This window comes from Catellatospora sp. NPDC049133, assembly GCF_040648455.1.
Lineage (GTDB): Bacteria > Actinomycetota > Actinomycetes > Mycobacteriales > Micromonosporaceae > Catellatospora > Catellatospora aurea.
Genome location: NZ_JBEZDT010000016.1, coordinates 57672 through 113772, shown reverse-complemented (window position 1 = coordinate 113772; position 56101 = coordinate 57672). Strand labels below are relative to the sequence as shown.

At 70.0% G+C, this 56101-nt stretch carries 57 protein-coding genes (1 of these 57 running past the window's edge); 19 read left to right on the top strand and 38 right to left on the bottom strand.

What is annotated here, in order from left to right; genetic code table 11:
* Positions 1-80: 80 nt before the first annotated feature.
* Positions 81-1730 (bottom strand): ATP-binding protein, encoded by a 1650-nt coding sequence (locus AB0B35_RS19780; protein ID WP_361047326.1) that lies wholly within the window; start codon positions 1728-1730, stop codon positions 81-83.
* Positions 1727-2416, bottom strand: a complete 690-nt coding sequence (locus AB0B35_RS19775; protein WP_361047323.1) for a response regulator transcription factor — start codon at positions 2414-2416, stop codon at positions 1727-1729. Before AB0B35_RS19775 ends, AB0B35_RS19780 begins: the two co-directional genes overlap by 4 nt.
* 137 nt (positions 2417-2553) lie before the next feature.
* Here AB0B35_RS19775 and AB0B35_RS19770 point away from each other — a divergent pair, with 137 nt between their 5' ends.
* The 4 genes from AB0B35_RS19770 (at position 2554) to AB0B35_RS19755 (ending at position 6041) form a co-directional block, all read left to right on the top strand.
* Complete coding sequence (locus AB0B35_RS19770; protein WP_361047320.1) at positions 2554-3093, top strand: hypothetical protein; 540 nt, start codon at positions 2554-2556, stop codon at positions 3091-3093.
* Between the two features lie 77 nt (positions 3094-3170).
* On the top strand, positions 3171-4172 hold the full coding sequence (locus AB0B35_RS19765; protein WP_361047318.1) for a peptidoglycan-binding domain-containing protein: 1002 nt from the start codon (positions 3171-3173) through the stop codon (positions 4170-4172).
* A complete protein-coding gene (locus AB0B35_RS19760; protein ID WP_361047315.1) occupies positions 4169-4855 on the top strand; it encodes an ABC transporter ATP-binding protein in 687 nt (228 codons plus the stop codon). The genes AB0B35_RS19765 and AB0B35_RS19760 overlap by 4 nt, the downstream gene beginning before the upstream one ends.
* On the top strand, positions 4848-6041 hold the full coding sequence (locus AB0B35_RS19755; RefSeq protein ID WP_361047313.1) for an ABC transporter permease: 1194 nt from the start codon (positions 4848-4850) through the stop codon (positions 6039-6041). The genes AB0B35_RS19760 and AB0B35_RS19755 overlap by 8 nt, the downstream gene beginning before the upstream one ends.
* A gap of 57 nt (positions 6042-6098) precedes the next feature.
* On the opposite strand, the gene AB0B35_RS19750 is transcribed toward AB0B35_RS19755, so the two are convergent.
* The 18 genes from AB0B35_RS19750 to dnaE form a co-directional block, all read right to left on the bottom strand.
* Positions 6099-6614: a hypothetical protein gene (locus AB0B35_RS19750; RefSeq protein WP_361047310.1), complete on the bottom strand. Its 516-nt coding sequence runs from the start codon at positions 6612-6614 to the stop codon at positions 6099-6101.
* 251 nt (positions 6615-6865) lie between these two features.
* Complete coding sequence (locus tag AB0B35_RS19745) at positions 6866-7753, bottom strand: hypothetical protein (protein WP_361047306.1); 888 nt, start codon at positions 7751-7753, stop codon at positions 6866-6868.
* 556 nt (positions 7754-8309) lie between these two features.
* Entirely contained in the window at positions 8310-9773 is a 1464-nt protein-coding gene (locus AB0B35_RS19740; protein ID WP_361047303.1) for an ATP-binding cassette domain-containing protein, read from the bottom strand.
* Positions 9770-10732 (bottom strand): branched-chain amino acid ABC transporter permease, encoded by a 963-nt coding sequence (locus AB0B35_RS19735; RefSeq protein ID WP_361047301.1) that lies wholly within the window; start codon positions 10730-10732, stop codon positions 9770-9772. The genes AB0B35_RS19740 and AB0B35_RS19735 overlap by 4 nt, the downstream gene beginning before the upstream one ends.
* A complete protein-coding gene (locus AB0B35_RS19730) occupies positions 10729-11604 on the bottom strand; it encodes a branched-chain amino acid ABC transporter permease (RefSeq protein WP_361047298.1) in 876 nt (291 codons plus the stop codon). The genes AB0B35_RS19735 and AB0B35_RS19730 overlap by 4 nt, the downstream gene beginning before the upstream one ends.
* 13 nt (positions 11605-11617) lie before the next feature.
* Positions 11618-12427 carry a class I SAM-dependent methyltransferase gene (locus tag AB0B35_RS19725; RefSeq protein WP_361047295.1) on the bottom strand — a complete coding sequence of 270 codons (810 nt, stop codon included), beginning with the start codon at positions 12425-12427 and terminating at the stop codon, positions 11618-11620.
* Between the two features lie 28 nt (positions 12428-12455).
* Positions 12456-13727, bottom strand: coding sequence for an ABC transporter substrate-binding protein (locus AB0B35_RS19720; RefSeq protein WP_361047507.1), 1272 nt, complete (start codon positions 13725-13727; stop codon positions 12456-12458).
* 101 nt (positions 13728-13828) lie between these two features.
* Positions 13829-14326 carry a hypothetical protein gene (locus AB0B35_RS19715; RefSeq protein ID WP_361047293.1) on the bottom strand — a complete coding sequence of 166 codons (498 nt, stop codon included), beginning with the start codon at positions 14324-14326 and terminating at the stop codon, positions 13829-13831.
* Positions 14327-14329: 3 nt separating this feature from the next.
* Positions 14330-14758, bottom strand: coding sequence for a roadblock/LC7 domain-containing protein (locus AB0B35_RS19710; RefSeq protein ID WP_361047291.1), 429 nt, complete (start codon positions 14756-14758; stop codon positions 14330-14332).
* Complete coding sequence (locus AB0B35_RS19705; protein ID WP_361047288.1) at positions 14755-17136, bottom strand: nitrate- and nitrite sensing domain-containing protein; 2382 nt, start codon at positions 17134-17136, stop codon at positions 14755-14757. Before AB0B35_RS19705 ends, AB0B35_RS19710 begins: the two co-directional genes overlap by 4 nt.
* A gap of 104 nt (positions 17137-17240) precedes the next feature.
* Positions 17241-17789, bottom strand: a complete 549-nt coding sequence (locus tag AB0B35_RS19700) for an ATP/GTP-binding protein (protein ID WP_361047286.1) — start codon at positions 17787-17789, stop codon at positions 17241-17243.
* Positions 17790-18329: 540 nt separating this feature from the next.
* Positions 18330-19295, bottom strand: a complete 966-nt coding sequence (locus AB0B35_RS19695) for a phosphotransferase (protein ID WP_361047284.1) — start codon at positions 19293-19295, stop codon at positions 18330-18332.
* Positions 19262-20557, bottom strand: a complete 1296-nt coding sequence (locus tag AB0B35_RS19690) for a hypothetical protein (protein ID WP_361047282.1) — start codon at positions 20555-20557, stop codon at positions 19262-19264. The genes AB0B35_RS19695 and AB0B35_RS19690 overlap by 34 nt, the downstream gene beginning before the upstream one ends.
* Positions 20558-20732: 175 nt before the next feature.
* A complete protein-coding gene (locus AB0B35_RS19685; RefSeq protein WP_361047280.1) occupies positions 20733-22256 on the bottom strand; it encodes an asparagine synthase-related protein in 1524 nt (507 codons plus the stop codon).
* A 61-nt stretch (positions 22257-22317) separates the two neighbouring features.
* Positions 22318-22452 (bottom strand): hypothetical protein, encoded by a 135-nt coding sequence (locus tag AB0B35_RS19680; RefSeq protein ID WP_361047278.1) that lies wholly within the window; start codon positions 22450-22452, stop codon positions 22318-22320.
* 219 nt (positions 22453-22671) lie between these two features.
* A complete protein-coding gene (locus AB0B35_RS19675; RefSeq protein ID WP_361047275.1) occupies positions 22672-23256 on the bottom strand; it encodes a hypothetical protein in 585 nt (194 codons plus the stop codon).
* Positions 23257-23681: 425 nt separating this feature from the next.
* Positions 23682-24059, bottom strand: a complete 378-nt coding sequence (locus AB0B35_RS19670; protein WP_361047272.1) for a DUF6300 family protein — start codon at positions 24057-24059, stop codon at positions 23682-23684.
* Positions 24056-27577, bottom strand: coding sequence for a DNA polymerase III subunit alpha (gene dnaE, locus AB0B35_RS19665; protein ID WP_361047270.1), 3522 nt, complete (start codon positions 27575-27577; stop codon positions 24056-24058). Before dnaE ends, AB0B35_RS19670 begins: the two co-directional genes overlap by 4 nt.
* A 172-nt stretch (positions 27578-27749) precedes the next feature.
* On the opposite strand from dnaE, the gene AB0B35_RS19660 reads away from it, so the two are divergent.
* Positions 27750-27989 (top strand): hypothetical protein, encoded by a 240-nt coding sequence (locus AB0B35_RS19660; RefSeq protein WP_361047267.1) that lies wholly within the window; start codon positions 27750-27752, stop codon positions 27987-27989.
* Here AB0B35_RS19660 and AB0B35_RS19655 read toward each other — a convergent pair.
* The 10 genes from AB0B35_RS19655 to AB0B35_RS19610 form a co-directional block, all read right to left on the bottom strand.
* Entirely contained in the window at positions 27979-28485 is a 507-nt protein-coding gene (locus AB0B35_RS19655) for a hypothetical protein (RefSeq protein ID WP_361047264.1), read from the bottom strand. The genes AB0B35_RS19660 and AB0B35_RS19655 overlap by 11 nt on opposite strands.
* 10 nt (positions 28486-28495) lie before the next feature.
* Positions 28496-29092, bottom strand: a complete 597-nt coding sequence (locus tag AB0B35_RS19650; protein ID WP_361047261.1) for a TIGR02466 family protein — start codon at positions 29090-29092, stop codon at positions 28496-28498.
* A complete protein-coding gene (locus tag AB0B35_RS19645; protein ID WP_361047258.1) occupies positions 29089-29835 on the bottom strand; it encodes an HEXXH motif-containing putative peptide modification protein in 747 nt (248 codons plus the stop codon). Before AB0B35_RS19645 ends, AB0B35_RS19650 begins: the two co-directional genes overlap by 4 nt.
* Complete coding sequence (locus AB0B35_RS19640; RefSeq protein ID WP_361047256.1) at positions 29832-30599, bottom strand: hypothetical protein; 768 nt, start codon at positions 30597-30599, stop codon at positions 29832-29834. The genes AB0B35_RS19645 and AB0B35_RS19640 overlap by 4 nt, the downstream gene beginning before the upstream one ends.
* Positions 30596-31171, bottom strand: coding sequence for a hypothetical protein (locus tag AB0B35_RS19635; protein ID WP_361047253.1), 576 nt, complete (start codon positions 31169-31171; stop codon positions 30596-30598). The genes AB0B35_RS19640 and AB0B35_RS19635 overlap by 4 nt, the downstream gene beginning before the upstream one ends.
* Positions 31168-31758: a TIGR02466 family protein gene (locus AB0B35_RS19630; RefSeq protein WP_361047251.1), complete on the bottom strand. Its 591-nt coding sequence runs from the start codon at positions 31756-31758 to the stop codon at positions 31168-31170. Before AB0B35_RS19630 ends, AB0B35_RS19635 begins: the two co-directional genes overlap by 4 nt.
* The gene (locus AB0B35_RS19625; RefSeq protein ID WP_361047248.1) at positions 31755-33536 is read right to left on the bottom strand and encodes a M3 family metallopeptidase; all 1782 of its coding nucleotides are present in this window, start codon (positions 33534-33536) and stop codon (positions 31755-31757) included. The genes AB0B35_RS19630 and AB0B35_RS19625 overlap by 4 nt, the downstream gene beginning before the upstream one ends.
* Complete coding sequence (locus tag AB0B35_RS19620; RefSeq protein WP_361047245.1) at positions 33533-34276, bottom strand: class I SAM-dependent methyltransferase; 744 nt, start codon at positions 34274-34276, stop codon at positions 33533-33535. Before AB0B35_RS19620 ends, AB0B35_RS19625 begins: the two co-directional genes overlap by 4 nt.
* Positions 34277-34362: 86 nt before the next feature.
* Positions 34363-34668 carry a hypothetical protein gene (locus tag AB0B35_RS19615; RefSeq protein ID WP_361047241.1) on the bottom strand — a complete coding sequence of 102 codons (306 nt, stop codon included), beginning with the start codon at positions 34666-34668 and terminating at the stop codon, positions 34363-34365.
* Between the two features lie 351 nt (positions 34669-35019).
* Positions 35020-35364, bottom strand: a complete 345-nt coding sequence (locus AB0B35_RS19610) for a hypothetical protein (protein WP_361047238.1) — start codon at positions 35362-35364, stop codon at positions 35020-35022.
* Positions 35365-35537: 173 nt separating this feature from the next.
* On the opposite strand from AB0B35_RS19610, the gene AB0B35_RS19605 reads away from it, so the two are divergent.
* The 5 genes from AB0B35_RS19605 (at position 35538) to AB0B35_RS19585 (ending at position 40981) form a co-directional block, all read left to right on the top strand.
* Positions 35538-36341, top strand: coding sequence for a GntR family transcriptional regulator (locus tag AB0B35_RS19605; RefSeq protein WP_361047235.1), 804 nt, complete (start codon positions 35538-35540; stop codon positions 36339-36341).
* Positions 36342-36587: 246 nt separating this feature from the next.
* Entirely contained in the window at positions 36588-37838 is a 1251-nt protein-coding gene (locus AB0B35_RS19600; protein ID WP_361047232.1) for a transcriptional regulator, read from the top strand.
* On the top strand, positions 37835-38548 hold the full coding sequence (locus AB0B35_RS19595) for an SDR family NAD(P)-dependent oxidoreductase (protein ID WP_361047229.1): 714 nt from the start codon (positions 37835-37837) through the stop codon (positions 38546-38548). Before AB0B35_RS19600 ends, AB0B35_RS19595 begins: the two co-directional genes overlap by 4 nt.
* Before the next feature lie 83 nt (positions 38549-38631).
* Positions 38632-39612, top strand: coding sequence for an ATP-dependent DNA ligase (locus tag AB0B35_RS19590; protein ID WP_361047226.1), 981 nt, complete (start codon positions 38632-38634; stop codon positions 39610-39612).
* 61 nt (positions 39613-39673) lie between these two features.
* On the top strand, positions 39674-40981 hold the full coding sequence (locus AB0B35_RS19585; protein WP_361047223.1) for a hypothetical protein: 1308 nt from the start codon (positions 39674-39676) through the stop codon (positions 40979-40981).
* A gap of 93 nt (positions 40982-41074) precedes the next feature.
* Here AB0B35_RS19585 and AB0B35_RS19580 read toward each other — a convergent pair whose 3' ends face one another.
* Complete coding sequence (locus AB0B35_RS19580; RefSeq protein ID WP_361047220.1) at positions 41075-41839, bottom strand: DUF6042 family protein; 765 nt, start codon at positions 41837-41839, stop codon at positions 41075-41077.
* Positions 41840-42092: 253 nt separating this feature from the next.
* Between AB0B35_RS19580 and AB0B35_RS19575 the strand changes: the two genes are divergently transcribed.
* Positions 42093-43046 (top strand): hypothetical protein, encoded by a 954-nt coding sequence (locus AB0B35_RS19575; protein WP_361047217.1) that lies wholly within the window; start codon positions 42093-42095, stop codon positions 43044-43046.
* Here AB0B35_RS19575 and AB0B35_RS19570 read toward each other — a convergent pair.
* The 4 genes from AB0B35_RS19570 to AB0B35_RS19555 form a co-directional block, all read right to left on the bottom strand.
* Positions 43006-43740 carry a hypothetical protein gene (locus AB0B35_RS19570; protein WP_361047215.1) on the bottom strand — a complete coding sequence of 245 codons (735 nt, stop codon included), beginning with the start codon at positions 43738-43740 and terminating at the stop codon, positions 43006-43008. The genes AB0B35_RS19575 and AB0B35_RS19570 overlap by 41 nt on opposite strands.
* Before the next feature lie 109 nt (positions 43741-43849).
* Complete coding sequence (locus tag AB0B35_RS19565) at positions 43850-44254, bottom strand: hypothetical protein (RefSeq protein WP_361047213.1); 405 nt, start codon at positions 44252-44254, stop codon at positions 43850-43852.
* Positions 44255-44323: 69 nt separating this feature from the next.
* On the bottom strand, positions 44324-45493 hold the full coding sequence (locus AB0B35_RS19560) for a M23 family metallopeptidase (RefSeq protein ID WP_361047210.1): 1170 nt from the start codon (positions 45491-45493) through the stop codon (positions 44324-44326).
* Positions 45490-45867: a hypothetical protein gene (locus AB0B35_RS19555; RefSeq protein WP_361047208.1), complete on the bottom strand. Its 378-nt coding sequence runs from the start codon at positions 45865-45867 to the stop codon at positions 45490-45492. Before AB0B35_RS19555 ends, AB0B35_RS19560 begins: the two co-directional genes overlap by 4 nt.
* Before the next feature lie 258 nt (positions 45868-46125).
* Here AB0B35_RS19555 and AB0B35_RS19550 point away from each other — a divergent pair, with 258 nt between their 5' ends.
* The 8 genes from AB0B35_RS19550 to AB0B35_RS19515 are packed head-to-tail and all read left to right on the top strand — an operon-like array spanning position 46126 to position 54258.
* Positions 46126-46656 (top strand): DUF6668 family protein, encoded by a 531-nt coding sequence (locus tag AB0B35_RS19550; protein WP_361047206.1) that lies wholly within the window; start codon positions 46126-46128, stop codon positions 46654-46656.
* On the top strand, positions 46653-46964 hold the full coding sequence (locus AB0B35_RS19545; RefSeq protein WP_361047203.1) for a hypothetical protein: 312 nt from the start codon (positions 46653-46655) through the stop codon (positions 46962-46964). Before AB0B35_RS19550 ends, AB0B35_RS19545 begins: the two co-directional genes overlap by 4 nt.
* A 16-nt stretch (positions 46965-46980) precedes the next feature.
* A complete protein-coding gene (locus tag AB0B35_RS19540) occupies positions 46981-47727 on the top strand; it encodes a hypothetical protein (RefSeq protein ID WP_361047200.1) in 747 nt (248 codons plus the stop codon).
* Entirely contained in the window at positions 47727-48938 is a 1212-nt protein-coding gene (locus tag AB0B35_RS19535; protein WP_361047198.1) for a hypothetical protein, read from the top strand. The genes AB0B35_RS19540 and AB0B35_RS19535 overlap by 1 nt, the downstream gene beginning before the upstream one ends.
* Entirely contained in the window at positions 48935-50395 is a 1461-nt protein-coding gene (locus AB0B35_RS19530; protein ID WP_361047195.1) for an SCO6880 family protein, read from the top strand. Before AB0B35_RS19535 ends, AB0B35_RS19530 begins: the two co-directional genes overlap by 4 nt.
* 43 nt (positions 50396-50438) lie before the next feature.
* Positions 50439-51953, top strand: coding sequence for an ATP/GTP-binding protein (locus AB0B35_RS19525; RefSeq protein ID WP_361047192.1), 1515 nt, complete (start codon positions 50439-50441; stop codon positions 51951-51953).
* On the top strand, positions 51950-53752 hold the full coding sequence (locus AB0B35_RS19520; protein ID WP_361047189.1) for a TraM recognition domain-containing protein: 1803 nt from the start codon (positions 51950-51952) through the stop codon (positions 53750-53752). The genes AB0B35_RS19525 and AB0B35_RS19520 overlap by 4 nt, the downstream gene beginning before the upstream one ends.
* Positions 53749-54258, top strand: coding sequence for a DUF4913 domain-containing protein (locus AB0B35_RS19515; protein ID WP_361047187.1), 510 nt, complete (start codon positions 53749-53751; stop codon positions 54256-54258). Before AB0B35_RS19520 ends, AB0B35_RS19515 begins: the two co-directional genes overlap by 4 nt.
* A 1-nt stretch (position 54259) precedes the next feature.
* Here the strand turns inward: AB0B35_RS19515 and AB0B35_RS19510 are convergent, their stop codons facing one another.
* The 3 genes in view from AB0B35_RS19510 to AB0B35_RS19500 are tightly spaced (at most 15 nt apart) and all read right to left on the bottom strand, a layout consistent with a single transcriptional unit that may run on beyond the window.
* The gene (locus AB0B35_RS19510) at positions 54260-55276 is read right to left on the bottom strand and encodes a zeta toxin family protein (RefSeq protein ID WP_361047184.1); all 1017 of its coding nucleotides are present in this window, start codon (positions 55274-55276) and stop codon (positions 54260-54262) included.
* Positions 55277-55278: 2 nt separating this feature from the next.
* A complete protein-coding gene (locus AB0B35_RS19505; RefSeq protein WP_361047181.1) occupies positions 55279-55518 on the bottom strand; it encodes a hypothetical protein in 240 nt (79 codons plus the stop codon).
* Positions 55519-55533: 15 nt separating this feature from the next.
* Positions 55534-56101 carry the final stretch of a hypothetical protein gene (locus AB0B35_RS19500; protein WP_361047178.1) on the bottom strand. Its footprint extends 1127 nt past the window's final position, so the window shows 568 of its 1695 coding nt (coding positions 1128-1695); the start codon falls outside the window, past its right edge; the stop codon is at positions 55534-55536.

Sequence of the window (56101 nt, the reverse complement as noted above, 5' to 3'; positions counted from 1 at the left end):
TCGTCTTGAAGAACCTTTCAAGATCCTGCGCCGTGGCCGTCCGATCGTGGATCGGCGTGAGGTTGCTGGCGGGGCGGCGGTTACACATACGGCAGGTTGATGGTGAAGGTGGTGCCTGCACCGAGCTGGCTGGCAGCGTTGATGGTGCCGCCATGGTCGGTGATGAACTGTCGCGCGATGGCCAGGCCGAGGCCCGACCCGGATGAGGGCCCGGCTAGTCGGGTGCGGGCGGGGTCGGCGCGCCAGAACCGGTCGAACAGGTGTGGCAGGTCGGCTTCGGCGATGCCGGTGCCGGTGTCGGTCACCGTGACGCGGCATTGGTCGCCTGCGGTCGTGACCGCGAGGGTGATGGTGCCGCCCGCAGGGGTGGCGGCCAAGGCGTTGCGCACGAGGTTGCCGATGACCTGCCGAAGCCGGTCAGGGTCGCCGTAGACGCGTGCCGGGCCGTCGGTGACGGTGGTCAGGTTGACGGCGGCGTGTGCGGCGGCAACGCGTTGTGCGTCGCGGCAGTTGGCGAGGAGTTCGGCAAGGTCGAGGAGGGTCTTGTGGTAGGTGAGCGCTCCGGCTTCGGCCAGGGCGAGGTCCTGCAGGTCGTCGATGATGCGCTGCTGGAGCACCGCCTCGTCGAGCAGTGACCTGAACACCTCCGGAGTGGGCGGGATGACGCCGTCTTGGAGCGCTTCGAGGTAGCCGCGCAGGTTGGCCAGCGGGGTACGCAGTTCGTGGGCGATATCGGCAGTCATGCGCCGCTGCCGTTCCTCGCTGGCGTGCAGCGAGTCGGCCATCCGGTTGAACGCGCGGGCGAGTTCGGCCAGTTCGTCGCGACCTGCGGCAGGAACTCGTCTGGCGAGATCGCCCTGGCCTATGTGCCGCGCCGCTGCGGTCAGCGCTTCGATGGGGCGCAGCACGCGGCGGCTGAGCAGCCATGACACCGCAATCGCGATGGCGGCGACGAGGCCTGCAACCGTCGCAATGGTGCCGCTCTTCAGCCGAGGCGCAGGGTCCTGAGCCGCGCCGATGTGCACCTGCACGGGCGCGGGCGCGAACGCACCGATCGCCTTGGTGAACACTGATTGCAAGCACGGCTCGGGATCGTCATTACTTTCGCGGCATTTGCGTACTGCGTCCATGAACTGCGGAGATGGCCGTATGCCGCGACTCCGGGCTTTCTGCTCCTTGTTGCACGCGGTGAGCGTCTGTTCGGAGGCGTCGACGGCCTGGTAGGTGGGGGTGCCGAACTCGCCCACGGTCGTCTTGACCGATGCTCCGGCTGCGGTCAGGCAGCGAGCGTAGACAAGTCCGATCTGGTACTCGATGATCTCGGTTGCCATGGTCTTGGCGATGCTGCCCCAGTACCAGTCGCGTCCTACCTTCATTTGCCAGGTCGGGCGCGGATCGACCAGCAGCGGGGATCCGGTGGTGTCTCGGGCCGTGTTGCCGGCCAGGACGTCGGAGTCGGCAATGACGCTGCCGGAGTCGGTGGTCAGGCGTATGCGTTGGCGCGTGCTGCGTGACAGGTCCAGGACCTTGGTGCTGATGCCGTCCCAGCTTCCGCGGGTGCGGGCGTGGTCGCCGAGTTCGGTGGTGATCTGTTTGATCTGCTGCTGGTTGGCGGTGACTGTCTCGTTGAGCTGGCGGCTGGCTTGTTGCAGCGTGAGCCACGCCGTCGCCGCCGTCGAGACCACGGCGATCAGTATGACCATGGTGATGACACGCAGGCGGAAGCTCATGATGCCTCTGCGAGGCGGTAGCCGCGGCCGTAGACGGTCTGGACGTAGCGTGGCTGGGCCGGGTCGTCTTCGATCTTGCGGCGGAGGTTCATGATGTGGGCGTCCACGGTGCGTTCCTCAACGTGGTTGTCGAACCCGAAGGCGCGGTCAATGATGTGCGCGCGGGTGAACACGCGGCCGGGCTCGGCGGCCAGTGCCGCGAGGATGGCGAACTCCTTGGCGGTGAGCGCGACGTTGCGGCCGGCGGCGTGGACCTCGAACCGACCACTGTCGATGACCAGGTCGCCGACTCGGATCGGTTCGTCGGCGTCGTTGGTCAGGCGGCCGGCGCGGCGCAGCAGTGCGCGTACGCGGGCGGTGAGCTGGCGTGGGCTGTAGGGCTTGGTGACGTAGTCGTCGGCGCCGAGGTCCAGGCCGAGCAGGATGTCGTCCTCGGTGCTGCGTGAGGTCAGCATCAGGATCGCCACGTCGGACTCGGTGCGCAGGATGCGGCAGACGTCCAGGCCGTCGACGGCGGGCATCATCACGTCGAGGACGACAAGGTCTGGCCGGTAGGCGCGGCAGCGCTCGAGCGCGGAGCGGCCGTCGGCGACCACCTGCACGCTGTGGCCTTCGCGCTCGAGGTAGACCCGTAGTAGATGGGACTGTTTTGGGTCGTCCTCGGCGATCAAGATTCGGGCGGCCAAGGCGGGCCTCCTTCCTCGTAGAGTAAGCGAGGTTAGCCGGGTAGGACGCCCCGGCGGCAGGTGTGCTGAGAAGATCGCATCAGCGGCGGACGGCTTCTTCAATGATTCTTCACATCTGTGGATCTACGGTCCCGGGCATGATCTTTTCGCGGAAGACGACCCTCGGGATTCTGGCTGCGCTCGCGCTGGCGGGCTGCGGCAGCAGTGGTACAGATGCGCCTGGCGTGGCTTCGGCAGGCGGGAGCCCTTCGGCTGTGGCCAGCGCGGACCCGATCACTGCGTACGTGGAGGGCCAGCGGGCCTGGGTTAAGTGTCTGCGGGCCGAGGGTGTTCAGGTGTCCGATCCTGACCCGAAGGGGAACGTCAGCTTCACCGGAAACCCGAAGAAGGACCCGAAGTTCCTGGCCGCGTCGCAGAAGTGCCAGCCGCTGCAGCAGCCCCGACCGGCGGAGTTGAACGACAAGGTATCCCCGGAGGACTTGGAGATCGCACGTCGGTACGCCGAGTGCATGCGCGCCAACGGTGTGCCGGAGTTTCCCGATCCGGGCCCGGACGGCATTCAGCCGGAACGGCCCGACGGCACGCCCCTGTGGGACCAGAACAGTGCCGCCGCCGTCCGAGCGGGAAAGATCTGCGACGCGGCCGGCGGGTTCACCCCGGGTCCGGTGAATGGCTGATGGACCGGTCTGCGGATGGCGCCGGTGCGCGAAGGCGTCGAAAGCGGCTGCGGGCTGCGATCGGTGCCGGGTTGGGTGTGGCGGTGCTGGCAGCGGGGGCGGCGGCGTTCGGGTTCGGCGGAGCCGAACCCGAACGGCCCGAAGCTGAATCCCGAGCCTTCGCCCTGGTGCAGGTGACCGAAGAGACGCTGACCGACTATGTCAGCTTTGACGGCCAGGTCGGCTACGGGCCGACCACGCCGCTTGCAGTCAAGGCGGCAGGCACGGTGACGTGGCTGCCTGCCGCAGGAAGCGTCGTCAAGCGCGGCCAGGTGCTGACAAGGGTGGACGAAACACCAGCGGTGCTGTTCTACGGCGCGACGCCGATGTATCGGCCGCTTACCGAACAGGCCAAGGGCGCTGACGTCAAGCAAATCGAGGCGAACCTGCAGAAGCTGGGCTACGGCGGGTTCACCGTCGATGACACCTTCTCGGCCTCGACGACCGCCGCGGTCAAACGCTGGCAGCGCGACCTCGGCCTAACACCTACCGGCACAGTCGAGGCCGAGCGGATCATATTCGGCCCGGGACCGATTCGCGTCGAACGCCACCTGGCACGCATCGGCGCTGCCAGCCCCGCCGACGTGCTCGCCTACACCGGTACGACCAAGCTGGTCACGGCAACGCTCGACGCCGGTGACGCGGGCTGGGCCGCACCGGGTACGGCCGTGGCGGTCACACGTCCAGGCGGCGCGACGACCGCAGGCCGGGTGGAGGTAGTCGGTCAGGCAGAGCCGAGCGAGGGCGGGGCCGCCGCCCAAGGCGTCAGTGTGACCGTCAGCGTCGCCGACCAGAAGGCTTTGACGGGTGCCGAACGAGGGCCGGTCGAGGTTCGCTACGCCCGGCAGGAACGTAAAGACGTACTTACCGTGCCGGTAGGTGCGCTGCTGGCACTGGCTGAAGGCGGATACGGACTGGAGGTTGCCGAAGGTGAGGCGGCCCGGATCGTCGCGGTGAAGACTGGCCTGTTCGCCGACGGCAAGGTCGAGGTCACCGGGCCGGACCTGCGGCCCGGGATGACCGTGCGGATGCCGAAATGACGTCGATCGTGCAGCTACGCAACGTGTCGAAGGTCTACCCCGGCGGTGTCGCCGCGCTCACCGGCGTCGACCTGACGATCGGCGCCGGGGAACTGGTCGGCATAGTCGGCCCGTCCGGCTCGGGCAAGTCCACCATGCTGCACCTGCTCGGCACCCTGGACCTGCCCACCTCCGGGACCGTCGAGATCGACGGCCGCGACGTGAGCAGGCTGTCCGACAAGGCGTTGTCGGCGCTGCGCGCCACCACGATCGGGTTCGTGTTCCAGCAGTTCCACCTCGCGCCGGGAGTCAGCGTGCTGGACAACGTCGCCGACGGCCTGCTCTACGCCGGACGGCCGCTTCGAAAGCGCAGGCAACGTGCCGAGGCGGCACTCGATCGGGTCGGCATGGCACACCGACTGGAGCACCTGCCCCATGAACTGTCCGGCGGCGAGCGCCAGCGTGTCGCCGTCGCCCGCGCCGTGATCGGCCAGCCCGCGCTGCTGCTGGCCGACGAACCCACCGGCAACCTCGACACCGCCTCCGGCACCGCCGTACTCAACCTGATCAAAGAACTCAGCGGTGCAGGCACGACCGTCGTCGTGATCACCCACGACCTGCAGATCGCAGCACAGCTGCCCCGCCGCGTCGAGATCCGCGACGGCAACCTGATCGCCGACTCGGGAGGCCAACCCCATGCCTGAACGACCCAAATCGATCCGATTGCGTCCTACCGACGTGCTGCGCGTCGGCTCGGCGGGCGTGCGCACCCGGCCGCTGCGCGCATTCCTCTCCGCCATGGGCATCGCCATCGGCATCGGCGCCATGCTCGCGGTGGTCGGCATCTCCACTTCCAGCCGAGCTGAACTAGACCGGACCCTGGCTAAGCTCGGCACCAACCTGCTCACCGTCGCCCCGGGCAGCACCCTGCACGGCGAGGACGCGAAACTGCCCAAAGAGGCGACCGCGATGATCGGCCGGATCGCTCCCGTCGAGTCGGCCGCAGCCACCGGCCAGACCGGCGCCAACGTCTACCGCAACGACCACGTCCCCACCGGGCAGACGGGCAGCATCGCCGTCCTTGCCGCAAGCCCAGACCTACCCCGAACCGTGGGGGCAAACCTCCGCGCCGGATCCTGGCTCACTCCCGCCACCGCCACCTATCCGGGGGTGGTCCTCGGCTCCCGGGCGGCACAACGCCTCGACCTGCCCAGCCCGGGCGTACGGGTCTGGCTCGGCAAACAGTGGTTCGCCGTCGTCGGCATCCTCGAGCCCGTTCCGCTCGCCCCGGAACTGGACAGCGCCGCACTGGCCGGCTGGGACGCCGCAGCGACCTACCTGGGCTTCGACGGACATCCCACTACCGTCTACACCCGCGTCGCCGAACCACAGGTCACCGCAGTCCGCGCTGTCCTCGCCGCCACTGCCAATCCCCAGGCCCCGCACGAAGTCGCCATCTCCCGACCCTCTGACGCACTGGCGGCCAAGCAGGCCACCGACACCACCCTGACCGCGCTCCTACTCGGCCTCGGCGGCGTCGCCCTGCTCGTCGGTGGCGTCGGCGTCGCCAACACAATGATCATCACAGTACTGGAGAGACGCGCCGAGATCGGCCTGCGCCGCGCACTCGGCGCCACCCGCGGCCACATCCGGACCCAGTTCCTCGCCGAATCACTCCTGCTCTCAGCGATCGGCGGCGCCGGCGGCATCCTGCTCGGCATCACCGCCACCAGCATCTACGCCACCGTCCGCAACTGGCCCACCATCCTGCCCGCCTGGGCCACCGTCGGCGGCCTGGCCGCAACTCTGATCATCGGCGCACTCGCCGGCCTCTACCCGGCCATCCGCGCCAGCCACCTACCCCCCGCCCAGACTCTCGCCAGTTCCTAACCACACAAACATTCCGAATCCTGCGAGGACCCCGACACGACACGCAACATCGTCCGTTCACGCCTCGCCAGAGTCTGTGGTCCATTGAACTGATGAAGCAACTGAACACCGAACAGGCCCAAAGTCCATCCACAACACGATGTCGAAGCCGTCCATCAGCACCGAGGTCGCCTCCAGCCACTGAGCGCCGGGGTGGGGGACAAGCGCCAGGCGCGCGAGTTCCACTCCCGTCTCAGCGGCGGCGACCGGGCTGAGGCCGGGGAAGTTCACCACCGCACACCAGCTGCCCGCAGCGGACGCCTCGCCTAGCAGGGCCAGTAGCAGGCCGGCCGACCCGCTTATGCCGACGACCGCTCCGCGGCGAAGACCCCTCCACGGCAGTAGCTCCGCCAGCGCGTCATGCACCGGAAGCGCTGGTGCCGGGTTGAGCTCTGGGAGCCCGTCGGCGGTGCCGACGGCGTGGGTCATCTCGCTGGTGTTGCCGCGGCGTCCCGCCTTGTCCCGTACGACCGCGAGCGCACGGGCGATGTCGCCCGCGTCGGCGATGCGCGCACCTGATGGTGATGCGGACACGCAAAGCTCCCTGCTGCCACCGGCCGGGAAGCGCCGAATGCTCTCGTACAGTTGTTCGAAAGATAGCAGCAGACAAGGGCGGCTGCGCAAGTTCTCGCCACCCGGCCGGCGCGGTGAGCCGCCTGTGCGGCTACCCGGTGCGTCGGCCGCAGTTTGATCGCACCGCTGAAAGCATCGGTGTGCGGCAGCGGCGGGGTGCGTCCGTGCGCGATTCTGCGGAATGCCCTCGCAGTCCGTGTCGGCCGGTCAGGTCACTGCGGCAGGGCGGCCGCCCACTGGCCTTCCAGGTAGACGATCATCTTCACGACCGATTCGGGCTTCAGGTGGGATCCAGGGGGAGGGGTCATGGCGATCTGCTCGTAACCGAGCAGGTGCCCCGAGGCCGGATCGATGAGGAGGATGTCCCTGACCATGCCGGCGGCGGGGTCGCCGGTGTCGAGGGTGACCGCGGCGCCTTGGCGGCCTACCCGGTCTTGGGTCAGGCCGTGCCACTTCAGGCCCGGCACGTCGGCGAGGACGCTGAGTGCGGCCGAGCGCTGACGCGGATCGAGTAGATGCTCGCGGCACAGCGCCGCGACCGCTCGCACGACGTGTTCTGGACCGTCGCCCGTGTCGTAGGCGTCAAGTTGTCGCCGCAGCGTTTCGCGGTCTGTGCTGGGGGGTCCGGCCAGGCGGGGTACCCATTGGCCCGGTTCGGCGCGGTGGCCGGGCGGGCAGGACGCGGCCGGTTGGTTGGCCAGGCGGTTCATGGTGGCCGGTTCGATGACCAGGCAGCGTTTGGCCAGCGCGGACCCGTCGGGGTGCCACCACAGTTGCTCGTCGTAGGTGGCCAGCACGTCTCGTGTGGCGTCGGCGATGTCCCAGGTCCTGATGTGCAGGTAGGTAACGCTCCCGTCGGCGTCGGAGGGCTGGCCGTTGAGCAGCGCTGAAAGGGGCAGCGGTGAGGAGGCCGGGACGGCATGTGCTGTGTCAGCCTGGTCACCTGTCTCGCGGATGGTTCGGACGACCATGGCCGCTGCGCCCACAGCGGCGACGATAGCGAGGGCGACGACCGCCCTGGGGACGCGGCGCCGGGCGTAGCTCTCGCGCTCGTCGATGCCGTCCAGAGGCGGGGCGTCGTGGTGGTGGGTGGTCGACACCGGTGAGGTCCTGTCGTGTTGTCCGGTCGCGGTCAGAGGAGGATCGGTGGGGCGGCCGCGGCGTGTCGGTGGGCGGCGTCTGGGGGTGTGATGTGGCGCCACCCCTCATGGCGGTCCCAGATGATCGGGCTGGCGCATTCGCTGCAGGTGTGCTGCCAGCCGTAGGCATCGGTGAGAGCGACGGGCCGGGTGCAGCGTTGGCATCTGTTGTCGGGCCCGGCTGTGGGCGTGTGCGGCTCGTCGATGGCGGCGTCGGCGCCGTGGGGGCGGTGACGGGCGATCAGCCGCTGTCCGGTCCAGGCGTGCGTGCCGATGGCGAGTCCTGGAGTGCCCGGCGGCTGGTGGGTGCTGCGCATGGCGGCTGCCTCTCGTGTGGGCGGTGGATGGTGTCACCCGGCCGGGGCCGGTCCGGCCGGGTGACTGCGATGCCGCCTGGGGGAGACCGCGGCATCGCGCCCGCGGTTGGCGCGGGCTGTGCGGGCAGCTCGCTCACCCCTCCGAAGCGAGCGTCCCGCGGCACCGGCTGGCTGTCTGATCGAGACGGCCTGCCGGCGGGTCACTGGGCGGCGGCGGCCTCCCCTTCGGGAACGGTGCTTGTGCTGGTGCGCAGGTCCCGGGTCAGGTGGTGTGCGGTGATAGTGCCGTCGGCCAGGACCACGACCGTGTCGGCGATGTGGTGCCCGAGCTGCATGGCCGGTTCGGCGAGCAGCACCGCGAGTCCGCCGTCGATCAGCTGGTTGAGTGCCGCGCCGAGCGCGCCGACGATCGCTGGGGCGAGGCCCTCGGCGGGCTCATCCAGCAGCAGGACGTTTGGACTGGTCGTCAGTGCCCTGGCGATCGACAGCATCTGCTGTTCGCCGCCCGAGAGCTGGCTGCCCCGGTGGTGGAGCCGATCGGCCAGGGCCGGGAACAGTGCCAGGATCTGGTCCTTGGTGACGGACGGCGCGCGGCGGCGCGGGTGGGCCACGACGAGGTGCTCGGCGACGGTCAGGCGCGGCCAGAGGCGGCGTCCCTGGGGGACCGTCGCGAGTCCGGCGTCGACCGCATGGTGCGGCGGCATGCCTGCGGTCGGGTGGCCGCCGACCAGGACGGTGCCGCGAACGCCGTGGTGCAGTCCGCTGATGGCGTTGAGCAGTGTGGTCTTGCCTGCTCCGTTTGCACCGACGACGGCGGCCGCCTCACCGGTGTGGACGTCCAGGCTGATGTCGGTGAGCAGGGTGGTGCCGTAACCGACCGCGGGCAGGCGGACGGTCAGGGCCGGACGCGCTGCTTGCGGGGCCCTTGGCCGCCTGGTGGGTGCGGTGCCGGTCGCGGCGTAGACGGCGTTCACCCGGGCGTCGGTGCGTATTGCCGCGGCCGGGCCCGTCGCGAGCAGTTGTCCCTGGTGCAGGACCGTGACGGTGTCGGCGATGTCGAAGACCAGGTCGAGATGGTGGTCGACGATGACCGTGGTGACCTGTTCGGGCAGGGCGGTGAGGACGTCTCGAAGGCGGTGAAGCTCTCCACTGGACAGGCCGGCGGAAGGCTCGTCGAGCAGCAGCAGGCGGGGTGCGCCGGCCAGGGCGATGGCGAGTTCCAGCAGTCGGCGTTCGCCGTAGGACAGCGCTGCGGCTGGTACGGCGGCGCGGTCTTGCAGCCCGACGGTGTTCAGGGCGTTGACGCCGCGGGCTGCCGCGCTGATCCGGTCGGCGGTGCGTGGGCCGGGGCGTGTGGCCAGCACCAAGTGCTGCGCGACGGTGAGGTTGGGCCAGATCGCGGGGTGCTGGTGGGTGCGCCCGATGCCTGCTCGGGCGCGACTCTCGGGGCTCAGCCGGGTGATGTCGGCTCCGTGCAGCCGTAGGCGTCCGCTGCTGAGCCGTAGTGCTCCGGCGATCAGGCTGAGCAGGGTGGACTTCCCGGCGCCGTTGGGGCCGATGACGGCGTGGCGTTCACCTGCGGGGATGGTGAGGCTCAGCGGGTGCAGGGCTTGCAGCCCGCCGTAGGTGCGCGATACCTGGTCGAGGTGCAGTGCTGCGGTCATGGTGCGCTCCGTGGCCGTTGGCGGGCCAGGCTGGGCAGGTCGTGGCGGGGTAGGTAGGCGGCGGCGATGAGTAGCAGGCCGATGAGGGCGATGCCGTGGCCGGTGGTGCCGCCCAGCCAGTCGCGGACCGCGACCAGGGCGATGGCGGCGGCGAACGCGCCGGGCATGGTGCCCACTCCCAGCACTGCCGCTGCCAGCGCAAGCGCAGAGGACCCGAACGCCATGTCGGCGGGGGAGACGTACTGGTGGGCGGTGGTGAGCATCGCGCCCGCGGCTCCGGCGATCGCGCCGGCGATGGTGTAGGCGGCGAGTAATTGGCGGCCGACCGGGTGTCCGCTGGCGCGCAGCCGGGGCTCGTGGTCGCTGGCGGCGCGCAGGGCGAGCACGAACCGGGTCCGCATGAGCGCGGCGATGCACCCGACGATCACGACCGTCGTGGCCAGCAGGTAGAGATAGGTCAGGCCGTCGGAGGCCAGCGGGGCCAGGCCGGGCAGCGGCACGACCGGGGGCACGTGTCGGCCCTCGCTGCCGCCGGTGACCGGCGCCAGGGAGAGGGCTGCCACGTGAAGGAGCTCGGCGAGCGCGACGGTCACCATCAGGAAGGTCACAGCGCGGGTGCGTACCGCCAGTAGCCCGGTGGCGGCAGCCGCGATCGCGCCGGCGGCCGACGCGGCGATGAGCTGCACGGGGCCGAGCGCGGTGACCGTATCTGCAACGAGCGCCGCGGTGTATGCGCCGACGCCCAGGTATGCGGCCTGGCCCAGGGGCGCGAGCCCGGCGGGACCGGCCAGCAGCTGAGCGCTCATCGACAGCACCGCCATGACCAGCGCCGTGGAGGCCAGCGACACCAGGTAGGCGTTGGCCGCCCAGGGAAGCGCCACAGCGGTGGCCAGCGCCGCCGTGGCCAGGACGGCCCGTGCCGGGATTCTGCGGAATGGGTGCCGGGGCGTGCTGTTCATGCGGGCCTGCCGAGGGTGCTGCGGCGGGTGACCAGCACGACCAGCATGGCTGCGGCGAGCAGGAACGGGGCGGTGGCCGGCGGGGCCAGGAGCACGCCGAGGGTCTGGACCTGGCCGACTCCCACGGCTGCGGCTAGGGCACCGCGCATGGATCCGAGACCGCCGACCACGACGATGATCAGCGACTGGCTCAAGACGATGTGGTCGACGCCGGGGGCGGGACCGATGACCGGGGCGGCGGCCACGCCGACGGCGACGGCCATAGCGCCGCCTGCGGCCAGGACCGCGATCTGGACTCGGCGGGTGCGGATGCCGGTGGCTTCGGCCATCGGCGCGTCGGTGACCACTGCTCGGATGACGGCCCCGGCGCGGGACCGGTCGATGGTCAGGACGAGGCTGGTGGCCACCGCGGCGGCGATGCCGATGAACACCAGCCGCCAGGCGGGGTAGGCATGGCCCGCCAGGTCGACCGATCCTGCCAGCGCCGCGGGCGGGCTTACGTGCAGCGGTTCGCCGCTGAACAGGGCGGTGAGGACGTCGGCGCCGATGAACGACAGGCCGAGGGTGGCCAACGCCTGGTCGAAGGGCCTGCGTGACAGCGGGCGCATCGCGAGCGACAGCAGCCCTCCGGCGGTGGCGCCGATGGCGGCGCCGACGGCTACGGCCAGCAGGAGGCCGGTCAAGCCGCCGTCGCTTAGCGACCAGGCGGTGTAGGCCCCGACCAGGTAGAGCGTGCCGTGAGCCAGGTTGAGCACGTCGGCGACGCCCCAGATGAGCGTCAGACCGGCGGCGACGACGAACAGCACCAGGCCGTACGCCAGGCCGTCGACGACGGTGATGAGGTAGCGGTCGAGCAGCGGCAACAGGTTCACGGCACGCCCTTCGTCAGCCGGCGATCGGGCGGCGGCCGACGGTGGTGTGCATCAGGTAGTCCGACAGCACCAGCTCGGGGTCACGCAGCAGGTCCCGCAGCGCGATCAGCTCGTCGACCTCCATCCCAGCGGCGACGAGGTGGTCCTGCAGCTGGATGGAGTTGCTGTGGTGCAGCATCGCGACCCCGGTTCCGCCGGTCCAGGTCTGGGAGTGCGTCACGGTGGCGACGTCGACCAGGCCGCAGTCCCGCATCGCCTGGTTGGCGTCGGCCGCCCAGTGCATGTCGGCGCCCCGGGAGGTCCCGAGGCCGAGCAGCACCTTCTGGAACGTGTGGAACAGGTCGGTGGCCTTGGCGTCGGGACTGGCGCGCACCATGTCGTGCCAGGTGCAGTCCCAGTCGGAGATGACGATGCGGCCGCCGGGGACGAGCGCCTGTGCGAGGCGGGCGAGGACCTGCTTGCGTTCGGGCAGGTGCATGAGCAGCAACCGGGCGTGGATGAGGTCCAGCGAGTTCGGCTCGAGTTCGGCGGTGCGGATGTCGTCGGCCCGGACGGTCAGGTTCGGCCGCTGCTGGGTGATGTGGACGGGGGCGATGTCCAGCGCGGTGACGTGCCCGGCCGGCCCCACCTGCTGGGCCAGCCAGTAGCTGATCGTCCCGGCGCCGGGCCCGGCGTCCAGGCAGCGCAGTCCCGGGCGGATGCCCGTGCTTTCCAGCACGCCGATGCTGTGCGGGTCCAGGATCTCGGCCAGCAGCCGCACCTGGGTGGCTGCTTCGTTGGTGGTGTTGTCGAACATGTACGCGTTCGCAGGGGCGGTGCCCATGATGGTCGTCTCCTTGATGGTCGGTCGGTCAGGATCCGAGCGTGGCGAGCTCGGCGAAGCGGACGTTGGCCAGCACGCCGCCGTCGTCGTCGACCTTGCGCAGGTACCAGCGCTGCACGGGGGTGTGGTTGACCGGACCGAACTGCCAGGGACCGCGCGGGGAGGGCACCTCGCCGATGCGCGGCAGCGCCCTGAGCAGCGTCTCGGAGGACACCGGGCCCACCGGACCGGCAGGGGTTGACGGGCTTGCCGATGCCGCCGGGGAGCTTGCGCCGGACGTCGGTGCGCCGAGGCTGGGCGCGGCCGAGGCGGTGGGGGAGGCGGCCGGGATCGGGCCGCCGCCGTGCATCGCTTCCCGGATGGCCATGTCGAGCACGAGCGCGGCGTCGTAGCTGGTGACGTGGTAGATGTTCGGCGTCGCTCCGGCGTAGGCGGCGGAGAACGCGGACACGAACAGCCGGTTGGCGTTGGTGTCGAGGTTGTAGGCGTAGTTCATGACGGTCCAGATGCCGCGGGCGGCTTCTCCTTGGGCCGTCAGCACCGCGCCCTCGGTGAGGAACCCGGCGCCGTACAGGGGCAGGTTGATGCCGAACTGCCGGTACTGCTTGACGAACTCGACCGCGCTGGATCCGGCGTAGAACGTGTAGACGGCCTTGGCGTCGGACTGCTTGATCTTCGCCAGGAACGGTTCGAAGTTCGTGGTCGGCGGCACCCAGGGGGTCCAGGTCGGCTTGCCGTCCGGGTTGGCCAGCTTGCCTCCCTTGCTGGTGAACGCGTTGACGAAGCCGCCGATCTGGTCGTGGCCGCCGATGTAGTCCGGTCCGATGACGAAGACGGGCCCGTTGACGGTGGTGCGGATGTGCTCGGCGATGGCCGCTCCGGTTTCCTGGCTGAGCCAGGAGGTGTGCCAGATGTAGGTCGGGTCGGTCACCGTGCTCGGACGGCCGCCGGTGCCGATCAGCGGGATCTTGGCGGCGCGCAGCATGGGGTCCAGGGTCTGGACGGTGTCGGCGGTGGCACCGCCGACGATGATGTCGACGCGGTCCTGCTCGATCAGTTTCTTGGCGGCGGCGCGGGCCTGTTCCTTTCCGTCGCCCTCGTCGGCCTCGACGACCGTGATCGGGCGGCCGTTGAGGACGTTGCCGTGCTGCTGCAGATAGAGGTTCCAGCCCTTCAGCATGTCGTCGCCGATGGCCTTGTAGGGACCGGACTTCGGTATGAGCAGCCCGACGCGTACGGCGTCGCCGGCGGGGGTGCTGGTGTCGGGGCTCAGCGCTGAGCCGGAGCACCCGGTCAGCATCAGGGCCAGGGCCACGGCTGCCGCCGCCGCCCGGGTGGGGATGTGGTTCACGTGGGTGAGTGCCTTTCAGGGGTGTCGGTCCGCGCCGGGTGGCGCGGGGGTCATTGGTGGGGTCGCAGCCGGCTGACCAGGTCGGTGAAGGCGGCCTGGGCGGCTGCGCGGTCGCGGACGTCGCAGGCGATCACCGGCACGCTCGGGTCGGTGGCCAGCGCTTCGCGTATCTCGGCGGGGTGGTGGCGGACCGGGTCGCCGAAGCGGTCGACCACCACGGCGTATGGCAGTCCGCTGCCGGCGGTGGCGTCCAGGAGGGGATATGCCTCCGGCAGCCGGCTCGTCGGCACCACGACGATGACCGCGTGCGCGCCGATGAGGGTGCCTGGCCAGACCAGCCACCAGGCGCTCTGCGCCAGTGTGAACAGGTAGACCACCGTCGTGCCGAGGGTGCGTCTGCCGAACTCCCGGCCGACGGGACCGGTCACCGGCAGGTCCGAGACCGCGGCGACCAGCGAGCTGGCTCCGCCGCCCGGCGGCCCCACCACGACGATCTTCATCGTGGTGGGCCACGCCGGAGGGTGCGCGGTGGCGGCTGCGGTCGGCATGGGTCATCCGCCGTTGCGCTGCCCCGGCTGGATCGCCGTGCCGAGCTGATTGGCGATCTCCGCCAGGTGGAAGGCGGTCTGGCCGGTGTCGCCGTCATGGCGGGTGATCGCGGCGAAGGCGGTGCCGTCGGCGGCCGGTTTGATGACCAGGGTGCCTGCGGCCATCACCTGCATCGTGTACTGGTAGACGCCCGCGTCGAGAACGGCGCACGTCGCGTTGGCGAGGCTGACCTGCCCGGCCACGGCGGCGCTTAGCTGATCCGCCCGGTCGGCGGGCAGGCTCTTGGTGGCGGCCAGTACCAGGCCGTCGCTGGACATGGCGATGGCGTGCACGACGCCGGGGACCTGGGCGGTCAGCCGGTCGAGAAGGCTGCTGAACAGGGCGGTGCGCGCGGAGTTGTCGGTGCCGAGCAACGGGGTGTGGGCGATCATCGCGGGTCTCCTGTCGGGTGGATGGCAGTGCGTGCGGCGGCGGACAGGCCGCGCATCGCGGTGGCAACTTGCGCTTGCATGACGGCGGGGTCGATGACGTGCGCGCGGGCGCTGTCGGCCGGCGGGGCAAGGGTCGGCACGCGGGACGGATCTGCCGTCCGTCTGGGCAGTCCGCTGGCGGTCACTGGTCCGGTGGACTGCTGGCGCAGCGCTGCGGCGGCGGCCCACGCCTGGTCTGCCGGTGTTACGAATCCGTCGGCTGCCGCTGCCGGGTCCATCCACGGTGAGCGCGGTGTATCGGACGCGGCGGCTGTCAGCTGTCGCGGCGTTGCGATCGTGGGCAGAGCCGCGGTGGCCTCGTCCAGCGCTGCTGGGGCGGCTGCGGCCGCGGGACGCGCCGGGCGTCCACCGGCCGGGCCGGCCAGCCGGGCATGCATGGCCGGAAGCGCGGCGGCGGGCCGTGAAACGAGATTCCCCGGAATCGTCAGCAGCGCCACGGTCCCGGATCCGGCTTCGGCACGTTGCAGCCGCACGTTGAGGCGGTGCTCTGCGGCCAGGCGCCCGACGACCACCAGGCCCATCTGTCCCGGGACGTCGACGTCCAGCTTCGGCTGCGACAGCAGGGCGTTCAGGTGCGCCAGCTGATCAGCGCGCATCCCCATGCCGTTGTCGGTGATGCAGATGACCAGGTCGTTTCCCAGCCAGTGGATGTCGACGGCGACGCTGCTGTCGGCGGAGCTGTAGCGGGTGGCGTTGTGCAGAAGCTCGCCGAGCACGTGCACGACGGCGCTGACTCCGTGGGACCGAACGATCGCGGATTCGCTGTGGCGGAGCGTGACCCGCAGATAGTCATCCACCATGGAGCCGGCGGCCTGCACCAGCGACTCGACCGGCTCGTCGGCCGGGTGCAGGCGACCGAGTCCTGCGCCGCCTAGGACGAGGAGGTTGGTGGCCAGCCGCCGCAGCCGGGTGACCTGGTGGTCGATCGGGTAGAGCTTGGCCATCAACTCGTCGTCGGCGGATCGTTCCAAGGAGTCGAGGTTGTGGATGATGCTCTCGACGAGTGTCTGGACCTTCATGGCGAGCGTGACCACGGTTCCTGCCATCCGTGCTCGCGCCGACGCTTCGCCTGCGGTCGAGACCACCACCACCCGGTACAGGCCGTTGAAGGCTGCCACGACCTCGCCGACCTCGTCGCTGCCAGGCAGGATGATGGCCGGACGCGCGGTCGCTTCGGCGGCCAGGGCTTCGACCTGTTCCGGCTGGTCGTGCGCGGAGACGTTGCGGAACTGGGCGACCATGGCGGGAAGGCGGGTGGTGGCGATCTCCTGCGCGGCGCGTTCCAGCGTCCGCAACCTGGTGGCGGTGGACCTTGCCACCACGACCGCGGTTAACAGCGCGATGAGCAACGCGACCAAGAGCAGGCCGCCGGTGGTAGCCGCCTTGGTGATCTGCTGCTGCCAGGCGTCCTGCACCGAACCGGTGATATCGGTCTGCGCCGCGATCTCCACCTGCCGCAGCCGGTCGGCGCGTGTGCTGAGTGCTGCCGTCCACGCCGCCGCTCCACCGGGCAGGGCCAGCGGCTGATACGCGCCGGTGCTGGTGACAACGCCTTCCAACCGGGCGGCGTCGAGCGCCTCCGGACCGGTCAGGGTGCGGCTGAGCAGCGTGCGCCACTGCGGCCGCCCGAGGTCGTTGAACTCGCGCAGGGCGTCGTCGTACCCGCTGCGCGCGGCCGCGATGTCCTGCGCCAGTGACGGGGTGAGAGTGCCGATGGCGAGCGTCTGTAGCACGGCCACGTGTTGCTGGCCCAGGCTCTCCTTGGCGCGGGCCAGCGCCGCGGCGGCGCGGATCTCATCGGCGAGGACGGGGTCGACGCCCGCCTGCGCGGCGGTTTCCTGGTAGGTGACCAGGTCGGCGACGAGGATGCGGTAGGAGAAGGTCGCCGAGGACAACGCGATGGGTTTGGACTGCCCCATCCGCGCTCGCTGGCCGTCGAGGTCGGCCAAGCCCGCGTCGATACGGGTCAGGATGGCAGCGACGGCGGCGGGCGGATCCTCCAGCTGGGCGTATCGGGCCCGGAACCGGGCGGCGGCCTGCCCGGTCCGTTCGACCTGCTGACCGTAGGCGGCGGCTACCTGCTGGCCGGCGTCGGGCAGCAGCAGCGCGGCGACCCCGGCCCGCTCGGCCTGCAGTTCGTGGGTGAGGTCGCCGGCGGCGGCGGCGACCTCCACCAGTGAGCGTGTCTGAGCGGCGTCGACGGCCGCGTCTACGGTCCCCTGCAGCGCGACACCGCTGGTGATCAGCGCGGCGGCTGCTGTCGGGACCACGATCAGCGCGGTCTTGGTCCGGATGGCGAGGTTGTTCAGCCGCAACACGGGTCTACCGCCTTCGCGTGTGTGTGCGCCGCGACGACGCGTCCGGCGGGCGTGGGTGGTCTGGTCGGCGGCGCCTTTGCCGGCGCTCGTGTGCGACGTGGCGCTCATGAGACGGGCTGGCGGCGGGCCAGAGCGTGCTTGACGGTCGTGATGAGCACCTGCTTGACCTGATCGCGTTCACGCGCGTCGCAGTCCAGCACCGGAACGTCCGGCGCCAGAGCCAGCGCATCCTTGACCTGCTCTGCGCTGTGCGACAGGTTGCCGTCGAAGCGGTTGATCACCACGATGAACGGCAGCCTGCGAGCCTCGAAGAAGTCGACGGCACCGAAAGAATCCGCCAGGCGGCGTGTGTCTACCAGCACGATCGCGGCCAACGCACCCCGCACGATGTCGTCCCACATGAACCAGAACCGGCGCTGTCCAGGGGTGCCGAAGATGTATAGGACGACGTCGGGCGGCACGGTGAGGCGCCCGAAGTCCATGGCCGTCGTCGTGACCACCTTCTGCGGGACGTGGGCGGTGTCGTCCATGCTCGACGCGACCGCCGTCATCGCGGCCTCGGTGCGGACCGGCTCGATCTCCGAGACAGCCGTCACCAGCGTCGTCTTACCGACGCCGAACCCGCCCGCGACAATGATCTTCGCCTGCCACACTTTGGCGATGTCGGCTCCGCGGTCGAGCGCGCGGTCCGTGTCAGTCGTTTGTGGACTTCCGGTAAGCATTCGTGCTGCCTGTCGTAGATAGCGGGCGGCCGTTGTGTCGAAGACAGCGAACCGCGTCCGCCGGGGTGAGTGAAGGGTTAGATCGCGCTCTCGGCGTACTCTCCTGCTCGCCAGGGGCGCGTATCCGTCTGTGGATCGCGGTGCTGACCTGCGCCCCTATCGGCAGAGGCCGGATGCGCGTGTGCGTGATGCGACGGATGGGAACACAACGCCCCCGAGGGCCGTGCGCCGCGAGTGCGGCGAGCGTCGGCGCGCACGGTGATGCGCGGGCAGACAGAGGTTGTCGCCGAGCACGTGGGTCTCCCATCCGCTCACCGCCTCGGTGGGCGGTGTGACACGACGACCCGGTCGTTTCGGCCAACCTGTCATCGTTCGGTGCGGATAGATCCTGCTCGGCGCGGTGATGACACCGATACCGCGCTGAGGTGACGCGACGGTGCCGCTATGGTGACGCCGCAGCCCGCGGCGGAGCTACTGGCGGTTCCAGAGCGCGTCGTCGCCGCGGCGCAGGCTGTTCAGGCGCAGTTCCAGTTCGCGGGCTGAGTCGGGGTGCCGGGCCGCTAGTTTGATCAGCGAGCTGAGGGTGCTGAGCTCACGCACGGCGCGCAGCAGGGGATAGCCGGGCCAGTCGCGCACGTCAACGCCGTATCCGGAGGCCACCTGGGCCGCGCTGCGTTCGTCGCCACCGAACCGCTTGGCCACCGCGGTGGGAGCGAGGTCGACCTCGCGAGGGCCGATGCACACCGAGTCCCAGTCCCCCAGCAGCCAGCCGCGGTGACCCTGCCCGGGTGCATGGAGCAGATTGCCTGACCACATGTCGGCGTGGATCAGGCCGACACCGAGCGCCGATGGCACGGTGGCCACCGCGGCCGCCAGGGCGGCGGCTCGCGCGGCGAGCCATTCCAGGGAATCTGGGTCCAGAGCCAGCGCTGCCGAAGGGGCCGCCAGCGCGTGTTGCAGGCTGGCCAGCGGCTCGTAGGCGGGCAGCTCGATCGGCGGCGGCGCGGGCACCCGGTGTAGCAGCAGCGCGAGGTGACCCAGCGCGTGGAAGTCGGGGGCCAGATCGTCTGGCTGGGGATGATAGGTCCAGAAGGTGACCGCCATAGGCGGCGCAGTGTCGTTCATGACGAGGACAGGGCTGGGTTCGCCTGAAGCCGCGATGTCCACCGGTGCGGCCACGGGGAATCCCTGGCCGGCCAGCCAGTGAGCGGCCGCCAGTCCCCGCTCGGCTCGGGACACTCCGTCGGGCCCATAGGAAACTCGCGCGACCACACCGTCTACCAGGTACACCGCGTTGGAGAAGTGACGGATCAGCCGTGCGTGGCGCGGGTTGAGGCCAGCCTGCCGGCACGCCTCGGCCAGCGCGGCTTCGACATCAGGCTGTTGACGCGGGTGGCGAGGTGTCAGGTCGTCAGCTGGGCCGGGGGAGGGGCGCACAGCGTCGACAGTGCCATAGCCGTACTGCGGACGTGGGCGGCGTGCCTGCTGCCACGCAGGTCGGCTCGTGATACTGCCGCTGCCAGCTCGGCGAGATGGCCCTGCAGCGGCGGCAGCAGCAGGGCGTCTGGCAGACGGGTCACAGGTTCAAGAGCTGCGCTGACGGCTTCCAGGTCGGTTTCGGGCCCCTGCGCGAAGGCGATGGCGAGGTCGAGCCGGGCCAGGGTCTCATCCCCGTAGGAACGCATGTCGGCCGGCCCTTGCTCATAGGCCCGGATCGCTGCCGTCGACCGCTCGCGGGCCTGCCGTACGTCGCCGATGCGCCGCAGGGCCGTGCCCGCGTAGTAGTCCTCCTTGGCTTCGACGAAGGCGACGATGCCGCCGAACTGGTCGACACCGAAGGCGTCATCGGCCGGCCGTGCCGCGATGAGCTCACGGCAGCGGGCAGCCTGGTCGAGCGAGTCCCGCACCGCAGCGGCGTTGCCCAGCCGGGCGTACGCGCGGGCCTCGATCGCCGCAAGCCAGACCTGCGTCGAGTCCGCCGAGCCTGAGGGCAGCATCTCCCGCGCCTGGCGGGCGGTCACCACACTGCGCTGCGGCGAGCCCGACCATTCCTGCTGCAGTGCCCGCACCGCCAGCGCCCAGGCCCCCACGCCCGGCAGGCGGGCCAGGTCGGCGAACCGCATGGCCGCGTTGGCGTGGACAGGCGCCTGGCTGATCTGACCCAGGTTGCCCGCCGCGTGAGCGAGCATCGCGCTGGACAGGCCGGCGATCAGGTACAGGGTGCGCTGGAACGACCCGGCCCGGGGAAGCAACTCGACCGCGGCGGCTCGGACGGCGTTGACGCCTGCGACCACGGGCAGCATCTCGCCGTACACGTATTGCTGCGCGAGCTGGCCGAGGGTGATCTGGAGCGTGCTGACAGCGATCCCGTCGACGCCCTGCCACATCGCGTAGGAAGCGGACGCCTGCGCGGCCTGTTCCAACGACCGGTCCTCGTCGACCGCTGGCAGGCTCGCGCCAGCGGGTCCGAGAAGGGCGTCGACCGGGTGCCCGAACTCCGCCTCCAGGACCCGGCAAGTCACCGGCATCGGCCTGGTTCCGACCTCACCGTTGATCATGCGGATGAGCTGGCGGCGGGAGAGAGTGAACTGGTTGGCGCCCATGGCGCGCGCCCTGCCGTCCAGTACGTCGATGACCTCGGGGTAGGACAGGCGTCTCGCGTCGATCAGTCGCCGCAGTAGCGTCCTGCTCTCCTGCACCTGCTCACCCGCTTTCGCCGACGCGGAAGATCGGCGCCGATCGAGGCGAACGGCCGATCCGGAACTGCCCATTATCCAACCACGACACGCGTTTTCGCCTGCTCGGCAACGTGTCGCATGGCAGCAGCATCGGCGGATGCACCTCGGCGGCACCGTGATGTGCGGCTCCGTGATGTCAGGACTCGCCGCACAGCGCCAGCTCCAGGTTGACGACCTCGTACAGCCCGGCAGTGAGCGCTCCGGTCGCCGCCAGGCGGTCGGCGGCGGCCCGCACGGCAGCGACGTCGATGAGCCCCAGGTCGCCCAGCCGCGGCTCGCGCAGCGCGTCGTCCAGGAGGCGCAGGCCGTGGATGGTCATGCCTCGTGTCATAACGCCTGCGAAGTTCTCTCGCAGGTGTGGACGCGGCCAGTCCTGGGGCAGGCCACGAGCGAGCAGCCGTTGGCGATGCAGTCGCCGGTCGGCCCTCCACCCCCGGGGTAGCCATTCGCAGAAGCGGACCACATCGGGCGCGGCCAGGATGTTGATCGGCCAGATGCCGCGACGGAGGAACACCGGCGCTCGGGATGCCGCCGCCAACAGGGTCGGCTCGTACAGGGCGGCCGCCGGCATCTGGGGCTCGGGAAGATCCAGCGCCAGGTGCCGTGCACGGGCCGACAGCAGCTCCAGGTCGGGTCCGGTCGCCGGTGTCGGCCCACGGTCCCCTCGTTCGGCGGGACGTAGCCCCAACAGCTCGTCGCCACCGATGCCGGTCAGCACCGCGCTGGCTCCAGCTGCCGCAGCTGCGGCCACGACCGCGTCCAGGCACTCCTGGTAGGGCTCCAGCATCGGGTCGGGGTTGCGACTGCGGGGCGGGATGCCGCACAGCGGTGGATACTGCTGCGCGTCGACAGTCACGTCATCGAGCCCCAGGAGGTCCAGCAGCTGTTGGCGGCGCCGGTACTGCTGTGCGCCGGCCGGGCCCGCGAGGAGCAGCCCGTACGCGCGCACGCCGGGCAGCTCCTCCTGGGCGGCGACCGCCACGTTGGCCGAGTCCAGCCCTCCCGACACCTCGACGAAGGCCGCGGCGCCGTCCAGGGCGCGGGCACGGACTTGGCCGCGCAGCAGCGTCCCGTACGCTGCCACCGGGTCAGCAGCAGGTGTCAGCGTCCTGGCGAGGTAGTGCGGCGCTGGCGGCGGTAGGTCGATGCGCACCTGGCCGCCGTACCAGACCGCGCTGGCTCGCTCGGTGACGCGGTGCACGTCGCGCCACACGGTGGCAGTCGAGTAGCGGTGCAGACGCGACAGGTATCTGACGGCTTCGACCTGGTCGATCCGCAGGGTGGGTTGGTGCGGGGCCAGGTCGCCGAGCCACCAGGACACCACCAGGCGGTCGGCGGCCGCCGTGACGTACAGGGGAGCGGCGCCGCGGTCGCCTGCCGACACGGTGACCATGCCCGCCGCCAGGCGGACGATGTGGAAGTCCGCCGGCCACCCCTCCGCCTGCATCCGCGTCAGGTCGTCGCTTGGGCTGGCAGTCCGGGGCCGGCCGTCGACGCGCTCACGCACGACGATGGTGGTGCCGCCATCGGTCTCGGCGGCAAAGGCCTCCAGGGCGGGATTCGCGAACGGCTCGATCCAGCTGGAACCACAGGCCCAGCGCCCGTGTTGCGCCGCCCAAGGGCCAGCGGCCGCGGCGATGGCGATCTCGGCCTTGAGCACGATCTTCTCCCGGAATGCGGTTGGGGCGGTCCGGCTGCCGGACCGCCCCAACGTTCGTTGATCAGCTCTCGTCCTTGTAGCCCTGGTCGTCGCTGCCGTTCGGCTTGCGTCCGTACGCGTCGAGCGTGGCGTCGGTGGCCAGCGCCACCGGGCCGTCGAAGATGGCCTCGGGGGCCTGCTGCGGCATCTCGGTCATGGGTCGGTCCTCTTCCTGCCGGGCGTCGCGATGACGCTGGGGGTGAAGGCACGGTGCTGTCATCACGCTAGGCGCGGCGGGGCGCACGCTCCATCCTGTTTCACGTTTATTCAGGTTGTCCGGCGTGCCGCGCCGCTGGGCCTCTCCCGTACCGGTTTTGGCGGCCAAGCGGCGTGAAACGTGCCTTTCCAGCCGGTGGATGCCCGGATCGAGCGGAGGTCAGCGCAGCGACTGCGCTAGCCAGGAACGCAGTCTGAATCCAGTGGTCAGTGCTGAGAGGGCGTTCCGTTGCAGAACCCGATCCATGGCGAAGGCGAAGATTTCCTTGTTTTCTCCGCCATAGCCATGCTTTTCCTCGAACTCTGCCGAGAGTTCCGAATGCCCAATCTCCTGTATGAGCTCAAGCGTCCGCTGCCGCAGCGCGGTGTCGGACTCCGAATGCCCGTAGTGGTACAGGGTCTTCCGGTGATCGTTGAGCTCGCGCAATTCGCCCAGGATCTCTGGAGGCATCAGCCCCTGGCTCGCGCAGTATGTGACAAGTGCGCCCAGCCCCCAGCGATGGGCCGCTGCGGGGGCAGACCCGGATGCCGCGAGCATCGATGCGAGGTCCCGCTCACAGCTGGCGTGCACGCAGAAGATCGTTCCCGCGTCCGCGGCGTTGATGTAGCAACGGACCGCGTCAGACAGCAGGTAGCTGTCCTCGGGGTCAACCGCTAGGGCGAGCCCCAGAGGGGAGTCCATTACCCTCATGGCGGCCCTGATTTCGCCGCGACGTCTTTCCTGCTCGGCTTGAGAGTCAGCCATGGGCCTTCCTTCATCTCACGCGTCTGGCGCGATCCGCGCGTCCCGGCCGCGCCACGCGATACTGGCACGCGCTGGTGCAGGATGTGGGCGCGGGAGGACCGGGGTTGAACGAGGTGTGCTACGACGAGGACGGCGTGTTGCAGCCTTTGGGCCATGACTGGTCCGCCTGGGTCGATCGTCCTACGGCCCTGCCCACGCGTCCTGGTCGGGCACAGCGGTTGCGATGGTGCGGCACATGCGGTGTAACCGATTCGGAGCCGCCGCTGGTGGTTATCAGAGCCGCCGTGGCGATGGGCATCGTCTAATACACGCAGAGCACGTCGTGCGATCGATGGGCATGCCGTATGGCCTGCCTGCGGCGATACGAGCGGCGGAGAGTCGCCTTCCATCTGGGCGCGCATTCCTCGGAATACGTGCCCGCTGCGTCAATCGAACTCGCCCCGCCGCCACGCTGCCAGGTCAGCCTCGTACGCCTCCTCCGACAGCTGAGGGATCGACGCGTGGGGCAGCCAGTCGCCAAGGAGTTTGGCGAACTCCGCGAGAATGTCCTCGTCGGCGTGCCAGCCTGGCTGGCCGAACTGTTCGTGCCAGCGCAGGAACATGGCCAGGGGGCCGGCGTGCGGATCCTCAAGGTCGCAGCTGGGACAAAGCGGCGCCTGCCGCCAGCCCACCGTAGTGGGCTTACCGGCGACGTCCCACGAGTGAGGCAGCTGTACGGCCACCACACAGCGGAGGTTGCATCGGTTGCAGGGGAAGTTCTGGCTGCCCACGACCAGACGGGCCAGCAGCGGTTCGTCGGTCACATCACCACCGACCCGGGGCCGAACATGGTCTTGAGATCGGCCATCAGCGATGGCGTGGCGTCCACGCGTACGCCCAGGCTCCAGAGGCTGTGCTGGCCGTGGGTCTGCATGCGCAGGTGAACCGGCCGCTCGCCTGGGCTGCGGTCGAAGGTGGCGCGAAGTTCCTGCGCGAACTCCGGTGTCACCCGGTCGCTGCGGACGTTGAGGACGATGGGCGCTGCTGCGCCGCTGGCGGCGTTGCCGACGTCGAGTACGGCCACGTCGGATCCGAACACGGTCAGCGCGCCGTCGCGCTCGTTGAGGCGCCCCTTGATCATGACGACGGTGTCTTCGATCAGTGCCTCGGAGACCAGCGGATACACCTTGGCGAAGAACATGACGTCGATGGAGGCGTCGAAGTCTTCGAGCGCGATGGAGGCCCACAGCGAGCCGTCCTTCTTGCTCATCCTTCGTTCGACCTTGCTGATGATGCCGGCGAGCTGGATCTCGCCCTCGGTGCGGCTGCCCTCGATCAGGTCGAGGATGCTGGTGTCGCGGTTGCGGTTGAGGATGGCCTCGGTGCCGTCGAGCGGGTGCCCGGACACGTACAGGCCGAGCATGTCGCGCTCGCGTTGCAGCAGGGTCTTGCGGTCCCACTCGGGCTCGTCGAGCTTGAGGTTGAGGCCGACCGTCGGCGCGTCGGCCTCAGCAATGGACCCGAACAGGTCGAACTGGCCGATGGCCTCCTTGCGCTTGAGGCCGGTGACCGCGTCAATGGCGTCCTCGTGGCAGCTGACGATCGCGCGGCGGGTGTGTCCGAGTGAGTCGAACGCGCCCGACTCCGCCAGTGACTGGATGACGCGCTTGTTGCATACCGGCAGCTCTGACTTGCTGAGGAAGTCGTCGAACGAGGTGTATGCGCCCTTCTCCTTGCGGGTTCCGACGATCAGCTCGACGACGGCTGCACCGACGTTGCGGACGGCACCGAGGCCGAAGCGGATGTCGCCGCCGACGGCCGCGAACCGCAGTCCGGACTCGTTTACGTCGGGCGAAAGGACCTTGACGCCCATTTTGCGGGTTTCGGCCAGGTAGGTGGCCATCTGGTCCTTGTTGTCGCCGACGGAGGTCAGCAGCGCCGCCATGTACTCGACCGGGTAGTTGGCCTTGAGGTAGGCGGTCCAGAACGAGACGATGCCGTACCCGGCGGTGTGCGACTTGTTGAAGCCGTAGCCGGAGAAGGGGACGAGCACGTCCCAGACGGCCTGCGCGGCCTCTTTCGAGTATCCGCGCTCGATCATGCCGCCGGTGAACTTGGCGTACTCGGCGTCGAGGACTTCCTTCTTCTTCTTGCCCATGGCACGGCGCAGCAGGTCGGCACCGCCGAGGGTGTAGCCGGCCAGCTTCTGCGCGATGGCCATGACCTGCTCCTGGTAGACCACCAGGTGGTAGGTCTCGCCGAGGATGGGTTCGAGGACTTCGCCGAGTTCCGGGTGGATCGGGTCCGCTGGCTTGCGGTTGTTCTTGCGGTCGGCGTATTCGATGTGACTGTTGGCGGCCATCGGGCCCGGCCGGTACAGCGCCAACACGGCGGCGATGTCGCCGAACTTGGTCGGCGCCATGAGTTTGAGCAGGTTTCGGATGGGACCTGAGTCGAGCTGGAACACGCCGAGGGTGTCGCCTCGGGCCAACAGTTCGTAGGTGAGCTTGTCCTCCAGGGGCAGCGCTTCCACGTCAACATCGATGCCGCGGTTTTCCTTGATGTTCTTGACGGCGTCGTCGATGACCGTGAGGTTGCGAAGGCCGAGGAAGTCCATCTTCAGCAGGCCCATTTCCTCGCATTGCGGGAATGGGAAGCCGGTGATGATTGCCCCGTCGGCGTCGCGTCGATGCACGGGAAGCAGGTCCAGCAGGGGGTCGGAGGACAGGATGACGCCTGCGGCGTGTACGCCGGTGCCGCGAGTCAGGCCTTCCAGCCCGCGCGCGGTGTCGATGACCTTCTTGACGTCGGGGTCGGTCTCGTAGAGGCCGCGGACCTCGGCGGCCTCGCCGTAGCGTTCGTGGCCCGAGTCGAAGATGCCCGTGATCGGAATGCCCTTGCCCATGACATCGGGCGGCAGCGCCTTGGTGATCCGGTCCCCGACAGCGAACGGGTATCCGAGGACCCGGGCGGCGTCCTTGATCGCGGCCTTCGCCTTGATCGTGCCGAACGTGAGGATCTGGCAGACCTTGTCGTCGCCGTACTTCTCGGTGACGTAGCGGATCATCTCGCCGCGCCGACGCTCGTCGAAGTCGAGGTCGACGTCGGGCGGGGTGATGCGCTCGGGGTTGAGGAACCGCTCGAACAGCAGCGCGTGCTCCAGCGGGTCCAGGCGGGTGATGCCCATGACATAGGCGACGATCGACCCGGTCGCCGATCCACGGCCCGGGCCGACGCGGATGCCGTTGCGGCGGGCGTAGTCGCAGATGTCGGCGACAACGAGGAAGTAGGCCGGGAACCCCATGTTGTCGATGACGTCGAGCTCGAACGCCACCCGCTGGCGTACCTCTTCCGAGGGGTTGTCGCCGTAGATCTCTGCGACCTTGCGCGCCGTCTCCTTGCGCAGCCAGGAAGACTGCGTCTCCCCCTCCGGGATGGGGAACGCCGGCATCCTGTCGACGTAGGTGAACACCTCGTCATACGGCTGGACGCGTTCGGCGATCAGCAGCGACGAGTCGCAGGCCCCGGGCACGTCCTCCCACAGCTGCCGCATCTCTGCGGGCGACTTCAGGTAGTAGCCGTCCCCGTCGAACTTGAACCGGTTCGGGTCCATCAGCGTCGACCCGGACTGGATGCACAGCAGCGCCTCGTGCATCGTCGCCTGGTCCTGGGTGACGTAGTGGGAGTCGTTGGTCGCCAGGGGAGCGAGATTCAGTTTGCGGCCGATCTCCAGCAGCCCTTTGCGGACGCGGCGTTCGATTTGCAGGCCGTGGTCCATCAGCTCCAGGAAGAAGTTCTCCGGTCCGAAGATGTCTCGGTAGTCGCTGGCGGCCTTCAGCGCCTCGTCCTCCTGACCGAGGCGCAACCGGGTCTGGACCTCGCCCGAGGGGCATCCGGTGGTGGCGATGATCCCCTGCGCGTACTGCGCCACCAGCTCCCGGTCCATGCGCGGCTTGTAGTAGTAGCCCTCGATCGAGGCGAGGCTGCTCAGCCGGAAGAGGTTGCGAAGGCCGGTCGCGTTCTCGGCCAGCATGGTCATGTGGGTGTAGGCGCCGTTGCCGGAGATGTCGTCGTCGCTCTTGCGCCCGCCCCAGTACACCGGCTTCTTGTGGAACCGGTCGTGCGGCGCGAGGTAGGCCTCGATCCCCAGGATCGGTTTGATCCCGGTCTTTTTGCCCATCTGCCAGAACTCGTAGGCACCGTACATGTTGCCGTGGTCGGTCACGCCCACGGCAGGCATCCCCAGCCGCTCCGCCTCGGCAAACAGCGGCTTGAGCTTGGCCGCCCCGTCGAGCATCGAATACTCGCTGTGGACGTGCAGGTGGACGAACGAGTCTGACACGAGGCTCCCCTTCAACGCGTCCCAGGCGAGGCGCTCCCCACCCTAGTCCGACCAGTCGTCACGATTCGAGCCGCAGCGCCGGGCAGGACCTCCGCCACACCAAAAGTGGCTTACCATTTATTCTCGCCCGCGCGAGGTAAAAATGGCAAGCCACTTGTGGGAGGATGTTCGGGTGGGCAATCACGTCGATCCGCCGCTGCCTGTTCGCGCGTCCGCCCGTGACGTCGAGCTGGCCAAGCTGACCCTGGAGCAGGCCGGCTGGACACTGACCGCCTTCGTCGGAGCGTGCGTGCGCGCGGTGGCCGCTGAGCCGGAGACGGTGTTGGGCATGCTGGACAAGCATCGCCCCGAACCCAAGCGGCGAGGGCGGCCGCCGGCCGAGCAGCGCAGCACCGCTGCCCCTAACGGCTGAGCACGCTGCCCTCGGCCAGCCAGACCGTCATCGTGTGCGGGTCGCGCAGCGGGGCGATGGAGTAGGCCAGCCAGCCGGGCGCGGCCACGGCTGCTCCGGCGGCTGCGGAGATCTTGAACGGTCTGCCCCAGGGCAGTCCGGGCAGCGCGACGTTGCTGGCTGCCACGCGCGGATCGTGCAGCGAGATCGCCCCGGAGTCCTGGTTGGCGTCGTTGCCCGTGCTGGCCACGACCGTCATCGCGAAAACGCTGGCCGCGCTGCGGGCCATGCCGAGGTAGTGCCCGGCTCGCCAGGTGGTCAGGCGGTGGCTCCAGGTCAGCTGCGCGTCGGGATCGACGGCGGCCGCCGCCTGTTCAAGGTCGGCGAGCACGCCCAGTCCGGCGTCGGTGAGGTCGACGTCACGCGCGGGATCCGCGAGTGCGGAGAGCTGGGCCAGGTCGGCGGCGTCGACCTCGCCGAGCCAGAGGCGGGTCGGCCACAGGGTGGTGATGTTCACGCGGCGCTCCTCAGTTCTCGAAGCCGATGTTGAAGGCGACACAGATCCTGGTGCTGTCTCCGGCGTACGGGGTGACCCAGTGCTGCTGCCAGGCGGGGAAGGCAAGCATCAGACCGGGCTCGGGGTCGAGCGCGGTCAGCGGAGACCGGTCGGGGGTACGGGCGTTGGCCGCCGGCCGCGGGTCGAGGAACTCGATGGCGCCGGTGCCCGGCGTGAACGCGCCCGTGTGCACGTAGTAGACCCCGGACCACGCCGCGCCGGGGTGGGAGTGCATGTGGTGGAAACCCCAGGAGCGGTACACGACCGCCCACGCTTCGGCGATCATGGCGACCGGCCGGTTGCGGGAGTCGGCTCCGGCACCGACGTGGCCGTTCATGGCTTCGGCGACGTCGAGGATCCAGCTGCGCAGCTGGTCGACCTCGGGTCCGGGCCAGCGCAGCACGTCGGCACGTGTCTTGTCCGCGTCGACCACGCCGATCATGGTGCCGCCCGGGTCGGACTGCCGGGCGAGGATGAGCTCCCGCAGCCGGTCGTTGAACCCGTCGGGAGCTGGCGGCCGGAACGCCAGGACCGGCGTGGACCACAGCGAGTGCAGCTGACCTTTCATATCGCCTCTATCTCCTCGATGAGTCGGCTGGCGAGTGCCTGGCCGACAGGGGTGAACGCCTCCCGTGCCCCGCGCATCAGCGCCTCGCATCCGGCGCCGTACGCGCGCAGGTGCGCCAGCCGCCGGGCCCGCAGTTCGGCGTCAGCGGGCATGGCGCTCCATAGCCGGTGCAGGCAGACGACGACATGGCTCGCGCCAAGCAGCTCGCTAGCGCTGCGGCCGCCGGTGCCGGACGGCAGCGTGAACCGCGGACCGTTGTCTTCTTGCAGCGGCCACATCTCCTCGATGAAGTACAGCCACTGGTGGCAGGTCTCGTGCACGATCTGCTCGGCCAGGGTCGTCGGCGCCGCGAAGGCTGCGGCGGCGAGGAAGATGTGCTGGGGCCAGGCGAAGTTGCTGGAGCTGATGGCCTGGGAGTGCCGCAGCTGATGGAACGTGAGGGGCACGTCCAGCAGCGGCCGCCAGTCTGGAAGCAACGTTCCGACGTACGCCCGGGTCTGGGCGATCTGCACCTGGCGTTCGTCGCTGAGCTGCCCGAAGGGCAGGTCGAGCGAGAGGTCCAGGCGGCGGATGGTCAGTGCCCGTTCAGGCGTCAGAACAGCGCTGAGCTCGGATCCGGCAGGGACCGATCCCGGGTTGGTCCGCTGCCAGCGGCAGCACGCCACTGCGGTGAGCAGCCGGGTCGGGGCGAAACCGGGGTCGACGAACGGGAAACCGCCGAACTCCTTCTCCACGATCGTCATCGGCGCTCCTTCCCCAGGGCCTCGACGGCCGACCAGTCAGGCATGACGACGGGCCGCAGCGGAATCGGCGTGAACATAGGGCTGTCGTCGAGCGGCCCCGGCGGCAGCCCTACCGTCAGGAACCCGCGACCGGCACGGCGGCCGGTCTGCAAGCAGGGGAGCGGATAGTCGGCGTAGGGGTTGCCGACCCACATCCGGTCCAGGTCGGCACGTGCGTCGGCGACGAGCTGGGGCCCGCAGACGACCTGGTCGTAGGCGTCGTAGCCGAACCGGGGGTGGCCGATGTCGAAGTCGTCGACGACGATCAGGCCACGGGTGACCGTGTGCAGCTCCCTGGCGAGCGGCCAGCTGCTGTACCAGTGGGCGTCGAGGTAGACCAGCGGCCGGCTGAGGCCGGACAGCAGCTGGGGCAGCAGCTGCGCCGAGTCGCCGGTCTCGACGGTGACGTTGGTGAGGTCGGCCAGCCGGTGGCTGGCCACGGCGGTCGCGTCGGCGTCGATGTCGCAGGTCCGCACCGGCAGGTGGGGGTAGCGGCGGGCGAAGTATTCCGTGGAATCGCCGACGAAGCATCCAGTCTCCACGATGCCGTCGCAGTCGTAGGCACCGATCAAATGGTCGATCTGCAGGGCCGCGGTGATGTCGAAGCCCAGCGGTCCGCCCCCGTCCGACAGCCGCACGGCACCGGCGCGCGGAACGCGGTAGAAGACCTGGAGGACGGCCCCCGCTGACGTGCCGCGCCGGGCGGCGCCGACCGCGGTGGTCATCGTCGGTCCGTCTCGGGCAGGCCGACGGCGATGTCGGCGCTCAACAGGAGAATCGTGTGCCCGGCGTCGACCGGGGTGATGGAGTAAGCCAGCCAACCCGGGTGCACGACGGTCAGCCCTGGCGCCGGTCGTGCGGTGATCGGTCGGCCCCAGGGCAGACCGGGCACGCCCACGGCGGCGCATCCTGCGCGCGGGTCATGCAGCGACAGCATTCCCGAGTCGGCGTCGACGCTGCCGCCGGCCGTGGCCAGCACGCACCAGGCGGCCCAGGCGCCGGTCGGGTAGGCCAGGCCCACTGAGTAGCCTGCGCGGCACAGCTGTACGCGCAGCCGCACCCGGCCGGCCGGTGCGCCGGAGGCGGCCTGCATGGCCGCGGCGAGCGTGGAGGCCGCGTCGGTCGGGTCGGTCAGGATGAGGTCCGGGCCGTATTCGGTGACCGCGACCTCGGCCGGGCGGGCGAGCTCGTCGACGGCCGACGGGCGGATGCCGATGTCGGTCTCGCCGATCCACAGCCGTGTGGACCACAGCTTCTGCAGGCCGGTGGCCGGTACGGGGGCCAGGCTGGTCGTCATGGGCGGGCTCCCTGCTGGAACGAGACGTTGAAAGCCACGCAGATCCGCAGCTCGCCGCCACTGACGGGGGTTACACGGTGCTGCACCCACGACGGGAAGGCGATCAGCAGACCTGGTCGAGGCTGGATGCGCAGTACCGGGTCTTCGGTCTGGGCGTGGCGGGCGAGCATCGCCTGGCGGGAGTCGAACAGCTCGATGGCTCCACCGTGTTCGGGCTCTGCGGATGCCTGGACGTAGAACACGCCGGACCACGCGCAGTCGTGGTGGGAGTGCAGTTCGTGCGAGCCGCCTGGCCGGTATACGACCGCCCAGGCGTGTGCTTCCAGCGACTCGGCGCGACGGGCCGGCTCGGCGGCCACCGTTTCGATCATTGCGGAGATCCGCGCGGTCAGCGCGTCGGTGTGCGGGGTGCCCCATCGCAGCAGGTCCGCGGCGGACTTGCGGCCGTGCACGATGCCGAGCGAGCGGGCGTTGTCGTGCTTCTCGCGTTCGAGGATGGCGGCGGCCAGGCCGTCGGTCAGGTCGCCGTCGGCGACGTGGTCGACGTACACCTCGGTCGCCCAGTTTTCGAGGACGCTTCCTCTCATGCGGCCCATGCGGCTGACCTCGCTTTCGGTGGGGTGGCGTGCCGGGTGGCCAGAGATTCGAACTCGTCGACCGCAGCGGCGATGAAGCGCGTCCCGCGTGCCCAGAAGTCGGCCCTGCTCAGGTCTGCGCCCAGTTGCGCGGCCAGCGCGGTGGGGCTTGCCGTGCCGGTGTTGGCCAGCAGCCGTTCCAGCGCGCCGGGCGGCGCGGAGGGCAGCAGTCCCAGGGCGAGCAGGAGGCCGCAGTAGTAGGGCCAGGAGTTGAACCGGGACGTGTACAGGTGCGAGTGAGAGATCCAGATGTGGGCGGGCAGCGTGTCCGGGTCGACGGCTGGGCCGTAGACGGCCTGCTGGGCGGTCAGGGTGATCTCGTCGAGGTCCGTGATGGTCAGCGGCCGGTCGTGGCGGCGCAGCGTTGCCTCGCGCTCGAACAGGAAGCGGGCGTACCCTCCGACGCAGGTCTGATAGACCCCGATCAGCCACGCGTGCAGCAGGTGCATCCGCCGTGAGCCGGTGGCCGGAGCGCCGCTCAGCAGCAGGTGCTCGGCGTACATGCTGGCCGCTTCCCGCAGGAGAAGGGGAGAGGTGCGCTGCAGATCATCCAGGCCGCGCTGGCACTGGTGGTGGTAGGCGTGGCCGAACTCGTGGGCGAGGCTGTAGACGCTGTCGGCGGTCCCGTCGAAGTTGACCATGATCCTCGACTCTGCGTCGCCCATGGGTAGGCACAGCGCGGTGCCGCGTTTGCCGGGCCGGGGCGCGGCGTCGACCCACCGCTGGCGGGCCGCGGCACGGGCAAGGCGGGCAAGCTGCGGCGCCGTCTTCGTGAACGCGCCGGCTACCAGGTCGACCGCCTCCAGCCAGGCCATGCATCCTTCGTTTGGCAAAGGCGCGGCGATGTCCTGCCAGGCAAGAGACTCTGCGCCCAGCAGCTGTGCCTTGGTGCGGGCGAACCGGTCCAGGTGAGGCAGGAGGTCGGTGATCGCGCGGTTCGCGATGGTCAGGATGGCGGGCTCGATGCCCTCCTGGGCCAGGCGCTGATCCAGCAGATCAGGCCAGCCCTTCATGGCGGCCACGGTCGATTCGTGGCCGAGCAGCGCGTTGAGCGCCGCGGCTGCCGGAACGGCCATGGAGGACCATGCCCGGCCGAGCGCGTCGGCGGCGGCCGACCGGCGCGGTGGCAGCGGCGAGTTCAGGTCGGCCCTGATCGCGGCGGCGGGCCGGAGCTCGCCTTCGTATGCGACCGCGGCGGTGGCGGCCATCTGTTCGTAGAGACGCTGCCACGCGCTGTGCCCGGTGGGAGCCAGCTCAGACAGCAGCAGTTCCTGCCCGTCGGGCAGCGAGTGCGCGACGGCGCTTTGGCACTGGCGCAGCCAGTGGGCGTGTTCTGCGGCGACCGTGCTGGCGGCGGTGAGCCTGTCCACAGGAAGCCGCGCTGCCCAGGCACGCAGCCGCGCGGTCAGCGCCGCAAGGGGAGCGGTGCGGTGCTGGGCGAGCTGGTAGGAGGTGGAGGCCTCGGCGTCGGTGCCGTCTGCCCAGCAGCGGCCCGCGTGGTACAGCAGCAGCACCCGTTCCAGTTCCAGAGCCTTCGCCGTGCGGCTCAGGACTTCGTCGAACACGGCCGTCGGCGGTTCGCCTTCCAGCGCGGGCCCGGCCTTGATCTGGTGTCGTTCGTACAGGTCGCTCAGCAGCGCGATGTCGTCGGTGAGCTGCTGCATCAGCTGCTGGCTGCCTCCGTAGGAGGTCAGCGCCGAGTCGAGGTTCCAGACCGGCAGCGCGCTCACTGTGGCCGTCCGTAGACCGAGACGTGCCGGACGCTATCGGCGGAGTACGCGCCGCGGGCGTACCCGTTGAAGCGTTCGATCAGAGTCAGGCCGGCCAGCCTGGCCATGAGGTCCATCTCCGAAGGCCAGATGTATCGGGTCTCGACCGGCAGGACCTTGACCCGCTGGTCGGCGGCCAGGCGGATTTCGCGGAATGTGAGTCGCTGGGTCGCCGGGTCGTGGATGGTGGCTGACAGGTCGACGAGGTCTTCGCCCAGGGCGCGTAGCGCGAGGTTCTGGCGGTGGGTCACGGCCCCCTGGCGATGCGGGGCGAACGCCTCCAGCACGATCCGTCCCTGCGGTGCCAGCACGCGGGCCATGCCCGCGAAGCAGTCCAGCTGTCGTTGCTGGGTCAGCAGAGAGAACATGGTGCTGTTGGTCGCGTAGATGAGCGCGAACGGGCCGATGTCGGGAATCGCGGCCATGTCGCCGACCTGCACGGTGACCGGCAGGTCGCCGCGGCTCTGTTCGATCTGCTCGGCCATCTGCGGCGAGATCTCCAGTCCGGTCACCGTGGCACCGCGTCGGGCGAGTTCCATCGCGACCAGGCCGACGCCGGGGCCGAGTTCGAGGGCCGGCCCGGTGGCCGCGAACGGGGCCAGGAAGTCGGCGGCGGTCTGCGGGTCCTTCACGCCGTAGGTGGTGACGTCTTCGCCCGCCCAGCGGTCCCATATGGCGGCCTGTTCTGTCGCCTCGGACACTGCTCCTCCATGGTGTGTGCGATTGGTCGGGGGCAGATGCGCCCGCCGTGCGGGCACGACGGGCGCATCTGGTTGTGCTGCGGCTGTCAGGCCTGGATCGTGTCCGCCGGGTCCTTGTAGACCTTGCGGGCGGTGAGGCGACCCACGACCGTCTCGGTGCCGGTGAGGATCTCGATCTGTCCGTCGTCGCCCTTCACGGGCCGCTGGAGGCGCACGATGACCTCGGCGCTGAGGGCCATGTCGTCCTGCACCGCGGCCTCGTGCCGCTGCGCGGCCGCGACCAGGCCCTTGCCGACCAGGTCCATGAAGTGGCCGACGTCGCCGTCGTCGAGCTTGATGCCGGCGAGCTTGTCCTGCTCGGCGGCGGTGGTGAACCGGGTCAGGTCTCCCACGGTTGTGCTCCTTCCTGGAGTTTCCGGATGGGACGGCAAGGCCGGTGTCGGCCTCGCCTTACCGCAACTGCCTGGCCAGAACCAGCTGCGGAGCTTGCCGGACCGGCTGGTGCCGGTCCTGGTATAGGTGATGCCGCCGGGCCGGGCAGAGCCTCCAGCCGGGCGATGATCGAAGCGAACGGCGCTGACCAATCGATGGTCGTCGCAGTGCCGGTGACGGCGAAATGCCATCCCAGCGACCGGATGGTGCCTCGTCGGTGCCATGCGCAAGGCCGCCAGCAAAAAGGTGCCGCCGCCTGGCCGGGCAGAGCCTCCAGCCAGACGGCAGGTCTTGGGCGCGGGGACGGCCGGTCAGACAGCCCCGCCCGAGTGCGCGGGCACCTCGTCGCGCCACCGGCGCATGGCCTCCAGCAGCACGCACAGGTCGAGCTCGGACGGACACAAGTCGACGACGCGCCCGTCAGGCAACCGCTTCTGGATCGTGGACCGATACGCGGTGCGGCTGCCGGAGGGAACGGTGCGGCGGGGGACCGCCACGACGGAAGCGCGTCCGCGATGAGGGTGAGCGGGAAGCGCGCCGGCGCGAACCGCCAGCCCGCACTTCGGCCACGACAGCACGTCGCCGAGTTCTGGCATCTGACGGGGGTCTGTGAGGAATGCGGCCCGCTGGTCTGACCGCAACGTGTGCTTGCCCATGTCGCCTCGCTCCTCCGGATCAGCCGGAGCGCGGGCACCCGTTCCGCAACGGGGGAACGGTGTCGGGCGCCCGCGCGCCGTCTCACCGCGCGGGCTGGCCCAGGTGCGACAAAAGCCTCCACGCGGCAAGTTCGAGAAGTTCGTGCACGAACTTGTGATATTGACGGTAGCCCATGGACGCGCATGGCACAAGGAAAGTTCGTGCACGAAATCCGACCGCGTACCGTGCACGCAGGAGGAGATCGCCAATGGCCAAACAGCCGCCCGCATACCTGCGTGTAGCAGCTCATCTTCGCGACCAGATCCGCACCGGACGCCTCACCGCCGGGACCGCCCTGCCCACCGAGGCGCAGCTGGTGGCCGAATACGGCGTTTCGATCACCGTCGTGAAAGGCGCGATCGGGGCTCTCAAGTGGGAGGGCCTGGTGGAGGGGCGTCGCGGCTCCGGGGTGTACGTGCGCAGTTCGCACCCGCTGGCCCAGTACACAGTCGACCGGCGAAACGTGCGCGAGGGACACCCCTTGCCTGACGTCGGCGGACAGTGGGACGTCGCCAGCCAGGACGCGGAGGCAGAGGCCGAAATCGCGGGCCGGTTGCAGATCGACCTTGGATCTTCGGTGACCTGCACGACCTACCGCCTGTCGGAGGAAGGGCGGACGGTCCGGCTCGTGAAGTCGTGGGAGCCGATGCGCCTGGCCGACGGCACGCTTATCGAGTGGCCCGGCCGCGGGCCGCGCCCCGACATCATCGGCCGCCTGGACACGATCGGCCTGGCCGTGGCCACCATCGAGGAGCGTGTCACCACCCGCGCGGCCCGCCCCGACGAGCTGACAGCGCTGAACCTGTCCGGCCATCGGCACTACGTCCTGGCGGTGGCCCGCACGCACTTCCTGGACAGTGGTCGTCCTATCGAGACCGCAGACGTCGTGCTGCCCGGCGAACTCTGTGAGATCGTGAACACCTTCAACGTCGGCTGAACGCGCTCCCTCGACGACCCTGCCGTTGCGGCGCACGCGGCGGGAGCCACTGGCCGCGCTCATCGCGACACTCATGGTTACAGCGAACCGCGACCAGCCGCATGAGTGAAGATATTGACCGTACTCTCGGCGTACTCTCCTTGTCGCCTGGAGCAGGCAGCCACTCAGGAGGTCGCGATGAGCGCGGCACGTCAACAGCATCCGTTGGCTTATGTGATGCAGCACCACGGGTGGAGCCACCGGGACTTGGCGGAGCTGCTCCACGTCGAGGCGGCCGCCGAGCGGATCAACATGGCCGCCTCGAAGGGCAAGGTCTGGAAGTGGATGAACGGCGTCCGGCCGGACCGGGTGACGCAGCTGCTGCTGGCCCGCAAGCTAGGTGTTGATCCGGCCGAGGTGGACCGCCGCCCGTGGCCGGAGTGGCTGCCCGCATACCATGGCATCCGAACAGAACTCTCGTCTGATCACAACGGCGTACTGCGGGCCATGGCGGAGGCGGGTGATGGTGTGGACGTCGACCGGCGCGGATTCCTGATCCTGACTGGTGCCCAGCTCGTGGCCTTCGCGGGCGCGGATGTGATGGCCGACGTCCCGATGACCGGCGAGCTGGGCCCGACGGTCGACGGAGAGCTGCTGACCGACATCGAGGACGGGGTGCCCCGTCTTCGCCGTATGGAGGCCAAACTCGGCGGCGCCCATGTTCAGCATCTGGTCGACGGCGAGCTGCGGACGGTGATCGGGCTGCTGCGCGGTGCGCGGTACACGACCTCGGAGGGCCGCCGCCTGCACCGCACGGTGGCTGAGCTGGCCAGGGTGGCCGGCTGGGCCGCATTCGATGGCCAGCGGCACGCCGCCGCACAGCGCTACTGGGCCCTCGGCCTGTTCTCTGCTCGGGCCGCGGGCGACCGGTTGATCGCCGCCAACATCCTGAAGTCAATGAGTCTGCAGTGCCTGGACTTCGGGCACACCGTGGAGGCGTTGCAGATAGCCGAGGCGACGGCTTCGGGGCTTCGCTCAGCCTCACCGCGTGTCTCGACCATGTTCACGCTGCGCCGGGCGCGAGCGCTGGCGGCGCAGGGCGACCGGAACGCGTGCGTCCGGCTCATCGCGGCCACCGACGCCGACACCGCCGTGTCGTATGATGGTGATCCGGATTGGATCGCCTACTTCGATGCCGCGGAATATTGCGCCCAGGTCGGGTCCTGCTACCTGGAGCTCGGCGACGCGGTGACCGCTGACCGCTGGCTGGACGACGCGCTGGCCGCCATGCCCGCGACCAAGACCCGCGACACGATCACCTACCTGCTGCGCCGGGCATCCGTTCACGCGCTCACCGGCGACGTGCCGGCCGCCACCGCCTTCGCCCAGCAGGCCCTGCCGATGATGGGCAATGCGCCGAGCGCCCGCAACGACATGCGCCTGGGCGAGCTGCGCGACCTCCTCGGCTCCCGCGGAGCTGCGGGACGCTCCGCTGCCGCCCAGCTGGAGCCGGCATGACCGGCACGGGGCGCGTCGCGCTGGTGACCGGGGCCAACCGAGGGCTCGGCTATGCGCTGTGCCAGCAACTGTCGGCCCTAGGAATGGACGTCTTCCTCAGCGGCCGCGATCCGGAGCTGGTCGAGCAGGCCACGACCAACCTGCGTTCCGCCGGATGCGGCGTGCATGGCCTGGTCGCCGACGTGACCGACTCCGGCTCGGTGGACGCCGCGGTGGCCGAGGTCGTCGCGCAACGCGGCCGGATCGACGTACTGATCAACAACGCAGGCGTCGTCGGCGACGCCGGGCAGCGGGCCGCGCATCCGGACTTCGACCGCGTGCAGCGGATCATGGACACGAACCTGATGGGGGCTTGGCGCTGCATCAGCGCTGTCACTCCGCACATGCTGGCCGCTGGCTACGGGCGCATCGTCAACGTGAGTTCCCACCTCGCCTCCTCGACCACACCAGGCGCGTACGGCGGAGTGTCGTACCGCGTGTCGAAGGCCGCCCTCAACGCCTTGACCAGAGTCCTCGCCGCCGAGCTGGCGGGGTCCGGCGTGCTGGTCAACGCCGCATCACCGGGCAAGGTCAACACGAGGATCGCGCTGGCCGGCGCCCAGACCGTGGAACCCGACCAGGCTGCGGCGGACCTGCTGTGGCTGGCGACGCTGCCTGAGGACGGACCGACCGGCGGGTTCTGGCACGGACGCGACCCTTTGCCCTGGTAGCCGCCCTGGCAGTCCGCGCGAGCTACCGTGGATCTTTATGGTCGGGTGAGCGGGGGAGAGGGGTGCGCCCACCGGTCGAACCGATGCAGGCTGAGCCGGTCGCGCACATGCCCGCGCCCGGCAGCTGCGTCGGCGGGTGCTGCTATGAGATCAAGTGGGACGGGTACCGCTGCCTTCTCTTTGGCTCCAGCCCGCCGTACCTGCAGTCCCGCGCGCTCAAGCCGCTGGGGCATTACTTCCCCGACATCGCCACGGCCGCACAGGGTGTCCTCCCGCCGGGTGCGGTCGTCGACGGCGAGCTGGTGATCTGGGACGCTGGCGGGGGCAAGACCTCGTTCGCGCTGCTGCACCGGCGGCTGACCGCCGGACGGGCGATCACCGCCGAGGTGCTCGCCCACCCTGCCGTGCTGGTGCTGTTCGACCTGCTGCATGACGGGCAGGCCGAGCTGTTGCGGAACCCGCTGTGGCAGCGGCGGGCACGGCTGGAGCAGCTGCTGGCCGGCGCCCCGCCGCAGTTGCAGCTGTGCCCGCAGACCTGCGACCCTGACGAAGCCCGGACCTGGCTGCGCCATGCCACCGCCACCGGTGCCGAGGGCCTGGTCATCAAGGGCCGGGGCTCCGTCTACGAGCCGGGCAGGCGCGGCTGGCGGAAGCTGCGGGTGACCTCGACCGCGGAGGCGATCGTCGGCGGTGTCACCGGCTCGGCGGGGCATCCGGCCACTCTGCTGCTGGGCCGGCTGGACCGCCACGGAAATCTGCGCTACGTGGGCCGGACCCGGCCGTTGACCGGCCCACAGCGGCGCGAGGTCGGCGCGCTGCTGGGCCTCGTGGCCGAACTCGCCGACGCCGGTGTTCACCCGTGGCCCGACCGGCTGCCCGCGGCATGGACCGGCCAGTTCAACGTGACGGAGCCTCTGCCGTACCGGCAGGTGCCCCCGCTGCTGGTGGTGGAGGTGGAGCACGACACCGCCTGGGAGTTCGGGCGCTGGCGGCATCCCCCGAAACTGCAGCGCTCCCGCCCGGATCTGGCGCCTGGCGATGTGCAGCCGCACTGCTGGACCTGAGCCCCACCCTGCCGAGGTAATCGGTTGTCGGCAGAGACGCCGAGCCGGACCATGGTCGCCTGTGAGCATCGACGAAGCGACCGCCCCAGCGGACGACGTTCTGGACCGACTGCGCCAGACCGACACCCGCACCCTGCACTTCCTGCCCGGCGCGTTCGGCGTCGGCTTCCGATTTACCGACGAAGCAGCGGCAAGCTACCAGCAGGAATCCGTCGCGGCCGTCACCTTGGCCCATGACGTCGCCGAGGGCACCCGGGCCCGCTTCGACATGCTGCGCACCGTGTGGCCCTACGGAGTGCTCTGCTACGAGATCTTCACGCTCGTCGGCGAGCACGCGCTGCTCGTCATCGAGCAGGCACTGCGCGACCGGTTCATGCAGCTCACCGGCGGCCAGCTCGTCTTCGTGAAGAACGGCGTGGAGCGGCGCGTGTCCGCCACCACCTACGAAGACGTCGCCAAGGCCGCGCGCAAGCCGGGCAAACTACGCGTGTCCTCCGGCAGGGAGATCGCGTTCAACGGAATGCTCGACGGCCTACGAAGCTGGGCACGCGCCGAAGGGCTGCTGCTCGGGCAGCTCAACCTGCGGATCGAGACAGCGCTTACCAACCTGCGCAACTGGGTCGCCCACCCCAACGGTCACCAGCTGGAAGGGCCCAGCAGCGCCATGGGCACCCTGCGAGACGTAGCTGAGATCATCAACCAGTTGTGGGGACACCGCACACCCGGCGGCCGTCTCTACCCCGAGCCGGCCACACGGCAGATCATGGCGATCTCGTGGGATCCCGCGAGCGGTGACCAGTTCACCGAACCCGCCGAGCACCTGCTCGCAGACGATGACGCATCAGGATTGCGGTACCTGATCGTGCGTGGCGTCGATGAGCCCGATCACCCCGGTAATCTAGGGCTGTTCGGGTTCGACGCGCTTCATGAGGCCACTAGGTACCCCGCGCAGTGGCTGTGGGGGCCCGGCGATCGGGCTAGCGCCGCGGACTGGCTTCGGCAGCAGCAGCCCCAACCCGACCAGGTCGACCACTTCGACCACCTCTACCTGCTCCGCCACCACGGCGGTCGCCTGTACCGGCCGATGCGCCACGACGTCGCCGCGTCGCTGACCGACCAGGAGCGCGAGGGCACTTGGTTCGCGGTTCGGGCCGATGACCCGTCGCGGGCTCTCCTGCATGTCCGTGGCCTGCTGACAGCCGAGTCCTGCGGCGAGCAGGAGCGGTGCGACACGTGCTCAGCCATGCACCTGGCCAGCGGCTCTTTCGCGGATGTATTGGCGGCGCTGCCGCCGGTCCTGGCGACGCCTGGCCGTGACGCCGCGTCACCGTCGGCACCGCCTCGCTGGCTGGAGATCGCCGTCGCCTGACCGCCCGGCCCGATCAGCGCGGAATTCCTTGGAATATTCCCGCTTGGGGAACCAGCGCCGATGCCGCCCTGCCACGCCTGGCACCGCAGGGCGTCAGTCGGTGTCCTCCGCGCTTCCCATACGCAGGTTGAACCGCTGCTGAGCGAAGCGTCGCCAGTCGACACGGATCTCGAACACCGCGTGCTCTGGAACTGTCTCGGGATCGCGGCTGGTGGTGAAGTCGCCCTCGGCCAGCAGCACGCCCACGCCCGCACGCGTGGTCTCCACGTCCACGCCCAGCTGGCGGCTGAGCCGTTGCAAGCTGGTGGTCAGAGCTGTCGGCCGATCCGCCTCATCCGGGCGGAACTGCCGGATGATGTTCTGCGCGGTGGGCTCGTACAGCTGCAGCCAGCGGATCTTGCCTTCCTGCGCGCGTCGTTCCTCGGACAGCGGCAGCACTTCTTCGGGCAGCGGAGCGTCGGGGTTCAGGTCGTACCGCGGCTGTCCGCCGTCATCGTCGACCACGACAAGGCGTGCGGCCACCATGAAGGCGAGCAGATCGTCCATCGTGTCCACGTGCGCGGCGCCGAGCGCTGCGGCGTAGGTAGCCATGTCGGCGATGTCCTCCGCGCGCCGCTGCTCGTCTTCGGCGTTGGCCTGCGCTGCCGTCTCGGGTTCGCGTCCCCAGTCCTTGGCCAGGTCGGCCAGCTCCTCATCGGTGTATGGATCCAGCTGCTCCCACGCCGAGTCGGCCATGCCGTCGGGCACCTGGGCGAGCAGCACGTCGTGCAGCTCATCGTGTGTCATCGGCTGATGCGACAGGAAGCCGGCGATCAGGATGGCTCGGCCCGGCAGAAACCTGTTCCAGCCGGTGGCCATGAACGCGCGGGCGAACGCAGCCGTCCTGACATGCTCAGCGGGCACCTCGTCGGGAAAGTGGAGAGCCATGGCGGAAGACTATTTGGGTGATCGGGCCGGACAGCCCCGACGCGCCGCGGCTGTGCCATGCGGCATCGACGAGGCAGTACGGCTGCCTTGCCGGACGGCGGCGGTTCATGCGGCGGCGCCGACGTGTCTTGCGCCCCATCTGCTCGGTTGCGGAGCTGTCGGCGCTGTGCCCTAGTCTTCGCTGGTGGCTGACCGCGTGCGTGCTGTGGACCTGGTCGACGCGATCGCCGAGACGCTTTCACAGGTGAAGTCCTACGAGCTGCCGGGGGTGGGCGAGCGGTTCGGGCTCGCCACCGGCGACGGCGACGAGGCCTTCGCCAGCAAGAAGTGGTATGTCCGCAGGCGGATCCACGAGTGGGACCTGCACCGGCTCGTCAGCCTCGCTGTGCGGGTCCTAGAGGAGTTCCGCTCCGAGCACCTGCAGGAACTCGTGCAGCGCGCCGGTGCACGCGGCGTCGACGGCGACTTCAAGAACCTCATCTTCGCCGCCAAGGGCCCCAAACCTGAACTGGTGCTGCGCGACGCTGTCAGCAACACGGTGGAGATCGTCAAGCACGCCGAGAACTGCCTGATCTACAACCGCGTGTTGCCGCCGGACGGACTCAGTTGGGCGGCGCTGGTGCGCTGGTGGTGCGAGGACGTCCAGGGGCACCCGGCCGACGACCTGGTCCATCCGGCACGGCTGCTGTACCAGCGCCTCTTCGATTCGCTGGATCCGAAGTCGCCGCCTGAGCGGCTGTTTTTCCAGCAGTATTGCGCTCTCTACGGCCAGCACCCGATGGATCGGGTGCCCGCGCTGATCCCGCAGGTCTACCTGCACTTCGATCCGCTCACCAAGCGCCAGAGGCCCGGACCACGCCCGCTGGTCCGCCAGCGGATGGACTTCCTGCTGCTGCTTCAACACGGCCAGCGCGTCGTGATCGAGATCGACGGGCGGCAGCACTACAGCACCGACGACGGCCGTGCCGACGTGCGGCGCTACGCCGAGATGGTCGCCGAGGACCGCCGGCTGCGGCTGGCCGGATACGAGGTTTTCCGGTTCGGCGGGCATGAGCTGACCGGAGATGAGGCAGCAGCCCGCCAGCTGGTACAGGCGTTCATCGCGGAGCTGTTTGAGCGCTACGGCGTACTTTCTTAGCGGCGACCAGGCCGCCGGCGGCATTCGGCAGATGGTCCCACGACTCCGGAGCCGGACCGAGAGTGGCCTGGGCAGTCTTGATGATGGTCCACCCGATCAGGCTGCTGCCGCCTCCGCCGAGGGCCACAGCGATGAGCGACGGTACCTGCTGCCCGAGGACGAGCACGCCCTGCGTTGCGCTCCACTTCGTGACGAATTCCGGCCCAAGCAGGCTGTTTGCCTTATGGACCGCCGACATCGGAATCGACTTCACAATCTCCTTGCCCCAGTGCGGGGCCGTCCGGCCGACGACCTGCTTCAGGACCTTGGTCGCGACGACGTTGCCCGTGAGGACTGAGGTCAACAGAAGATTGCGTCGCTCCAGGTCTTCGACATGCAGCCCATGGACCTCGGCCACCGAAAGCGTGTACAGGACGGAGGCTTCCAGGAAGGTGAGTCGCTGGAGGATGACAGCCGGCGCTCGGACCACACCACTCGGTGCGGCGGCCGCCGCACCGGTTCCGGCCCCGATCGCCGCGACGCCGATCAGGTAGAACTTGTTCATGTAGGCGACAAGCTCGGCAGGAGTCTTGCCAGGATGCACCCGTCGCAGACGTGCGACGTTCGCCGCCGCGAACGGCTGCTGCTTCATGAGCGCTATGCCCAGTCCGGCCGTGACAACCTCTTCGAGGCCGCCCTTGTCCAATTCCGCCATGGTGCAAGTGTGACTGAGCATTTGCCGTTAGACGTAGGGTGGTCGATGCGTCCGGTGAACCGCAGGGTGCAACGTTGCGGACACCGTGCCCGTACTGCTGATGAGTTCGTCACGCAGGCGGGGCGTCTTGCAGCAGAACCCCGAACCCGGTCGTCGACCAGCGGATCGCCTCGATGAGCAGGATGTGACGGCGGATGTCCTCGGGATGGTCGTAGCCCACGGTGAGCGTGATGGAATCCACCGGACGCTGACCGGGCAGGTCTGCCAGGCACTGCGGGCAGCTCGCCTCAGGCGTGTAGACGTCCATGTCGCTGGTGATCGTGGTCCCACTGCAGGGGTGCATGGACCGGTCGACGAGGGTGTCCAGACACGCGGGCCTGGACGGGCGGTACTCGAACGACAGGCCCATGTCCTCCCAGCCGTCGCGCCTGCTCAGGAAGCCTATGACTCGGCTGCCGGCCGTGCTCCAGCTGAAGTCGTCGAGAGGGCCCGAAGGCGCGTTGACCTCCCGCATTCTGATCACCACCTGCTGTCGTCGGTGCCGACCGGCCCCGGCAGGCTGGCTGTATGCCCTACGGACAAGCTACAAGAACCACGGTCCGAGCTTGGCTCCGACAGCCTCCATGAACGGCACCGGATCCGTGCTGTTCGCGTTGGTCGCCGCGCCGCCGGCGGGGACGTTCAGGTGGACCTGGAAGTGCAGGTGCGGGCCTGATGAGCGGCCCGACGATCCGACGAAGCCCAAGACCGTCCCGGCCGCGACCTGTTCGCCGACGGCGACCTGGGGCCGCTGGACCATATGGCAGTAGCGGGTGACGACGCTGGTCACACGTACGCCCGCGTAGACGAACGCAACCGCGTGGCGTACGTCGACGTACCAGCCGCAGCCGGTCTGGTCCAGGCTGCCATCGCGGTCACAGGTGCCGGTGCTCGAGTTGCACTTCACCCGTACCACGACCCCGGCCGACGCCGCGCGGATCGGGGTGTGCCGTGCCGCCCCGAGATCGACTCCCGCATGCAGCCTGCCACCGCGCTGGCCGTACGGGCTGCCGATCTTTGCGCGTACCGGCTGGACCCATCCGTTCGGGCCGACCTGGACCGGATCGATGTCGGCGGTGCCGCAGGGGGCCAGCGGCGGGCCGCCGCCGATGTCCTCGATGGCGCCGACACCCAGGATGGCGGCCACGAGTTGCTCGGCCGACTCCTCCCACTTCTGGTATGCCTCGGGAAAGGCCGAGCGCTGGACTGCCTGGGCGGCGTCGGTCAGGCGCATCGTCTGCCAGTTGGGCACCTTGGCCAGCGCGGTGTAGAACTTCCCCGCCGAGATCGCTGGTGCCATGAGGTCGGCGACCTCGCCCCATGCGCCTTGTCCGTCGGGCGGGCTCGGGCGTTGCTGGAACAGGCCGACGGAGTCGTGGTCGTGGCCGACCCCGTCGTGCGGGTACTCCAGCGACCGGGGGACGCCGGTGTTAGCGAGGTTGCGCAGGCCGCTTTCCTGCATGGCGGTGGCGACCGCGATGACCAGGCCGCGGGCGGGCAGCCCTCGGTGTCCGCCGACCACGACGATGGTCGCCGCGTGCTGGCGTGCGGTCTGGCTCCAGTCACCCCCGCCGGTGCTCGGGGCAGTCAAGGGCTTGGGCGCGCATGAGGCTTCGGCGACCGACATGCTCATCAGCGGCAGCACGATCGTGACGCCGCAGGCGAGCAGCATCACGGCCACGAGCGCTCCCAGCGCGGTGTTGGGCCGCTTCACGATGCCCTCCGGACGAAGTCGACGCCGGAGACCAGCCAGTGGCCGTCGGTGGCGGCCATGGTGAGGACGAGGCTGCCTGCGTCGGTGTCCACGCGCATCCGCAGACCCTCTTCAGCCGACCCGTCCACCTTGGTGGGGGGTCCCGTGACCGCCGAGGCGGGCACGTTGGCCGGGTCTGCGGTGGCCAGGGCTTGTGCCAGGCCGGGTTCACACCACGCTTGCAGCCGCTGAAGCCAGGTCACCGGGTCGCGGTCGGCGACCCAGTCCGCGGCGAATCCGGCAGCCACGGCGGCGGCGGAGCCCTCGGCGGGCGCGGCTGGTGGTCGGCCGCCGTGGTCATGACCGGGCTGCTCAGCCGTGATGACAGGAGTCACCGGTGTCGCCGAGGGCGGGGGCGTTGCGTTGCCCGATGGTGCGGCGCTGGTTGCCGAGCAGCCTGCCATAAGCAGAGCGAGCACGGCCGAAGCCCGCAAACGCTTGTGCGCCAAAACGAATCCTCCCCATCGTGTCTGGCCCGTGCAGGTGGGCCTGCGCGCCTTGCTGTCACGTGCGCCCAGCCTTCTGGGTAATACGTCGCGACGTTATCTCTGTTAGCGTCATGACGTAAAGATTGTTCTAGTGGGAGGGTTCGAATGCAGCAGTGGAACTCCGCGTCCACCCGGCGGCTGGGTGGGCACTACCTGGGCATCGCCCGCAGCACGCCGCCCGCGCCGTCGTTGGCGGGCCCGCTGTGGCCGGTGCAGTGGCTGGGCTGCCATGGCGGCGCCGGGGTCACCACCCTGTCGAGACTCACGGGAGTGGGCCACGACGCGGGCCGCGACTGGCCGAGCCCCGCCAGCGAGCAGGTGCCGGTCGTTCTGGTTTGCCGCGCCTCGGGCTCCGGCACCGCCGCGGCCGCCACCGCGATCGAGCAGAGCCGCACGTCCGCTCTGGCGCACGTCCGCCTGCTCGGGCTGGTCATCGTGGCGGCCAGCCCCAAGCCCGTCTCCGCGCATGTCACCGCGCGGCTGTTGCTGATCGCCGGGTGGCTCACCACGCACTGGTGGGTCGGGTGGCAGGAGGCCTACATCAGCGCCGACGATCCGCGCACGGTCGGGCCGAGTCCGCAGATCCAGGCGCTGCGCGCGGGCCTGGTCGAGTTGATGCAGGGGAGCGTCGCATGAGTCTGCTGCCAACGATCCTGGAACACCTCCAGTCGGTGCTGGCCGACCCGACCCCGGCGGCGCCCGTGCCCGACCCCGGTGGCGGCCAGATGCCTCCCGGCGACGTGGGGGAGAAGGTCCTGCTGATCCTCAAGTGGGTCGCGGGTCTTGCCACCGCGGCGTGTGTTGGCGGGATTCTCTACACGGGCGGGCGCATGGCCATCGCCCACCGCCGAGGCGACGAGGCGAACATCAGCCAACTCGGGTGGGTGTTGTTCGCCTGTCTCCTGATTGGATCAGCGGCGGCGATCGTCGCCTCCCTCATCTGACGAAGGAGATCCCCTCGTGACCAGTCCTGACTACGCCACGGCCTCGCCCCGCCCGAAGCTGTTCGTGATCGCCGCGATCGGCGGTGTTCTGCTGGCGGTGCTGGCCCTGGTCGTCTTCGTGCTACTGCCCGGCGACGCCGACTCCACCACCACCACGCCAACCGCCACGCCCGCCGCCAGCACGCCGCCGGCCCCCGGCTCGCCGGCTCCGTCTGCCGCACCGACCGGGCAGTCGCCTGTGCCCACTGCCGCTCCGGCGGGGGTCGCCTGGCAGCTCGTCGGCCAGGTCGCCGTCCCCGTCTCCTCGACCGACGGGCCGAGCCGCAGCGACGCCGACCACGCGTCCGGATTCGCCCACACCCCGGTCGGCGCGCTGATCGCCGCCGCCCAGATCAGCACCCGCGCCGGGTACTCGGCCGGCGCTAAGTCGTGGGAGGCCGCGCTGCAGAACCAGTTTGTGGCCTCCGCCGACCGCGACCGGCTGCTGTCGCTGCTGCGCGACGCCAAGGCACAGGGCCAGCAGCCCGCCTCAGCTGGTTCGCTGTCGCAGGTGAGCGGTTTCCGCTACATCTCCTACACCGCCGAGGTGGCCACCATCGGCCTGGTCCGCCGGTCGCCGTCCGGGGCGCACGCGATCACCACGCTGACCCTGCGCTGGGACGGCGGTGACTGGAAGGTCGTCGCACCTCCGGCCGGTCACTGGCCTGCCGTCACCACGCCGCTGACCGACATGACCGGTGTCGTCGCCTGGGGAGCGAGCTGATGGACTGCACACCGCTGCTCGACCCCACGTGCATTCCCTCGATGATCGCGACCAGCGCGGCCACGTCGATGCTGACCGCCCTGGCAGAGGGCATGGGGTCATTCATCGTCGAGCTGCTCAAGATGTTCCTGACCGGATGGCTGCGCGTCCCCTCTCCCCAGGTCGCCGATGACCTCAGCTCGGCGCTCAACGGGCAGAGCAGCGGCGCTGTCGCGCAGCTGCGGGCCAGCACCGGCTGGATCGTGGCCGCGCTGGCAGTCGGGTCGCTGCTGGTCGGCGCGGCGCGCATCGCGATGAACCGCAGCGGCCAGGCCGCTGCCGAACTCGGCCGGGGCATGTTGCAGTTGGTCGTCCTATCGGGCTTGGGCGTGCCGATCGTGCTGCTCGTGACACAGATCGGCGACGCCTACAGCATCTGGATCATCGACCGGTCCACCGGCGGGAACTTCGAGAGCAGGGCCAACGCGCTGTTCACGATCGGCCCGGCCGCAGGGCCGGGCAACCCGGTGGCCGCACTCGGGCTGGTCGGGACACTGGTGTTCGGATTCGTGCTGGCCTTCACGCTGCTGGTGCAGCTGCTGGTGATGCTCGGGCACACGGTGGGGCTGACGCTGCTGACCGGGCTGCTGCCCGTTCCCGCCGCTGCCGGCATGGTCGGCCGCGGCAGGGAGACCCGTGACAAGTACGTCGCGTGGCTGCTGGCTCTGGCGCTGTACAAACCGACCGCCGCCACCATCTACGGCGCCGGGTTCTGGCTGATCGGCGACGGCCGCTCTCTGCGAGACGTATTCGCCGGAATGATGGCGATCGTCATGGCCATCGTGGCGCTTCCCGCGCTGATGCGTCTGATCAGCCCAGCGGCCGGAACCCTCGCCGACGGGGCTGGTGCGGGGACCATGGCCGGGCTGGCGATGACGACGTCGCTGGCAACCGGCGCGGTTTCCGCTGGCAGCGCCATGCGCTCGATCCAGGGTGGCGGCGGCTCGGGCGCGGCCGGGGACGGCGACGGAGGAGGCGGCGGCAGCGGCGCGACCGGTGCCGCCATGACCACTGCCGCTGCGGGCGCCGGGCCGGCCGGAATGGCTGTCGGCGCCGCTGCCCAGGTCGGGCAAAAGGTTCAGGAGACAGCGGACACGCCACGGCAGGCCATGCAGACCGTGGGGTCCATCGGCGCGGCCAGCGCCACCGGAGCGGGAGGGGATTCCAAGTGACCACGATCCAGCAGCCGGCGGCACCGCAGCAGCGCACCTACGGCAACTGGCGCCGCGGCGAGCGGCCGGGTCTGTTCGGGCTGGGGCCGGTCGGCACCGGGTTGGCGTTCGCCGTCATGGTGTGCGCGACCGGGACTCTGGTCGTGTCGCAGTGGCTGGCCCTGGCCATCGCCGTCGGCGGCATGGTCATGCTGCTGCCGCTCGCGGTCCGGTTCCACGGGCGGACGGGCGCGCAGATCATCGCCGGGCATGTCGTCTGGCAGCTCGGCCGGGCCCGGCGCCGCCACGTCTATCTGACCGGAATGGCCTCGCCGGTGAGTCTTTCCCACCGCCTGCCCGGGATCCTGGCCCGCTCGCTGCTGTTCGAGGTCGAGACCGGCCTGCGGGAACCGCTGGGCGTCGTGGTGATCCCGCAGAGCCGCCACTACACCGTCGCGCTGCGCTGCCAGACCGAAGGCATGGAGCTGGTCGACCAGCCTGTGCTCGACCAGCGTGTCGGCAGGATGGCGGCCTGGCTGAGCGCCTGCTGCCGGGAGCCGATGCTGGAGCAGGCGCAGATCACGGTCGAGACCACCCCCGACCAGGGTGCGGCGTTGGCCGCCGAGATCGCACAGACCACGGTGCCCAACGCGCCCGCAGCGGCGAAGAAGGTGCTCGCCGACATCATCCGGACCTACCCGGTCGGCGCGGCGCAGGTCGATACCTGGGTGAGCCTGACCTTCAAGCCGCCCACCCGCGGCAGGTGGACCCACGAGGCGGTGTGCGCAGAGATCGCCACCCGGCTGCCGTCTCTGATCGCCGGTCTGCACGGCGCGGGCGCGTCGGTGGTCACCCCGATGGCGGCCGCCGATCTGGCGCTGACCGTGTCGTCCGCCTACGATCCCGTCACCGCCGCCCGCCCTGGGGTCCGGCCCGCGCCCGGCTGGGACGCCGCCGGGCCCGTCGCGGCTCAGGAGAGCTGGGACCGCTACCGCCACGACTCCGGCGTCTCGCGCACCTGGGGCATGGTCGAGGCGCCGCGCGGTTCGGTGTACTCCTCGGCGTTCTCCCGGCTGACCGATCCCGACCCGACGCTGCTGCGCAAACGCGTCGCGATCATCTACCGGCCGTACACCCCGGCGGCGGCCGCCGCGCTGGTGGAGCGCGACCGCCGCGACGCCCTGTTCACCGCGGGCAAGAAGCGCCAGGCGACGGCGCGTGACACCGTCGACATCCTCGCCGCCGAGCAGGCCGCCCACGAGGAGGCCACCGGGGCCGGCGTCACCCGGTTCACGGTTCTGGTCACCGCGACCGTCGCCGACGCCGACATCCTTGACGAAGCCGAGGCCCGGCTGATGGCCCGTGCAGGTGAGGCGCGCCTGACGCTGCGCTGCATGTACCGCTCGCAGGCCGCCGCATTCGCGGCCACCCTGCCCACCGGCGTGGTCCTGCCGGTCCACGCCACGATTCCGTTCTGACCACCGCCCATCGCGGCGCACCATCACGGGGGGAGTGACCACGATGCGCACGGGGGACCACGCACGTGTCAACGACACCAACCACAACGAGCAGTCCGGCCGCCGCAGCGACCCGGCGCCGGGTCGGCTGGGCTTCGCCCGGCCCGGCGGCGGCGGCTTCTCGCTGGTCGACCCGGCCGTTGAGTTCCGCGGCACCACCGTGCAGGTGTGCGGCCTGTGGCCGTTCGGCACCGGCTCGGCCGCCCCTACGGTCGGCGTGCCGATGGGCCGCCACCTGTACACGGGAAACACCATCTGCTTCGATCCGGTCAGTTGGTTCACCCGCACCAATCTGATCAACACGCCGTCGGTGTACATCCTCGGCGAGCCCGGCATGGGCAAAAGCACCTCCGTGCGGCGGATGGTGCTGGGGCTGGCCGCCCGGGGCGTCACCCCGCTGATCCTGGGCGATCTCAAGCCCGACTACGCACAGCTGGTCACGGCTTTGGGCGGGCAGGTCCTGCGGGTGGGGCCAGGCCTGGACCGCATCAACCCGCTGGACACCGGCCCGTGGCGCCAGGCGCTGGCCAGGGTCGGCCGCAAGGCCGCCGACCAGGTCAGGGCGGGGATCGTCGACCGGCGGGTCAACATGGTGACCGCGCTGATGACGCTGATCCGGCGCGGTCCGGTCAGCGCCGACGAGGCCACCGTCATCGCCGCCGCGGTGCGGTACCTGTCCGACCGCGAAGGCGACGTGCAGCCTGTGCTGGCCGACCTGCTGCAGGTGATCCGGGATGCTCCGCCGGAGGTCCGGGCCGTCACGCTGTTCGCGGCCGACGCCGACGGACGTCGGTTCAGCGCCGACACCGAAGGCTTGCAGCGCACGCTGCTGGCGCTTCTGCACGGGCCTCTGGGCGACCTGTTCGACGGGCAGACCACCACCGCCGTCGACCTGGACACCTCGGCGGTGTGCGTGGACATCTCCGGCATCGACGAGACCGACGAGCTGCGTACCGCCGCCACGCTGCTGTCCACGTGGAGCTACGGCTTCGGCCAGGTCAACGCCGCGCACCTGCTCGCCGACCACGGTCTTGCCCCGGCGCGGACGTACTTCGCGGTGATGGACGAGATGTGGCGGGCGCTGCGCGTCGGGCACGGCCTGGTCGACCGGGTGGACGGCCTGACACGGCTGAACAGGCAGAAGGGCACCGGCGTCGCGATGATCACGCATTCGCTGGCCGACCTGGAGGCGCTGCCGACCGAGCACGACCGGGCCAAGGCCCGCGGCTTCGCCGAACGCAGCGCAGTCCTGATGATCGGTCCGTGCTCATCGACGGAACTCGACGCGGTCAATAAAATCCGCAGTCTGTCGCAGGCCGAACGCAGCGAGGTCCTTTCCTGGTCGGCGCCGCCGTCCCTGCTGACCGGCCGCAACCCGACGACCGTCGGTCTGGGCAACTTCCTCGTCAAGATCGGCTCCCGGCCGGGTATCCCCGTGCACCTGGAGCCGACAGCGGTCGAGAAGGAGCTCGGCAACACCAATGCCCGATGGGTGATGGGGGAGGGCACCGTCCGATGAAGGCACACCGCACCGTCGGCGGAGGCGGAGACGAGATCGGCATGGTGCTGGGTGCCGTCGCGGTCGCGGTCCTCGTGCCCGCGCTCATCGTCTGGGTGCCCATCCAAACGGTCGACCCGCCCGGCCACCGGGGCGGCGGCCCGGTGCGAGTCGTCGTCGACCTGATCGCCGGGCGCATCAGCTGGGACTGGGGATGCACTGCGGTGCTGCTCGCCGAACTCGTGGTGCTGGCACTGCTGGCACTGCTGGGCGTGTGGCTGTGGCGCTCTGGCCGCAAGAACCACTCGCGTGTCGACTGGGCCGCACGGCACATGGCCTCGGCCGACGACCTGGCCAAGCTCACGCCGCAGGGGGTGGAGGAGTCGGCGCGACGGCTACGCCCCGCGATGGGCGAGACCCAGGACGCCGACCAGTTCGGCATCCCGATCGGGGTGACCGTGCCCGCCGGGATCGAGCTGCGCCAGACCTGGGAGGACATGGCCTGCGACATCTGGGGCCCCCGCACCGGCAAGACGACCAGCCGGGCGATCCCAGCGATCGTCGCCGCCCCCGGTCCGGTCGTGGCTACCAGTGTCAAGGGCGACATCGTCGACGCGACCATCGAGCCGCGGGCCAAACGCGGCAAGGTCTGGGTGTTCGATCCGATGTACCTGCTGTCGCGGGACCTCAGCAAGCCGGGCGTGCCGAGTTTCTGGTGGAACCCGCTGCGGGGGATCGACACCATCACCAAGGCCCGGCTGCTGGCGGAGCATTTCAGCTTCGCCGAGCAGGCCAACGACGGGGCGAGTCCGCGCGACCCGTTCTTCGACACCAAGGCCTCGGACTTCATCGCCAACCTGATGCTCGCCGCCGCGGTCTCCGGCGCCCACGACATGACCGATGTGTACCGGTGGACGACCAACCAGCGCGACACCACGCCCGGAGACATTCTCAAGGATCGCAACTACCACCTGCCCGCCGAGTCGGTGTACGGCGTGCTGGCGATGCCCGACCGTACTCGCGGCTCGGTGTACGCCATCGCCGAGGCCGCGCTCGCGGTGCTGACCGAGCCGGCGGTCACCGCATGGATCACCCCGCCGCCGGACGGGCGTCCTGAACTCGACATCACCGCGTTCGTGCGGTCCACCGACACCCTCTACATGCTCTCCCGCGGCGGACCGGGCACACCGGCCCCGCTGATCGCGGCCCTGGCCGACGCGGTGCTGCGCGCCGGTGAGGCCGCGGCGCGCCCGTCACCGGGGCGGCGGCTAGACCCGCCGCTGTTCTCGTGTCTGGACGAGGCTGCCAACATCGTGCGGATCCGCCAATTGCCCAGCCTCTACTCCTTCTACGGCTCACACGGGCTGCCGATCATGACGATTCTGCAGTCCTGGGCTCAGGGCGAGGAGGTGTGGGGCAAGGCTGGCATGCGCAAGCTGTGGGACTCCAGCAACGTGCGCACCTACGGCGGCGGTGTGGCCGACCCTGCGTTTCTTGAGGAGATCAGCCGCAACATCGGCCACTACTGGATGACGACCAAGTCGGTCACCACGCAGAGCCGGGGCTGGGACCGGTCGGTGAACCGGTCCCCGCAACGGATGCGGGTGCTGGACGTGGAGGACCTGTTCGCGATGCCGGTCGGGCGCATGGTGGTGCTGCCCTCCGGCGCCCCGGCCGCACTGGTTCGCACGAGGCCGTGGCAGGTCGGACCGTACGCCGATGGCGTGCGTGCGTCGCTGGCCAAGTGGGATCCCCAGGGGCAGGCGTACGACCCGAAGCTGCTGCCGGAGGACACGGTTTTGCACATGGAGGGGCAGTGACGTCCGACGACGACCTGGACGCGCTGCTCGACGAGCTGTCGGCGCAGGGCGACGAGCTCGATTCCGCAGAATCAGCCGCCGGCGGTGATGAGATCGAGCCGGCCTACAGCAATGTCGGCGCGTGGATGGTCGAGTGGCTGCTGCCCACGGTGGAGCGGCGCTACGCCGAGGGGTCCCGCAGCGGCATCTACTGGTGCCCGCGCTGGTGGGCGCATCCTGAGGCGTTGCAGCGCATCTACTCGCTGTGGCGCGAGTGGGAGAAGGCCCGGCTCGACGACGCGATGAGCGTGTGGTGGCGCGACCATCTCGATCCGCATCTGGCTGTGCTCGGCGGAGAGAACGGTGCGTTCGTCCGTTGCTCTCCCGAGCGTCACTACGAGCCGTCGCGGCTGCCCGCCGAGCCGCTGCCTGATGCGATCCTGGCCTTGATGCCAGAGGGAGAAGGCACCGGCGATCCGTCCTTCGACGACGGCGCGGCGGCGGCTCTGCCCGCGCTGCCGTCCTGAGTCAGCGCTGCGGGAGATCGCGGACAGGCTGGGCCGACGGCTGGCGTGGCGCAGCGGTCACCGGCCGGGCTGCGGTCCGGTGCAGCGCCGTCGGGAAGGCTCGGCGCACGGCGTCGGCCGCGCGCAGGCCGCGCAGCCGCGCGGCCCCCATGGCCACCACCTCGGCCAGGCGGGGGCGCAGGTCAGCGGCCAGCGGCGAGCAGCGGTGCTCGGCCCGCAGGTGGGGCAGCTGCGCGGGGTCGGTTTGCGGGCTTCGGGCCAGCCAGCCGGCCACGCTGCGGAAGTCCGCGGCCGCCTTGCCCGTCCATTGCCTGTCCCGCACGTCGCCCAGCGCCTTGCCTGCGGTCGGCGCGGGTGACGCCGTGCTGTCGCGCTCGCTGCGGTAGTGGCGCTGGCCGTCGCGGTCGAACAGATGGACTCCGTGGGCCAGCCCTTCGGCCTCGACCGTGTTGAGGGTGTCGGGCAAGCTGCCGTAGACCTTGTCGTGGTAACCCGCCGGGACCAGCCTGCCTGCCCCGCTTCGGTCGCGGCCCTGCTGGTATCGGTGCAGCACCGACAGGGCGCTGCGCGCGGCGTCCACCCCGACACCTGCGACATCGAGCCGGTAGCCGTCGGGCAGGAACCGGCCCGCCGCCCACCGCGCAACGTCCGCGCCGGAAAGGGGCGTTGACCACACGACGTTGAACCGCTGGCCGCGGGCCCAGTTCAAGGCCATCGTGGCCAGCGCGCGCGACGTCGACACGGTCTTCTCGTCGGCGGTGCGGTCGTCGGCGCGGGCCAGCTCGACGTAGTCCGGGTGGTATGGCCGCAGGTCGTCGGCATCGACGGCGACGAACGAGGTGAGATCCATGTCGGCGATCAGCGTGCGTTCGGTGAACGACTTGCCGGCGCCTGGCTGGCCGCACACGATCAGCAGCCGGGGCTGGTCCTGCGGCTGCGGGTCGCCCGCCGACAGCATCGTCACGACGTGCTCGTGGAACCGGCGGCGCAGCTCGTCGTCGCTGAGGCTGCGAGCCACCGTCACTCCCGGGCTGGCGAGTCAACCAGGGGCGCGTACCTGTCGACCACGGCGGCGAGTTCCCCGTCGTCCATGCCACGCAGCCGCTGCAGGGTGGCGGCGCACTCGTCGCGCTGATGGCGCAGGCGGTCGGCTTCGGCGCCCTCGGCGGCATCGGCACGGCCGCCGAGTTCGGCCAGCAGGGAACGCAGCATGTCCTGCACCTGCGGGTAGTCCCACGCCGGTGATGTCGGTGGTGTCATCGTTCTCTCCTTCGGTCAGCGCTCAGCGGCGGCTGTCTCACGGTCTCGGTGCGCGGGCGTGCGACCGGCGGGCAGCGCCAGCGGCGCGCGCTGTTCGGCGGTCTTCGTCCGCAGCAGCGCCTCCTTGGTCGACATGGGGTATGCCGTTCGCAGCCTGCCCAAGGCAGCGGCGTCGACGGGCGGCTCGGCTGCTGGCCGGATCGGCTGCTGGTCCTGCTGCGCGGCGGCCAGGGCTGCGGCGTGCTCGACCCGGCGTCGCATCTGATCGTCGCGGTCGGCCACGGCCTTACGCAGGGTCGCGGGACCCTTCGCAGCGGTCTTGAGCGCCCAGTCGGTCAAGGCGGCGGGCACCTTGGCGTCCGTCGGGTCGAACGGCAGGTTGCCCAGCAGTCCTGCCACGTCCTTGCCGCGTGTGTCCAGCCGCTGCATCGTTGCCGCAAGCATCGGCCAGGCCCCGTCGTTGACCACCCGGTCAGCTCTGTCCTGCGGCCATGCCCGGCGGACCAGGGCCTCCATACGCTCTGCGTCGACGCCGCGGTGGTGGCGCGGCGGTCGGGCCTGCTCGGGCTCGGAGGGCCGATCA

What these genes read in the sequence shown, in the direction of transcription:
- AB0B35_RS19780 (WP_361047326.1), bottom strand. Translation starts at nt 1,730, where the DNA reads ATGAGCTTCCGCCTGCGTGTCATCACCATGGTCATACTGATCGCCGTG.
- AB0B35_RS19770 (WP_361047320.1), top strand. Translation starts at nt 2,554, where the DNA reads ATGATCTTTTCGCGGAAGACGACCCTCGGGATTCTGGCTGCGCTCGCG.
- AB0B35_RS19760 (WP_361047315.1), top strand. Translation starts at nt 4,169, where the DNA reads ATGACGTCGATCGTGCAGCTACGCAACGTGTCGAAGGTCTACCCCGGC.
- AB0B35_RS19755 (WP_361047313.1), top strand. Translation starts at nt 4,848, where the DNA reads ATGCCTGAACGACCCAAATCGATCCGATTGCGTCCTACCGACGTGCTG.
- AB0B35_RS19740 (WP_361047303.1), bottom strand. Translation starts at nt 9,773, where the DNA reads ATGACCGCAGCACTGCACCTCGACCAGGTATCGCGCACCTACGGCGGG.
- AB0B35_RS19735 (WP_361047301.1), bottom strand. Translation starts at nt 10,732, where the DNA reads ATGAACAGCACGCCCCGGCACCCATTCCGCAGAATCCCGGCACGGGCC.
- AB0B35_RS19725 (WP_361047295.1), bottom strand. Translation starts at nt 12,427, where the DNA reads ATGGGCACCGCCCCTGCGAACGCGTACATGTTCGACAACACCACCAAC.
- AB0B35_RS19720 (WP_361047507.1), bottom strand. Translation starts at nt 13,727, where the DNA reads ATGCTGACCGGGTGCTCCGGCTCAGCGCTGAGCCCCGACACCAGCACC.
- AB0B35_RS19715 (WP_361047293.1), bottom strand. Translation starts at nt 14,326, where the DNA reads ATGCCGACCGCAGCCGCCACCGCGCACCCTCCGGCGTGGCCCACCACG.
- AB0B35_RS19710 (WP_361047291.1), bottom strand. Translation starts at nt 14,758, where the DNA reads ATGATCGCCCACACCCCGTTGCTCGGCACCGACAACTCCGCGCGCACC.
- AB0B35_RS19680 (WP_361047278.1), bottom strand. Translation starts at nt 22,452, where the DNA reads ATGACCGAGATGCCGCAGCAGGCCCCCGAGGCCATCTTCGACGGCCCG.
- AB0B35_RS19675 (WP_361047275.1), bottom strand. Translation starts at nt 23,256, where the DNA reads ATGGCTGACTCTCAAGCCGAGCAGGAAAGACGTCGCGGCGAAATCAGG.
- AB0B35_RS19650 (WP_361047261.1), bottom strand. Translation starts at nt 29,092, where the DNA reads ATGAAAGGTCAGCTGCACTCGCTGTGGTCCACGCCGGTCCTGGCGTTC.
- AB0B35_RS19645 (WP_361047258.1), bottom strand. Translation starts at nt 29,835, where the DNA reads ATGACGATCGTGGAGAAGGAGTTCGGCGGTTTCCCGTTCGTCGACCCC.
- AB0B35_RS19640 (WP_361047256.1), bottom strand. Translation starts at nt 30,599, where the DNA reads ATGACCACCGCGGTCGGCGCCGCCCGGCGCGGCACGTCAGCGGGGGCC.
- AB0B35_RS19635 (WP_361047253.1), bottom strand. Translation starts at nt 31,171, where the DNA reads ATGACGACCAGCCTGGCCCCCGTACCGGCCACCGGCCTGCAGAAGCTG.
- AB0B35_RS19630 (WP_361047251.1), bottom strand. Translation starts at nt 31,758, where the DNA reads ATGAGAGGAAGCGTCCTCGAAAACTGGGCGACCGAGGTGTACGTCGAC.
- AB0B35_RS19610 (WP_361047238.1), bottom strand. Translation starts at nt 35,364, where the DNA reads ATGGGCAAGCACACGTTGCGGTCAGACCAGCGGGCCGCATTCCTCACA.
- AB0B35_RS19605 (WP_361047235.1), top strand. Translation starts at nt 35,538, where the DNA reads ATGGACGCGCATGGCACAAGGAAAGTTCGTGCACGAAATCCGACCGCG.
- AB0B35_RS19595 (WP_361047229.1), top strand. Translation starts at nt 37,835, where the DNA reads ATGACCGGCACGGGGCGCGTCGCGCTGGTGACCGGGGCCAACCGAGGG.
- AB0B35_RS19590 (WP_361047226.1), top strand. Translation starts at nt 38,632, where the DNA reads ATGCAGGCTGAGCCGGTCGCGCACATGCCCGCGCCCGGCAGCTGCGTC.
- AB0B35_RS19580 (WP_361047220.1), bottom strand. Translation starts at nt 41,839, where the DNA reads ATGGCCACCGGCTGGAACAGGTTTCTGCCGGGCCGAGCCATCCTGATC.
- AB0B35_RS19570 (WP_361047215.1), bottom strand. Translation starts at nt 43,740, where the DNA reads ATGGCGGAATTGGACAAGGGCGGCCTCGAAGAGGTTGTCACGGCCGGA.
- AB0B35_RS19565 (WP_361047213.1), bottom strand. Translation starts at nt 44,254, where the DNA reads ATGCGGGAGGTCAACGCGCCTTCGGGCCCTCTCGACGACTTCAGCTGG.
- AB0B35_RS19550 (WP_361047206.1), top strand. Translation starts at nt 46,126, where the DNA reads ATGCAGCAGTGGAACTCCGCGTCCACCCGGCGGCTGGGTGGGCACTAC.
- AB0B35_RS19545 (WP_361047203.1), top strand. Translation starts at nt 46,653, where the DNA reads ATGAGTCTGCTGCCAACGATCCTGGAACACCTCCAGTCGGTGCTGGCC.
- AB0B35_RS19535 (WP_361047198.1), top strand. Translation starts at nt 47,727, where the DNA reads ATGGACTGCACACCGCTGCTCGACCCCACGTGCATTCCCTCGATGATC.
- AB0B35_RS19525 (WP_361047192.1), top strand. Translation starts at nt 50,439, where the DNA reads ATGCGCACGGGGGACCACGCACGTGTCAACGACACCAACCACAACGAG.
- AB0B35_RS19520 (WP_361047189.1), top strand. Translation starts at nt 51,950, where the DNA reads ATGAAGGCACACCGCACCGTCGGCGGAGGCGGAGACGAGATCGGCATG.
- AB0B35_RS19505 (WP_361047181.1), bottom strand. Translation starts at nt 55,518, where the DNA reads ATGACACCACCGACATCACCGGCGTGGGACTACCCGCAGGTGCAGGAC.